Genomic DNA, 56983 nt, shown 5'->3' with positions numbered 1-56983 from the left:
AATTCAGCGGCGGCATCCACCGGCAGCGCGGTCTCGGCCGGCGGCGCGGGCAGGATCGAGGCCGAGTGGCCGACCTTGCCGGACTGCTGTGCGGCCAGCCACGACTGCAGGTCATCCAGCGGCACGTCCATCAGGCGCAGTGTGCCTTCCATCACGTTGTGATAGACCGGCGCCGACACCAGGCCGCCGTAGAACTTGCCGGCCTGCGGATCGTTGATGACGATGACGGTGGCGAAGCGCGGGTTGGTGGCCGGCACCACACCGGCAAACAGCGCGTTGTAATGGCCACGCTCGTAACCACCCGGGCCGGTCTTGCGCGCGGTACCGGTCTTGCCGGCTACGCGGTAACCCAGCACCGCTGCCTGCTTGGCGCCGCCCTGGGTGACCACCGTTTCCATCATCGCCACCACCTGCCTGGCGACGCTCTCGTCGATGATCTGATGCGCTTCGTTGCGCTGGCCCTTGACGAAGGTCGGCGCGATCAACTTGCCGCCATTGGCCAGCGCCGAGTAGGCGGTGGCGATCTGCAGCGGTGTCACGTTCAGGCCGTAGCCGTAGGACATGGTGGTCTTGGTGGCACCGTCCCAGTTGGCCGGGCGCCGCACCACGCCACCGGATTCACCCGGGAACCCGCTGTGCGGCACCGAGCCGTAGCCGAAACGGCGCACGCCGTCATAGAACACCTGGTCCGGCATCTTTGCCGCGACCTTGGCCGCGCCGATGTTGGAACTGCGGGTGATCACGCCGGTTACGTTCAGCACGCCGTTGTTGCGCGGCACGTCGCGGATGGTGAAGCGGGCCACCTGCATGTAACCCGGGTTGGTATCGATGATGGTGTCCTTGGTCACCGCACCGGCCTGCAGCGCCGTGGCAATCGTCAACGGCTTCATCGTCGAACCCGGCTCGACCAGGTCGGTCACCGCACGGTTGCGGCGCGCATCGGGCAGCGCGCCGGTCAGCGAATTCGGGTTGTAGGTGGGCAGGTTGACCATGGCCAGGATCTCGCCGGTGTTCACGTCCATGATCACCATCGAACCGCCGGCGGCCTTGTTCGCCACCAGCGCGTTGCGCAGTTCCTTGAACGCCAGGTACTGGATGCGGCGGTCGATGCTGAGGGTCAGGTCCTTGCCCGGTTCGGCGGCGCGCAGCAGATCGCTCTCGACGGTTTCGCCCTTGCGGTTGCGGATGACCCGCTTCGCACCGGCCTTGCCGCGCAGCCATTCGTCGAAGGCCAGCTCCAGGCCTTCCTGGCCGCGGTCGTCAATGTTGGTGAAGCCCAGCACGTGCGCCATCGCTTCGCCCTGCGGGTAGAAGCGGCGGAACTCGCGCTGCGCGGCCACGCCCGGAATCTTCAGCGCGACCACCTTTTCTGCCTCGTCCGGATTGATCCGGCGGCGCAGGTACATGAATTCCTTGTCCGACTTCTGCGACAGGCGGCTGCTCAGCTCGTCCACCGACATGCCGACCGCCTGGGCCAGCTCCGGAATGCGCTCGGGCGAACGCAGCAGGTCCTGCGGATTGACCCAGATCGAGGCGACCGGGGTGGATACCGCCAGCGGCTCGCCGTTGCGGTCGGTGATCATGCCGCGCGAGGTCTTGATCGGCAGCTCGCGCAGGTAACGGGCCTCGCCCTGGCGCTGGTAGAAGTCGCTGTTGATGATCTGCACGTAGGCGGCACGACCGACCAGCGACACCGAGCACAGGCCGAGCGCCAGCGCCACCCAGCGCAGGCGCTGGCGCAGGTTGAAGGCGTTGCGCGGGCGGTTGCGGCCGGTCTTGCTCATGGCCGCACCACCACGATGTCGGCGGCCTCGGGGAACTTCATGCCGAGCTTCTCGCGGGCGATGCGATCGACACGGTTGGCTTCGGCCAGGGTGGCCTGTTCCAGCTGCAGGCGGCCGAATTCCAGATTGATGTCATCGCGCTTGCGCTCGGCGCGCGACAACTCGATGAACGTCTGCCGGTGACGGTGACGCACGAACACGACGCCGATCGCCGAGGCCACGGTGGAAGCCAGCAGGATGATCAGCAGCAGCCGGCTCATGCATCGGCCTCCCGCTTCTGGGCCACGCGCAGCACGGCGCTGCGGGCGCGCGGGTTGGCGGCCAGCTCTTCGTCGGTGGCCTTGATGGCACCGCCGATCAGGTCCAGCGTCGGCACGAACGCGACCGCCTCGGGCAGGCGGCGGTTGGCCGGCGGCGCCTTGGCCAGGCGGTTCATGTACTGCTTGACGATGCGGTCTTCCAGCGAATGGAAGCTGATCACCGCCAGGCGGCCACCGGGCTTGAGCCGTTCCACCGCCGCATCGAGCCCGGCTTCCAGATCGGCCAGCTCGCGGTTGATGTGGATGCGGATGGCCTGGAAGCTGCGCGTGGCCGGGTGGATCTTGTCCTTGCCACGCGGCATCACCGAGGCGATCAGCTCGGCCAGTTCGGCGGTGCGGGTGAACGGCTGCTTCTCGCGGCGGGCCACGATGGCACGGGCGATGCGGCGGCTCTGCCGCTCTTCGCCGTAGGTCCACAGCACGTCGGCAATCTCGCGGTCTTCCACGCGGTTGATCCACTGCGCGGCGCTTTCGCCGCTGTCCGGGTCCATGCGCATGTCCAGCGGGCCGTCCTTGCCGAAGCTGAAGCCACGTTCGGCCACGTCCAGCTGCGGCGACGACACGCCCAGGTCGAACAGCACGCCGTCCAGGCCTTCGGCCGTCGCATCCCACTGCAGCAGCTGGGCGAAGCTGCCACGGAAGATGGACACGCGCGGGTCCGGCGCGAAATCGCGCTCGGCAACGGCAATGGCTTCCGGATCCTTGTCCATGACCAGCAGGCGCCCCTCGGGACCAAGCTGGGTGAGCACGCCACGTGCATGACCGCCACGACCGAACGTGCCATCCAGATAACGTCCGTTTTCGATCACCCTCAGGCCTTCGATGACCTGGGTGTACAGGACCGGCAGGTGCACCGCCGGCGACTGCGACACCGGAAGGTGACCGGCCTGCGCTTCTGGGCGCATCCGGGCACCCCGGCTCACAACTTCAGGTCGAGCAACCCATCACCCAGATCCTCGTCAGACAACGTCTGCTGGATCAGGGCCCGATGCGCCTGCTCGCTCCACAATTCGAACTTGTCGCCCATACCGAGCAATACCGCCTTCTTCTCAATGCCCACCGCACCGCGGTGGCTGGCGGGGATGCTGATGCGACCGTTGCCGTCGAGCTCCAGATGGGCGGCCGAGCCGACCAGCTTCTGCTGCAACAGGCGCACGACGCGCTGGGTGTTGGGCTTGGACATGACGTCGTCGCGGACCCGCTCCCATTCCGACTCTGCATACAGCCACAGGCAGCCGGCTTCGAACGGGTTGTAGGTCAGCACGAGACGGTTGTTGCTGGCGCGCGCGACGAGGTCGCGGTAAGCGGTGGGAACCGCCATGCGCCCTTTATCGTCAACTGTGATGGCCGTCTCGCCCTGGAACACGACGCGTGCACCTATCCTTCGCCCGGTGAAACATTGAACCACGAAAACCCACAAAACACCCGGATTTCCCTCTGATGCCCACCTTAGCAGCGGGCGAAGGGTTGTCAACAACTTTTCAGCGGGGAAATCGCCAGCCACATCAATGGCTTGCAACAACCTTTAGAGAATTGTTCAAGGCTTATCCACAAGTTGCTGATCCGTCTCAATTTTTGAGATTGAACGGAAGTTCAGGGCTGTGGACAGGGCGTGAAACACCTGCTGCGCATTCATCCGCGAGCGCCCGGAAACGCCGCCGGACTGCGCAAACCATGCACAATGAACCCATGTGCCTGCTCGCTCTTGGCTGGATGCACCACCCGCGCTGGCGGCTGGTGATGACCGGCAACCGTGATGAGTTCCACGCCCGCCCCACCGCGGCGCTGGCCCCCTGGCAGGATGAGACCTCCGTCATCGGGGGACGCGACCTGCGCTCCGGCGGTGGCTGGGCCGGCGTCGGCGCCTCGGGCCGGATGGCGGTGGTCACCAACGTCCGCGACCCGCTGGCGGCCCAGACCGGTCCGTCGCGCGGGGCACTGGTGGCCGACTTCCTGCGCGGCCGCGACCCGGCGACCGTGCATATTGATCGCTTGGCGACCGTGGCTGGCGCCTACGCCCCGTTCAATCTGTTGCTGGCCGATAGCAACAGCCTGGAGTACCTGGGCAACCATCCCGCCGAACGGCAGACGCTTGGCCCGGGCGTGCATGGCATGTCCAACGGCGCGCTGGACGCACCCTGGCCGAAGACCCGACGACTGATGGCCGCGCTGTCGGCATGGCTGGAAGCGGACGGGGTCAGATCCCTTTCGCAACGCGAAAGGGATCTGACCCCAGACCTGACCCCGCTCTGGGCCGCCCTGGCGGACGAACATCGCCCCACCGACAGCGACCTGCCCGACACCGGCATCGGACTGGAACGCGAGCGCTGGCTGAGCCCGGCCTTCATCCGCGGCGACGACTATGGCACCCGCGCCAGCACGGTGCTGCTGATCGATGCCGAAGGGCACGGGCAGATCCACGAGCGTCGCTTCGGCCCTCAGGGTGTCGCCCTCGGCCAGAGCCAGGTCGATTTCTGACCCTGTACCTGTTTCCTGTGTCTATAAATGTCTGCACGCACGCCACACGATGACCCGGCGCGGTTCTGCCGCGCGCCTCACCGATCCACAGGGAGTCATCGATGCGCCGTGTTCTCGTACTTGTCGTCACCCACCTGCTCGCCCTCGGCCTGGGCTTCGGCCTTGGCATCTACCTGCTGCCGATCCTGATCGCTCCCGACGACCCGCCGGTCGCGCAGGTACAGGCGGCGATGGGCGACGCCCGTTACCACACCACCTTCCGTCGCGACCTCAAGGGCAGCGACGCCGTGCACTGGGCCGACGGCAAGGTCAGCGTCAGCCCGCGCCAGGTCGCGTTCGACGGCAAGATGGGCCCGGGGCCGGACTACAAGGTCTACCTCGTGCGCGACTTCGTCGACAACAAGGCCGATTTCCTGAAGATCAAGGCACAGGCCCAGCGCATCGGCGAGGTGAAGACCTTCAACCGTTTCCTGGTGGACGTGCCTGAAAGCGTCAACGTGGACGATTACACCACCGTAGTGGTGTGGTGCGAACGGTTCGAGCAGTTCATTTCCGCCGGGCAGTACCGCACGCCGGGTTGAACAACATCCCAAGCATCTGGGCGAAGAGCAGCCGAGCATGGCTCGGCTCTACTGTAGAGCCGAGCCATGCTCGGCCTACCGTAAGAAAGAGGCGGAGCCGGCCGATAAGCCGGGTTCTGTCGTGGACAGTCATTCCTCTAGGCGTTACGTCACCGCAACGCTCAAGCAACCTACCCGGATCCAACGCGGGCCGCGCCAAAGGATCCCTATTTGGTCTTGCTCCAGGTGGGGTTTGCCGTGCCGGTCTGTTACCAGACTCGCGGTGCGCTCTTACCGCACCATTTCACCCTTACCGGCCTTCCGAAGAAGACGTAGGCGGTATCTTTCTGTTGCACTTTCCGTCGGCTTGCGCCGCCCAGGCGTTACCTGGCACCTTGCCCTATGGAGCCCGGACTTTCCTCGGCACCCCCGAAGGGATGACGCGACTGTCTGGCCGACTCCGCCAGCGCGCATTCTAGCGTACGCGCGCCTTTCCTGCCGTGCCGATCGCGGCGTCCGGTTCATCCATCCACGCGTGGCGTGGATCTACCGATGCCGCTGCCCTGGTGGGTGCGGATTCCGATCTGGTGGGTGCGGACCTTGGTCCGCACGATCCATCAACTGCCGTACAACGCCTTGCGCGGCGCACCGGTCAGTTCCGCGGCCAGCTTCGCGGCGGTCGACGGCGGCAGATGCTCGCTCAGCTTGGCGTAGACGCGGCGGCCATGCGCCAGCTGCGCTTCCTCATCGTCGCCGGCGCCCTGCACCATCACCACGAACTCGCCCTTGCGCTGGTTCTCGTCAGCTTCCACCTTCGCCAACAGGCCGGCCAGGTCACCGTCGAGCACGGTCTCGAACAGCTTGGTCAGCTCGCGGGCCAGCACCGCCGGGCGCTCGCCGCCGAAGATCGCGGCCATGTCGGCCAGCGACTCGGCGATGCGATGCGAGGATTCGTAGAACACCATCGTGCGCACTTCACCCGCCAGCGCCTGTAGCCGGTCGCGGCGGCCGCTGGCCTTGGCCGGCAGGAAACCTTCGAAGCTGAAGCGGTCGCTGGGCAGGCCGGCCACGCTCAGCGCGGCGATGGCGGCACAGGCCCCGGGAATCGGGCTGACCTTGATGCCGGCCGCGCGCGCGGCACGCACCAGGCGGAAACCGGGGTCACTGACCAGCGGGGTGCCGGCATCGCTGACCAGCGCCAGCGACTCACCGGCCTGCAGGCGCGACACCAAGCGCTGCGCCAGGGCCTCTTCATTGTGTTCATGCAGGGCCACCAGCGGCTGCTGGATGCCGAAATGGGACAGCAACTGGCCGCTGCGGCGGGTGTCCTCGGCACAGATGGCCACCACCGAACGCAGCACCTCCTGCGCGCGCGGGCTCAGATCGGCCAGGTTGCCGATCGGGGTGGCGACGACGTACAGGGTTGGGACACTCATTTCAGCGGTACTCACGGGGCAAGGGTAGAATCGTAGCGTGTACCCGGCCAAGGCCGCTGCCCTCATCGCATGGACCCGATCATGAACAAGCCCGCCGCACGGATCTCCGCCCTGTCGCTGTCGCTGATGCTGCTGGCCGGCTGTGCCACCACCAGCCTGACCAGCGCGCCCGAATCGCCGGCCCAGAGCCAGGCGTTGGCGCTGATCGAACAAGGCAAACCGCGCGACGCCGCCCTGCAGCTGGAAGCGCTGGCCGCAACCCTGAAAGGTGGCGCCCGCAGCAACGCCCTGGCCGATGCCGCCTGGGCCTGGCACCTGGCCGGCGACAGTGCCCGCGCGCGCAGCCTGCTCGGCCAGCTCACCGCCCGCCAGCTGTCCGGCGCCAGCCTGCAGCGCTACCAGCTGACCGGCGCCGAGCTGGCACTGGCCGACAAGCAGCCGGCGCAGGCCCTGGCCCTGCTGAAGGAACAGGGCGACAACGTCTTCCCCGCGCTGCGCACGCGCTGGCACGTAGCCCGCGCCAACGCGCTGCAGGGCACCGGCGATGCCTTCGGTGCCGCCACCGAGCGCGCCCGCGCCCACGCCAGCCTGACCGGCAGCGCACGCAGCGAGAACCAGGCCGCCATCGCCGGTCTGCTCGGTACGCTTGACGACGCCACCCTGCGCAGCCGTGCCGCCGCGCTGCCGGCCAACGACCCGCTGTACAACTTCGCCGGCCGCGCACTGATCGCGCGCGGCCTGCCGCTGCCGCGCCCGTTCGACCGCGATGGCGCCGCCCAGTTCGATACCAGCAAGCGCCCGCCGGCCATGAGCGACGGCTACCGTCCGCCGGCCAAGCTGGCCGTGCTGCTGCCGCTCAGCGGCCGCCTGGCCACCGCCGCGCAGCCGGTGCGTGATGGCCTGCTGGCCGCGTACTACGGCGAGACCCGCCGCCGCCCGGACATCAACTTCATCGACACCGCCGGTACCCCGGCCGGTGCGTTGGCCGCCTATGACAAGGCCGTCGCCTCCGGCGCCGACTTCGTGGTCGGCCCGCTGGGCCGCGACGAAGTGGATGCGGTCTATGGCCGCCAGCAGCTGCAGGTGCCGGTGCTGGCCCTGAACCGTGGCAAGGACGCGCCGCCGGCCGGCAGCGCCGGCTTCTCGCTGGCACCGGAAGACGACGGCATCGTCGCTGCCGAATACCTGCGTGGCCGCGAGCGCGGCAAGGCGTTGGTGATCAACAGCGCCGACGATACCGGCCGCCGTGCCGCCGCCGCCTTCGCCCAGCGCTTCGCTCAGCGTGGTGGCCAGGTGGTGGCCACCGTCGGCGTCAGCGACGCGGTTGGCGATGTCGGCGCGCAGGTGCGCAATGCCGGCCAGGTCGATGCCGTGTTCCTCGCCGTGCGCGCGCCGCAGGCCCGCCTGCTGGCGCCGCAGCTGGCGCTGGCCGGTGCCGGTGGCGCCACCCGCGTGGGCACCTCGCAGCTGACCGTCGGCAGCGGCAAGGTGGAAGAAGACGTGGCGCTGGACGGCATCGTCTACCCGAACGAAGCCTGGAACGTGCGCAGCGTGTCCGGCCTGCCCTCAGCCAGCCAGGTCGCCAGCACCCTGCCCAGCGCACGCGGTGCCGCCGGCCGCCTGTTCGCCTTCGGCGCCGATGCCTGGAAGATCACCGCCTACCTGGACAAGCTGTCCAACGAAGGCGGCCTGGACGGCGCCACCGGCACCCTGTTCCTGGACAGCAACGGCAACATCCTGCGCCAGCCGGCCTGGTCCACCTTCAATGGCGGCCGGCCGATGCCGATCGTCGGTGGTCGCTGAGCGCAGCCAACGGGGCTCGGCGGTGGAAGCCGCCGCCGAGGAGCATCTGCAGCAGGCCGGACTGCAGCCGCGTGCGCGCAACGTGCGTTATCGCGGCGGTGAACTGGACCTGGTGATGGACGACGCCGGCACCGTGGTCTTCGTGGAAGTGCGCTACCGCGCGCGATCCGATTTCGGTGGCGGTGCTGCCTCGGTGGATGTGCGCAAGTGCCGGCGCCTGGCGCATGCCGCGTTGTTGTACCTGCAGGACCATCCTGCGCTTGCCGATGCGCCTTGCCGTTTCGATGTGGTGGAAGCCACGGGCGAGCCGCCGCAGTTGAACTGGCTGCGCGATGCGTTCCGGCTGGATGATTGCTGATGTGTACCGTCCACTCTGGTAAAGGCCGACCTTGGTCGGCGCTTCTGTGCCAACCAAGGTTGGCACCTACCAGCGCGCAGCCTGGCCGGTACTACCTAGGTGCGTGACTGATGCCTTCGATCATCACCCATGCCGCTGTACCGCTGGCGCTGTGGTGCGCCGCCGATCGCGGCCGCATTCCGGCATGGCTGCTGGCTGCGGGTGTGGTCGCCGCGATGCTGCCCGACGCCGACGTGCTGGCCTTTGCCCTGCGCATTCCCTATGCCGATGCGTTCGGCCATCGCGGTGCCAGCCATTCGTTGTTGTTTGCCTGCGTGCTGGCGGTGCTGGCCGCGGTGTGGGCGTTCTTTGGTAGTCGCCGGCCTTGGTCGGCGGATGTGTGCCAACCAAGGTTGGCATCTACCGTACAAGCCGCTGTATTCGTCTTCGTCTGCGCCGCCAGCCATCCGCTGCTGGATGCGATGACCTCCGGCGGCCTCGGCGTCGCGCTGGCTTGGCCGTGGAGTGAACACCGCTTCTTCGCGCCGTGGCGCCCCATCCGCGTGTCACCGTTCGCGCCCCAGTTCTTCAGCGCGCGCGGCATCGCCACCCTGCTCTCTGAACTGCGCTGGGTCTGGCTGCCGCTGGCCGCCGCCGTTGTTGCCTGGAAACTGATCCAACCCGCCCCTGCCGTCCCGCGAGATCCGTCATGAGTACTGCCCTGCCCGCTGCCCTGGTTGCCGAACTGTCTGCCCTGCTGGGCGCGGAGGGCTGGCGCACGGATGACAACGCGCTGGAGGCGAACGCGCAGGACAACTCGTGGCGCCACCAGCGCCCCGCTGCCGTCGCGCTGCCCGCCAGCGTCGAACAGGTACAGGCACTGGTGCGCGCCTGCCGTGCACATCACGTGGCGCTGGTTGCGCGCGGCGCGGGCACCGGCACCACCGGTGCAGCCGTGCCGTTGCCGGGCAGCATCGTGTTGTCGTTCACCCGCATGGACCGCATCGTGGAGATCCGTGCCGGTGATCGCTGCGCCGTGGTGCAGCCCGGCGTGCTCAATGGAACGCTGCAGCAGGCGCTGGCGCCACATGGCCTGTTCTGGGCGCCGGACCCATCCAGCGCGGAGATCTGCAGCGTGGGTGGCAACCTGGCCTGCAACGCCGGTGGCCCGCGCGCGGTGAAGTACGGCACCAGCCGCGACAACGTGCTGGGCCTGGTCGCGGTCACCGGCACCGGCGAGGTGATCCGCTGCGGTGGCGCCTACACCAAGGACTCCACAGGCTACGACCTCACCCACCTGCTGGTGGGCAGCGAAGGCACGCTGGCGCTGATCGTGGAAGCCACCCTCAAGCTGACCCCACTGCCGGTCAGCCAGGCCGGCCTGCGCGTGCTGTACCGCGACGCCGATGCGGCGGCCGCTGCGGTGTCACGCCTGATGTCGCAGCCGGTGGTGCCCACGCGCCTGGAATTCATGGACGCCCGCAGCCTGGAGCTGCTGCGCCTCAATGGTGCCGAGGTGCCCGAGGCGGGCGCGATGCTGCTGGTCGAAGCCGATGGTGACCACGATACCCTGCCCTACCTGTTGCAGGCACTGGCCAGCGCCGCCGAAGGCGGCGGCATGATCGAACTGGACGTGGCAATGGAAGGCCGCGCACGCGACCAGTTGTGGGCCGCACGCAAGGCGCTGTCACCCGCACTGCGGACCGTCGCGCCCGGCAAGATCAATGAAGACGTGGTGGTACCGGTGTCGCGCATTCCGGAACTGGTGGCCGGCGTGCAGGCATTGGCACGCGAGTACACGCTGACCATCGTCACCTTCGGTCATGCCGGCAACGGCAACCTGCACGTCAACATTCTTTACCACCCGGACGATGCCGACGAGAACGCACGCGCGCATGCCGCGCTGCCGAAGATCTTCGAACTGACGCTGTCCCTGGGCGGCACGTTGTCCGGTGAGCATGGCATTGGTCTGGCCAAGCGCGATTTCATGGCGCAGGCGTTCAGCCCGGCCACGCTGGTGACGATGCGCGCGATCAAGACCGCGCTGGACCCGGATGGAATTCTCAACCCGGGCAAGGTGCTGCCGCCGGTGTGATGCTGGCCGGGCATGAACCGGCGCTACCAAGGCGTGCACCTGTAGAGCCGAGCCCACGCTCGGCTGCTCTTCGTTCAGATCACGATGCACCCGCGCTTCGCGCGGTGAGCCGAGCGTGGGCTCGGCTCTACAGGGGTCCGCGTGCCGACCCCGGCATTGCCGCTTACCAGGCCATGCGCACGCCCACCTGGCCACCCACGTTGCGGTAGCCATGGTCACCGCGCTGAACACTCAGCCCGCCCCATGCGCCCCAGCGCTGGCCCAGATTCAACTCAGCACCGGCCTGCATTTCATAGCGATTGCGCGGCACATCCGCGCCCAGCGTGTCATCGTTGAACTGCAACGTGCTGGTACCGCTGCCGCGCAGCCAGTTCACGCCCAGGTACGGCTGCACGGTGTTGCCACCCGCAATGCCATGGCCGAACACGCGCACGCCCAGGCGCCCGCTCAGGCCACCGGCATCCGCATGGTCGACAACCGTGCCATTGCTCTCCACGTGGCGATCCGCGCGATAGCCTGCATACGTCAGCTGCAGCTGCGGCTGCACGTAAAGTGCACTGCCAGCCCCCTGCCACACATTGAAGGTATGGCCCACTTCCAGTGACGCAGTGGCCACACGCGCATCATAGTGCTCCGGCTCCAGACCGATACCCTGCACACGGTTGTCGAAGCGGCCGAACTGCATGGTCGCATCCACATAGGCACCGCCGGTGCCTTCCGCATCCTGCATCCAGGTGCCGTACACACCCACGGCGGTACCACGCACGCGGCCGGTGGCGGTGTAGCCGGTCAGATCCGAGGCGACACGATTGTCAGCACGGCCATTGCCCAGCATCACACCGAACGTGGCATTGCCACGTCGCAGCAGGTCACTGCCGATCTGCAGCACCGACGTATTGCCATCCACCGACAGCTGGCCACCCACCGCAGTGAAGTCCGCATTGCCACGACCCACGCGTGCCCAGGCAGTGCGCTCACCCGTGAGGGTGCCGGTGCGATCATGCATACGATGCGCGAACATGTTCACTGCGGCGGACTGGTTCGCCAGATAGGCACCGGCTTCCGGGCGCAGCACCGGCGGCGGCCGGATCGGATCGACGATTCCGCCGCCGCCCCCGCCTTCACCCGGATCCGGACCCGGGCCTGGGTTCACCACGCAGCCCGGCGCCGCCGGGTCGTCTTCGCAGACATCAAACCACTGCGAGCGCAAATACCAATGACCATCGCTGGGATCGGCCAGACCGCCCTGGAACAGGAAGTACTCGTACGAACCGCCCACCGCACGCCCGGTCAGCGTATAGCTGGCCAGCGATGTGCCGTCCACTTCGATCAGCTGGATGCCATCCACAGTGGGCGCCCCCACACCGCCGATGTTCCTCACCGCAATCAGGGCACCACCAGAAGTATCACCGCGCACGTGCAGGCGGTCGATGGCCGAATCATCGCCAGCCAGCGCGCCCTGGAACAGGAAGGTGGCGCCCTCGCTGTGCAGGTCACCCTCCACCGTGAGCGTATTGAAGCGGCCGCTGCCATCGGACAACGCCACCACGCTGTCGCGCGCCTGCAACTCGCCCACGGTCGCATCGCCGGTCAACGTCCATTGGCTGCCGCGTTCAAGCGCAAGCGTCTGCACCAGATTGGAAGACCCCTGCCACAGCGCACCATCCGCCAGACGCACATGCACCTCGGACTGCGGAACAAGCCCGGCGTCTTCGTCCTCGGGCGTGATGACGATATCGCCGTGCAACTGCGAGCCACCGTCCAGCGCCACGTCGAGGCGTCCGGCCACGGCAGCATCCAGTGCCAGGCCGATGCCGTTGCCACCGGACACCACCACACCGTTACTCAACGTCAGCACTGGATCACGGCTGCTGCGCAACCAGATGCCACCGTGCTGCGCACTCACCAGCGAGCCGCCGTCGATGCTCATCTGGCCGTTATCGTTGATCACCGCCGCCCAGGCACCTTCGCCTTCAGTGCGCACATGGGTGTTGGCCAGCGTCATTTCGCCCCTGCCCCCCGACAGCACACCGTATGAATTGATGCCGGTGGTGCGCACCACGCTGTCGGCAAGGTGTACGGTGCCGCCAAGGCGGGCGATCGCACCAATGGCGCCGTCGCCTTCGGTAAGAATATCGATCATGTTGCCGTTCGCTAGTGGTGCAGCAGATACACCGCCTTCGGCATACAACCCATGACCATTCTGGCCAAGGGTCCGCAATCGGCTGCCGGTAACCTGCGCGGCACCTCCCAGCACCGATATCGCCTGCCAATAGGTGCCATTGGCCGTAATGGTCGATCCGTCGACTACCAGATCGCCATTCGTCACTCGAATGCCAACGCCATTGCGAGTGGTGATGAACGAATCGGTCACACGCGCAACCACATCGCGCTGGTTCATGTCGATGCCGATCGACACGCTGTCGAGCCGGCTGCCGTGCAGGGTAAGGTCCGCGCCTTCGGTCATATGGATGCCGAAGTGACCGGACAGCTCCACCCCATCCAGGCGCAGCACGCCGCCGCCACCGGTGGCGAAGCTGACCGCGGTGGCGTTGTCGCCACGTGCATGCACGCTGCCTCCGCGCATCTCAAGCTCACCGCCGACGAACAATCCCATTCCGGAGCGCTCGTGGGTCAGATCGATGTCGACATCTTCCAACACCACCTTGCTGCCCAGCCCCGCCAGCACGCCCGATGCACCGGCGCCGCTGCCATCTATCCGCGCCGAGCGCAGGGTGACATCGCTGCCACCCTGCGCCCACACCCCATGGCCTGCCCCCGCCACAGCGATGTGCAGACGTTCGGCCAGCAGTGCTCCATCACGCACGTCCACCCCATTGGACTGGTCGCCAAGAATCTCGATCGCGCTGTCGCGCACTACTGCCTGCCCCTGCTGCACGCTGATGCCATGGGCCAACCCGCCACGGGTAGTGATCCGCACGTTGTCCAGTGACAGCGCACCGGACAGCGCTTCCGCCCCCGACGCTGCCGTGCCGCGCGTTTCGATATGCGTTCCGCTGGCGTGAACCTGGCCGCCATTGGCGGCGGAAAGGCCGGCAGCACCATAGCCGGAGGTCAAGACGCTGCCCGCCTGCAGTTCGATACGACTTCCCGCACCCTCGGCGCGTGCAGCGGCAGCACGCAGCCCTTCGGTAATCAAATTGACCGGTCCAGTTGGAATGAGGCTGCCACCGTTGATGGCAAGGAACGCATGCCCACCCGGATCGCCCGGCTCCACCGGGTCAGTGGTGTGGTAATCGCCCGCAGCCGGGTTCTGTTCGTCGCCATCGGCGATGACCTGCTGTGCCATGGCGACCGACGACGCCAGGGCGGCGGACAACCCCACGGCAAGCAGATGGAGGCGGGGAAGTACACGACGCATGCGGGGGACGCTCCAATGGAAGGGCCCATACCGTAGGAAGCGGCCGCAATGGCGCCTATCGAATTGGTTGCATACCGCAGCCGCTGCGTCGTCCTGTCGCGCCCAAGTACGGACCGGATTCACTGTGCTGAACATCGGCCGACCCGAGCGTCCAGACGGCCAGCGCTTTGCAACTAATTGCATGGGCCGGAGCTGTGCCCGCGGCCAGAATTCGTGCCGATCAAGACACAGGTTGCCTGCTTAGGCTCATCACGCGCGCTTCACGCGAAGAGGTCGAAAAGGCCACATACGTGAACGAGCGCCTGAACGACTCCCTGTGTCGACTCTTTCCCAGAAAGGACAAGACCATGAACCGTCATCGCACCCGCACTGCTCATCCTCATCAACGCCCGCTGGCGCGTGGCATCGTCCTCGCACTCTGCATGCTGCCGCTGGCCGGCGCCTGGGCCGGTGATCTGGACGGTACCGTGGGAACGGTCAACGACGGCGACCCGATTGAGGAATGGACGCTGCGCAACGACGCGATATTGAACGTGACGGGTGGCCAGACCAACAACATCCGTGCCGTTGATTCACGCGTGACCATATGGAATGCCACCATCAACCGCAGCGGCTCCCACCAGCGTGCAGTGGAACTGGACGGGACGGCACGCTTCGAATCAGAGTTCAGTACGATCCGAGGCGGCGGCATCCTGGTGCAGGGTTCGTCGTCGGCGCACCTGATCGGCAGCCGCATTCTTGTCACCGCTGCCGACGGCCTGTTGCCAGGCAATCCACTCAGCATCGGCCTGACGCTGGGCAGCACCCCCGGCGGCATTCCCTTGCCCGGCGCTTGGTCCATTCTGGATTCCACCTATGTGCGCGTGGAGGACACGACAAGCGGTAGCGATGTGTCCAGTGGTCTGGGCGTGCGCATGGAAAACGGCCGGGTAGACATCGTCAATGGCTCGGAAATCGACGCCGACAACGTGGGGGTGTTGATGTACGGCTCGATCCATACGCCCGACACGCTACGTCTGGGTATTGACGGTTCCACTATTCGCTCCGGGCGCGGCGCGGCGATCCGCGTGGGCGCCGACGAGGCTGCCGACTTCGAGATCACCGTGGCAAACGGTGCACGGTTGATCGGGGGGAATGGCAACCTGCTGCAGGTGGACTCGCTTACCGGTAGCAGCACGCCGGGGGCCAGCCATGTGCGCTTCAACGTGGATGACGCGCGCCTGATCGGCAATGTCAGCTTCGATGCCGCAACGGTTGATGGCAGCCTGGACGTCTTCCTGCGCAACAAGGCGCAGATCGACGGCCGCTTCATCAACGTCACCAGCGCCACCATCGATACCGACAGCACTTGGCTGATGACCGGCGACAGCAGCGTGGGCCATCTCACCCTGGGCGCCGGCGGTACTGTGGCGCTGGGCAATGGCAGCAGCTTCAACACCCTCAGCCTGGACGAGTTCACCGGCAACGGCGGCACCCTGTTGTTCAACACCCAGCTGGGTGACGACACCTCGCTGACTGACACGCTGGTGATTGCTGGTGATGCCAACGGCCAGGCCAACGTGCGCGTGCTCAATGCCGGCGGTGCTGGTGCCAAGACCGATCGCGGCATCGAACTGATCGATATCGGCGGCGCCTCCAACGCGCAGTTCGATCTGGTCGGCCGCGCCGTGGGTGGCCAGTACGAGTATTTCCTGGTGAAGGATGCCAACGGCAACTGGTACCTGCGCTCGGAACTGGCAACCACGCCGGACCCGTGCCTGGCTGACCCGTCGCTGCCGCAGTGCAAGCCGATCATTGATCCGGTTGACCCCATTGACCCGATCAACCCGATCCCGGTGCTACGCCCGGAAGCTGGCGCCTACCTGGCCAACCAGTTCGCGCTCGACCAGATGCTGCGCCACAGCTACCGCGATCGCCAGGGCGGCGCCGCGGCGGCGGAGGGCATCCGTGGCTGGGCCCGCGTGGACGGCACCCAGAGCAAGCTCGGTGCAGTGGATGACCAGCTCGACCTGCGCGTGGACCGCTCGCGCCTGCAGCTGGGTGCGGACATCGGCGTATTCGATGACGGCCGTGGCCGCGTCGGCGTGATGGGCACCGCCGCGCGCAGCAGTGCTACCTCGCGTTCGGACGTGACCGGTTTCAGTGCACGTGGCAAGGTGGAAGGCGGCGCGCTGGGCGTGTACGGCAACTGGGCCAACGATGCGATGTATATGGATGCCAGCGTGCAGCGCGGCCAGTTCCGCAACCGTGTGCAGGGCGAGGGCCTGGCCGAGGAGCGTTACGACTCGGATATCTGGCAGTCGTCCGTGGAAGCCGGCTACCGCTTCGGCATCGGCCAGATCGGCAACACCGCGCTGAGCCTTCAGCCGGAGGTGCAGCTGATCTACACCGACGCGAAGACCGACGTGCATACCGAAACCAATGGCACCGTGGTGCGTGCAGCGGGTAACAGTGGCCTTTCCGGCCGTGCCGGCCTGCGCCTGCAGGGTGAATCGCGCTCGGCAGCGGGTGCCTCGGTTAGCCCCTATCTGGCGGCCAACTGGTACCGCGATGGCGCGGGTAATGGCATCGCCTTCGATGATGAAGTGCTGAAGGCCGGCATTCCGCGCAACCGCTATGAACTGAGCGCAGGTGCGCGTGTGGAATTCCGTTCCGGTTTCAGTGCGTGGGGCGGGTTTGGGGTGATGCGTGGTGACAGTGGGTATCGCGAGGCGACTGCCAACCTGTCGGTGGCGTACAGCTGGTAATGGGAATAGAACGGCGCCGACATCTCCGGCGCCGTTCTGCTTTCTGTAGAGCCGAGCCATGCTCGGCTGCTGTCCGATCAGATTGCGGAAAGCGCCGCGCTTCGCGCGGCAAGCCGAGCATGGCTCGGCTCTACAAGGACGCTGCGCGAATGCTGACGCATTCGCCTCACTCTGCACGGCGATCTTTCGCGCGCATGCAGATTGCAACAACTTTGAATTTGAAACTTTTCTGATTGGTACAGCGGCACCTTCGTGCGCATCATGTGTCCGCCACCGACAACGGGTGGCACGGGCTTGCAATCCCGTTAGGTTGATGTGTTTGGTTACGCTTGCCTGTCGGCGTCGCTCGTCCCTCGGGCGACGTCGACAGGCATTCCGTCCGCGTTTACATGGCGGGCGGTGCGTGGGGGCCTCGTGCCCGCTGGCGCTTTTACATCAACCTCCGGTATTGCAACCACGCACCGTCCGCCACCCTCGCTGTTAAGCGGGGTGGCCCCTTGCTTCGCACACAAGGACGCCGCCATGACCACATCACACTATCCCCACCTGTTCGCCACCTTGGGCGAGGCCGCCACGCGCCTGCCCGACGATCTGGCGCGCACGCTGGAAAGCACCTTCGCCACACTGCAGGAAGGCGAAGCGTCCGGCACCATTACGCTGCTGCACTGCCTGCAGCACATCCGCCAGGGCGACGCCGCCGATGGGCAGCCGTGGCCGGGCAAAGGCCGCACGCCGGGGCAGCGGCTGGCACTGGCGCGCATCGACCGCGCCAATGCCGGGCTGACATTTCTACTTGAACTGCTGCACGCCACCGAGCGCGTACGCGTGGATGGCGAGATCAGTCAGCAGGTGGACGATGACGCGCGCGAGGGGTTGCTGCTGGCGTGCCGGGGGTTGGCCGAGTATGTGGATGTGCAGCTGCACGCAGCTTAGCGGCTTCTGTAGAGCCGAGCCCATGCTCGGCTTGCCCGGAACCTGACCGAAGAGCAGCCGAGCGTGGGCTCGGCTCTACAGGGCCGCGCCGGTTTTCAGTCGTAGGCGGCGGTGACCACGATCTCGGTGGAGATATTGCCGGCGTTGATACCACTGGTGTTGGGAATGAAGTAACCCGCGCGCAGCGGATAAGAGGCCGTCGCACCAGAGACAGCCACCGGAATATCGGCGTCGCCCTTCTTCAGGTACGTGTTGCCGCTCGCGCCAGCCAGCAGCGCGACCGTCACACCCGTTGCTGGCGTGGTGGCTGCGGTGTTCTTCCAGCGCTCCGGATCACCGTCGGCGGCCGTGCCATCGAACGACAGGCGCGCGCGGCTGACGCCCACGCAGCCGGTGAAGTTCAACGCACCTGCCTTCACGCTGTTGGCGGCACCTGGCGTCATCTCATCGGCCTTCACCGGATCCAGTGCGATGGTGGGCGCTGCCAGCGTGCAGGTGCCCGGCAGCACGCGACCGCTGATGGTGAGTGTGGTTTGGGCACCTACGGCCGACGCGATCAGGCACAGCATCGGCACCGCGATCACCTGAAGAAGGAAACGGGACATGGTTGAACCCCTGTGAACGTTGAAAGGAAAGACGAAACTCATGGGGCGGTGCCCTCTTCCTGCTCCGGCGTGCCCGCCTGCAGGCTCTCCGGCGGCAACGGCTGCGGTACGCACACGGCCTGGTTCCACGACAGCCCGTAGGCATCCGGCGCGTCGGGCATGCGGTAGTCGATGCGGCAGCGTCGCTTGCCATCGGGGTCGACGATCAAACTGCCACTGTCCTGCGCACCGCGCAGCTGGATCACCCCGCCCTGCCCCACCGCGCCGACCGGCGCGCCGTCTTCGCTCTGCACCACCGCCGCAAACGGCAGCGGCTGACCCAGGGCATCGGTGGCGTCGATGAACAGCGTGCGCTCGCGGCACACCTGGAACGGCACGCGCACGATGCCACCGGCGGTGGGCGCCACACGTTGCGAGGTCTGCAGCAGCTCCACCTCGATCGGCAGGCCGGACGGATCCAGGTCAATGGTGTTCCAGCGATAGGGGCTGATGTGCGGCAGCAGCGCATAACCGTTACTGGCCACCCGCAGGTCGGTACTGCTGCCGATGCGTGCGCCCTGCGCACCCGGCGCCTGCACCAGCGCGAAGCCGTCGCCCACGGGAGCACCCAGGTTCAGGCCACCGCTGTGCAGCGCCACGCTGCCCGATGCACCAAGCGACAGGCTGCGGTAGTCGCCACTGCGGCTGTAGCCGGCATTGAGATTGCCACGGCTGCCTTGCCACGCGGCATAAGCACTATGGCTGTTCTGTCCATTGCCTTGTGCGCTGGACAGGCTGTAGCTCAGCGCACGTGACTCACCTAGGCTGCCGGTGATGCCCAGCTGCGACTGCCTGCCACTATCGGCCTGGCTGAGCTGGGTGCTGGCACGCGGTGCGTTGGCACTACGGCCCAGCGGCACGCTGAGGGTGAACGCATAGCGCGTGTCCTGGCGGCCATCGCCCACGCGGAAGCGCAGCGCGGACACACCGTAGTTGACCCGCCCCAGCGTGCTCTGGAAGCCCACCTGGAAATCGTTGCGGCGTCGGGCGCTGTCCCAGTAAGACACATGGCCGCCGCTGAGATACAGGTTGCTGCGCTGGCCGACCTTCTGCGAGAAGTTCACCTGGTAGCGCTGGCGGGCGCGCTGGCCGTAACCCCAGTCGTCGCTCTGCGCGCGTGCCACATCGTTGAGGCTAAGGAAGCCGCGCGTACTGTAGCGATACGCGGCCAGGCCGAAGTTGGTACCGGTGCGCGCCACGTAACGTTGGTAATTCACGCGGAAGCTGTTGCCGGTGGCGGTGTCGTTGCCGCGCAGGCGGGCACGCGAATGGGTGACATCGGCACCGAATGCACCGATGGCCGTGTTGACCGCAGCACCAGCGAGCAGCGCGCGATAGTCCTCACCCAGCTGCGTGCCGCCCAGCACGGTAAGCCGGTTGTTCACGCCGCGGGCATAGGTCCCTTCGGTGAAGCGCAGCGTCTGCAGCGTGTTGCCGGAGTCGCGCAGTTCACCGGCAGTGACCGCGAAGCGCGACGCACCCGCGCGAAGCGCCTGCGGAACGGCCGAGAAGTTGACGCTGAAACGCTGCACGCGGCCATCGGCTTCGGTAACGCTGACGTCCAGATCGCCGCCGAAGTTGGTGGGATAAAGATCCTCGATGGTGAATGGACCGGGCGCCACATTGCTTTCGTGGATGATGCTGCCGTTCTGGCGGATGGTGACCACCGCATTGCCTTCGGCAATGCCCTGCACCACCGGCGCATAGCCACGCAGCGAATCGGGCAGCATGCGCTCGTCGCTGGCTACGCGCACGCCGGTAAACGGCACGCTTTCGAACAGCTCGCCACCGGTGTTGCCCTGGCCCAGCAGCAGCTGGCTGTTCCAGCGTGGAATGTCGCGTTGCAGATGACTGCTGATGACCTCGTGCCGGGTGCCCTGTCTGCCATGGGTGAACGATACGCGGTGGCGAAGCCGCCATGCGCCCAGGTTCACGCCTGCCCGCAACCCAAGGTAACTGCTGTCGCTGCCTTGGCTGCGGTAGTGGTTGGCGCTGTAATCGATGAAGGCAGCGGTGATGCCGTCGTCGCGCAGTTCCGGTGCCACGAAGCCACGCGCGGCGATGGCCTGTGCCGCCTGCGGAATGCTGAGGGACAACTTCAGCTCGCCACTGTCAAAGGTGCTGTTGGCGCCCTCCACCAGCGCTGGCAGATTCACGCAGGTGCTGTCTTCGGCGGGCAGTGCCTCCAGGAACGCAGGCTTCAACGGCAGCCCGCGTACCAGCGCCGGTGACAGGCATGGCACCGCAATCTGCGGGTCGTCCTGGATGACGAAGCGGATGTCCTGGCTGCGCAGGAACTGGCCGTTCACATGCACGTCCACCGCGTAATCGCCAGCCGGCAACGGATTGCCGTTGGCGTATCGCGCCATGTCGATGGCTTCGCCGCCGATCAGGAAGCCTTCGCTGAACTCAACCGGCGCAGCGGCGGCATCGAACGCCAGCCCCGTCGACAACACCGCACCGATGGCAGTGCAGAGCGAACGCGTGGCGGCACGGGCATGGCCAACGGCCATCATCGGTAGTCGGCGGTCAGCACCGCCTCGCCTTTGACGTCGCCGGGCACCAGCGGATCGGCTGTACGCAGATAGCGCGCACTGAACGGGATGGCCTGCTGGCCCTTGCTGGACCAGCCATGCGACCACGCCTGGCCGAACTGCACTGGCTGGCCACCGCGTAGCAGCTGCACCTGCACGCCGCCGGCGGTGGTGCCGGGGGCAGGTGCGAGCTGGCCGTTGCTGCTGCCAGGATCATTGGCATCGGCCAACGACAGCTGCACGTCGATGTTGTCCATCGGGCAGTTCATCGCGACGTCGAAGCTGGATTCCTTCGCGTTGCTGCCGCTGGCGGCGAGTTCGTTGGCGAGCACGTCGTCAAGGGTGTGGGACGCATTGGCGAGCGTGCAGGTGACGGGAGGGACGATGATTTCCAGCCGCACGTGGTGCTGCATCGTTTGGCTGGGATCGCCCTCCACCGACGAGGTGATGCTGCCCATGTCGGTCATGGGAATGCTCTCCATCGCGCCGCCGCGGAAGAAGATCACCATGTAGACACCCACGTTCATCGGCTCGGTTTGAGTCAGAGGCTCTCCGGGGTGTCGGTTACGAACCCCGAGCTCGATGGGCGGGCCTCCGTAGGTCGTGTCACTCGCCTTCTTTACGCTGAAGCTGAAGCCAATCAGTGGCGATCTTGGTCCTGTGCTGTAGACCTTGTAGAGGTAGCTGTCCAGCTGGACATCCCGCACATAGGTGAGACCCGTGAGAGGTGCATCAATGTTGAATGCCGTTTGTCCTGCGGTGCATTCGAAGCCGCCAGAGATCCGTCCAACATTGACTACTCTGTAACGCGTATCCGGCCGGTCTACATTCGGCATGGTGAACGACGCCGTCAGATCCTGATCACCCGGATTCAACCTCACACAGCTCGCATCGGCCTGCTGTGACTGCAGCGCCATCGCAGCAGCCATCAATAGCACCAGCAACCCGGGCGCACGCGATCTGCGCCACGTAGCGACGGGAAGTAGGGCGGGAGCGCACACGGCAATTCTTCCGGCAACCAATCGAGGCCGCGCAGTCTAGGCAGCGCGGCTACCGCTTTCTATCGGATTAATTGCAGTTCGCGAACGTCAACGCACATTTGCAACTTGTTGCATTCCGTGGCCTGGCGCGCGCGTCGAAACTGGCCGCGCTGGCTGCCGTGGGCGGCCACTGCGTGCCTTCATTCCACAACTGAGAACTGTCATGCCACTCACACTCCGCCTCCTGTCGCTTTCCGCCCTCGCGGTCGCCGCGCCGTCGGTGTCTGCCGAAACGCTGGAAATCACCGGCGAACTGATGAACTCCACCTGCTCGGTGGGCTCCACCGGTGGCACCATCACCGTACCGATGGGCAAGGTGGATCTGGCCTCGGTCAACGCCAGCACCCGTGCCGGCCAGAAGAACTTCACCATCGCCCTGGACTGCTCGGGTTCGGGTGCATCACAGGATGTAGGTGTGCGCTTCGGCGGCACGCCCGATGGCAGCACCGGCAACCTGGCACTGACCGCGGCGTCTTCTGCAGCCAATGTTGGCGTGGCCCTGTACGACGCTGCGGGCAACCAGCAGAAGATCGGTGAAGATCCGGCGGTGTGGGTGACGATCGCCGCCGGTGGCAGCGGCCAGCTGGACTACAGCGCGTGGTACGCCTCGCCGGCGCGGAACGCGCAGGCAGGCACCGCTAACGCTTCGGGCGACTTCGTGGTGCTCTACAAGTAATCCGCTTCCGGCAGGCCAGAGCCACGCGGCGCTGGCCTGCATCCCTGAATGAGGTTGACCATGAAACTCCGCGCCAGGACGTGGATATGCACGCTGCTGTCTGTTTCGGTAGCCCTCCCGGCATCGGCTGCGGTGACGCTGCAGGGCACGCGCATCGTGCACGATGCCAGCAAGGGCCGCGACGTAACGGTCAGGGCCAGCAACGTGGGCGAGTTGCCCGCGATGACCCAGGTGTGGATCGACGACGGCGACAGCCAGTCGCGCCCGGAGAACGTACGCACGCCGTTCCGGCTGACACCGGCCGAGCCACGCCTGCTGCAGCCGAAGCAGGGCCAGGCATATCGCGTCACCTACGCACCGCGCCCGTCGGAGGCACCGCTGCCGACCGACCGCGAATCGGTGTTCTATTTCAATCTTCTGGATATCCCGCCCAAGCCCAGCGATGCCAGTGGCAAGAACCTGCTGCAGTTCGCGGTGCGTACGCGGGTGAAGCTGTTCCATCGCCCGGCCGGGCTGCTGGGCAGTGCACGCGACGCGGCGGCCACGCTGCAATGGTCTGCCGATGGTGATGCCCTGCAGGTACGCAACCCGAGCGCGTACCACGTCTCGTTGAGTTCATTGACGCTGGCCGATGGCCGCCGCGTGGACGTGGATATGATCGCGCCGGGGGCACAGGTGCGCTATGCGCTGCCGGAAGGTGCAGCCATGCCGGCAACGGTGGCGTTCAAATGGCTGGATGATTACGGCACGCCCCGTGAGGCCGAGGCGCGCGTTGATCGGTAAACGTAGATCGGGCTTCCGCAGTGCACCGGCAATGACTTGCACTGAGGGTGGCAGACGCGTCACGCTGCACGCCACAGCCTCACAACCCAGGTTCGCACCATGGCGTCACCCTTGGGCTCCGTGCTTGCCACCCTGCAAGGCCTGCAGCGCCGGCTGCTGTTCGGCGGCGGTGCCGTCTTGACCCTGCTTCTCCTGGCCGCCGGCTGCGCGGCGCTGTGGCTGCGGTTGGAAACGGTGCACCTCAACGAGCGCGAGGCGCTGCAGCGCGGCCAGCAGACGGTGGATCGCTACATTGGCGAGCGCAGGCGGGCCTACGTGGCCAGCTTGAACACCAACGCCATGCTCTGGGCTACCCAGCAAACCGCACTGGTGGCCGGTGGCCTGCCTGTTGCGGCCCGCTTTTCAGCACAGGATGGCCAGGCCGGCGTGGTGGCACCGGGCGCCCTGTCCGTCCCCTGGCTGGCGCTGTCCCCGCGCGAGGGCCGTCTTCCGCCACAGGCGGAGGCGGCGTACCTGGGCATGGTGCAGACCTATTCGGCGTACATGGCCGCCACCGTAGCGGCGCAGGATTCGCCCACTTCCTTGATCTCCTTCGCCTTCGAACCGGAAGGGCGCCTGTTTGCGATCGCCGGGCTGCATGATGAAGCGCAGCTGCTGCAACTCATGAAGGTGCCTACCCGTGAACAGGCACTGGCCGCGCTGGCACAGACCGCCGATGCCGGCTGGCAGTCAGCGGGTGCGGACTCCGAGCTTCAACTGGACAGTGGCCGGCTGCGCGCCTACTTCGGCCGCAATCCGTTCACCGGCGAGGATGCACTGGTCACCCAGATGCGCCTGCGCAGCAATGGCACCCCCTTCATCAACCGGCTGACGTTTGAACCGCTTCAAGGCCTGCGCGAGCGGTTGGAGGAGGCCAGCCCGGGGATGTGGGTGGTGCTGGACCGGCAGGGAAACGATGTTCTGCGCAGTGCTGCGGACGCTGCGATTTCCGGGCCTGCGCTGCGCGCCGCGCCATCGCCCCGGCCTACGCTATTGGCACTGCCTGCCGGCCGTGCCTTCGTGATGTCCGCACCCTTGCAGGGCATCGACTGGACGCTGCTGCGGCTCTACCGCTGGACCGACATCTGGACGGCGCAGCAGACCTATCTGCTCGGCGGTGGGCTGGCCCTGGCCGCCCTGCTGGCCGCGCTGTGGACGCTGTTGCTGCTGGTGGACCGGCGCGTGCTGCGGCCGGCGCTGGAAGAAGCCGCACGGGTGCATGAAAGCGAAGCGTTGAGCCGCACCTTGATCGAAACGTCGCCGGTCGGCCTGTGCCTGCTCGACCAGCAGAGCGGACAGTTGATCCTGCACAACCAGGCACTGGAGCAGCTGATCGGCGACACCACCGGCAACCTGTTGGACGCACTGGTCGGCCGCCTGGTGCAACGCGTTGACGGCCAGGTACACGGGCAGTGGTTCGAGGCGCCGTCCGCGGACGAGCACGGTCCATCGCGCTACCTGCAATCCATCGTGGCCGCCGCGCGCTACCAGCGGCGGGCGATCTGGGTCTGCGCGGTGACCGATGTGACCGCACAGACCGAAACCCAGCAGCGCCTGCTGGATGCACGGCGTCATGCCGAACAGGCCCAGCACGATGCCGAGGCTGCGGACCAGGCCAAGACCGCCTTCGTGGCAATGATCAGCCATGAAATACGCACCCCTTTGAGCGGCGTGCTCGGCCACCTTGAACTGCTTGCCCGCCAGACCATGCCGGCGGCGGCGCATAGGCATGTCACGCGCGCGCGCAGCGCGGCCGATGTGCTGCAGGGGCTGGTGAACGACACCCTCGACCTTTCCCGTATCGAAGCCGGGCTGATGACGCTGGAACCGGCGCCTTTCGATCCGCGTGCGCTGCTGCAGCAGACCGCGACACTGTTCGAGCCACAGGCCACCGCGAAAGGCCTGCGCCTGGAGCTGCACACCGGCGATGCGCTGGGGCCAGCCTACGTGGCCGACGCAGGCCGCGTGGCGCAGGTGATCAACAACCTGGTGGGCAATGCGGTGAAGTTCACGGCATCGGGAACGGTGGCGGTCAGCGTTGATGCCTCGCTGCGGCCCGATGGCACCGAGTGGCTGCACGTGGAGGTGCGCGATACCGGCCCGGGCATCGATGCCGAAGCACAGGCCGTGTTGTTCAAACCGTTCGTGCAGGTCGGTGCCGGCTCGGCACGGCAGCACGGCGGCAGCGGCCTGGGGCTGGCCTTGTGCCAACGCTTCGCCGAACTGCTCGGCGGCACCCTCGGCGTGCGCAGCACCCCGGGCACCGGCAGCGTTTTCCGCCTGGACATTCCGGCACGCCGGACCACCGCCGTGGCAGGCACGCCGCCACGGCCGGCGCCTGTAGAGCGCGCGCATTCCCCGCGTGGCCACGCCTTGCTGGTGGATGACAGCGTGATCAGCCGCGACGTGACGCTGGGGCAACTGCATGCGTTGGGTTGGCAGGTCACCCTCGCGGCCGACGGCGAGGAGGCGTGGCAACGCTGGCGCGAGGGCCGGTTCGACATCGTGCTGACCGATCTGAACATGCCGCACCTGGACGGATACGGGCTGGCCCGGAAACTGCGTGCGGATGACCCCTCCATCCCCATCGTCGCGCTCACCGCCAATGCGATGCCCGAGGACGCGCAGCGCGTACGCGAGGCCGGCATGTCCACGCTGCTGCTGAAGCCGCTCGACCTGGCCTCGCTGGAGGCCGCGCTGCATGGATTCGACCTTGATCGCTCGGCCCGGCCACCGTTACCCCCGGTGGTGAGCGAGGCGGTTCAGCGGCAGATGCGCGAGGCATTCCTGCAGACCGCGCATCGTGATTACGCGCTGTTGAGCCAAGCGCTGGACAGCGCCGATGCACCGGCCATGATCGATCTACTGCACAGCTTTGCCGGCGCGTTGGCATTTCTGGGAGAGACCCAGGCGGCGCGCAGCTGCCAACAGGCCGAGCAGGCCCTGCGCAGCGCCGGTGTGACAGATACGGCGTCAAAGGCGACAGTCATTGAGGCTGTCGCATTGATTGCGGCGAGCATCGAACGCCAGGTTGCCGCGCAACAGTAGGCATGAGCCCGCGCACTCAGCCGGCGAAGTGCTCGTATCCGCTCGGGCCGTCGTGGCCTTCGGTATGCACGCCCTGCCCTTCCATGATGCGGCCGATGCGGGTGATCGGCAGATCCAGCGATTCGGCGAGGTAATGCAGCGCGTCGCGCTGGTCGGCAGCTGCCGTGAAGCACAGTTCGTAATCGTCGCCGCCGTGCAGCGCGCACTCACGGGCAGCATCGCGGCCCAGCAGTTCGCGCAGCGCCGCAGACATCGGCAACGCATCGGCATCGACTTCGGCACGCACACCGCTGCGTGCCGCGATGTGGCCAAGGTCGGCCAGCAACCCATCGGAGATATCCACGGCCGCATGCGCGAACGCACGCAGGCGCAGGCCGAGGGTGACGCGCGGGGTCGGCCGCAGCAGGCGCAGGCGCAGGCTTTCGTAATCGGCCAGCAGCGTGGCGGTGGCCACGTTCAGCGCCCCCTGCTGCCACAACCGCAGCGCACCGGCAGCGTCGCCGAGGGTGCCGCTGACCCAGATGTCATCGCCAATCTGTGCGCGATCACGACGCAGCGCCTGGCCGCGCGACACCTGCCCCATCGCAGTGACCGACAGCGACAGCGGGCCACGCGTGGTGTCGCCACCAATCAGGGCGATGTCGTGCTGGTCGGCCAGTGCGAAGAAACCGTCGGCGAAGGCCTCGATCCAGTCTTCGCTGGCTTCCGGCAACGACAGCGCCAGCGTGCACCACGCCGGGCGCGCGCCCATCGCGGCGAGGTCGGACAGGTTGACGGCCAGCGTCTTCCAGCCGATATCGAACGCCGGCGTTTCGGCCGGGAAGTGCACGCCGCTGTTGAGCGTATCGGCGGTGACCACCAGCTGTTCGTTCGGGCGTGGCTGCAGCAGTGCGGCGTCGTCGCCAATACCGAGCACGATGTCGTCGCGCTCGGCGGTGCGGGCGCGGATGCGGTCGATGAGGGCGAATTCAGCCAGGGACATGGGGCGTTCCCGTGGGGGTGGCGGCGATATCGGGCATCGGTGCCAACCAGGGTTGGCACCCACCAGAAGCGGAGTCAGGGCCGGTATCGACCCAGCAGGTCACGACCCGTCCAGGACGAGCAGAACCGGGTCAGTGACCCGATTCGACCTTGCGCCATTCCACGGCGGCACGATCCAGCACGCCGTTGACGTAGGTGTGGCCGTGTTCGGAACCGAAGCGCTTGGCCGATTCGATGGCTTCGTTGATCACCACGCGGTACGGCACATCCAGGCGGTAGCGCAGTTCGTAGGCGGCCAGGCGCAGCACCGCGCGTTCGATCGCGTCCACTTCCTCGATGCCACGGTCCAGGTACGGGCCGAGCGCTTCGTCGATGTCGCGACGGTTGTCGAGCACGCCGTGCAGCAGCGCCTCGAAATACGCCAGGTCGGCGATTTCGCGGGCCTGCTCGTGGGCGAACTGGGCGATCAGCGACTGCGCGTTGCCACCGGAGATCTGCCAGGCGTAGATGGCCTGCACGGCACGACGGCGGGCGCGCGAGCGCAGCACCGGATCGACGCCATCGCGGCGGACGGGTTTACCGGAGGGCTTGCCCTGGGTGTTCTTGTTCATGGCAGCTGCTCCAGAAGATTGACCATTTCCAATGCGGCGAGTGCGACTTCCTCGCCCTTGTTGCCGTGGCTGCCGCCTGCGCGGGCCTCGGCGTCTTCAACGCGTTCCACCGCCAGCACGCCGTTCAGCACCGGCACGCCGAAGTCCAGCTGCACGCGCATCAGGCCTTCGGCGCAGCGGTCGGCCACGTGTTCGTAGTGGCGGGTATCGCCACGGATCACGCAGCCCAGGGTGAGGATGGCGGCGTGTTCATGGGCCGCGGCCAGGCGCGCGGCCACCAGCGGCAGCTCCCAGGCACCCGGCACGCGGATCACGTCGATGTTGGCTTCGGTGATGCCGTTGCCGGCCAGGCTCTGGCGGGCGCCAGCGACCAGCGTATCGGTGATGCGGGCGTTCCAGCGGCTGGCCAGGATGGCGAAGCGCGCCGATTCGGGAGTGCGAAGATCGCCTTCGTAGTGGCTCATATGCGGCTTGGGGGACTCGATAAGGGGGTAATTCTAGCGTGGATGGGCCCCGGCCGTGGCTGGCGGGGGCCTGGGGAACCCGCCGGGCATGGCCCGGCGCTACCGGATTAGGGGGCGCCGGGGTAGCGCCGGGCCATGCCCGGCGAGCGCAGCGGGCGCGTTACGGGGTAACCGTCTCCACCACTTCCAGGCCGTACCCGGCCAGGCCGATCTGGCGGCGCGGGGTGCCCAGCACGCGCAGCTTGCCCAGGCCCAGGTCGGACAGGATCTGCGCGCCGGCACCGTTGCGGCGCCATTGGCTCACGTCCTTGTCCTTGCCCGGCACCACCGGCGCCGGCTGCTGGCGCAGGCGGGCCAGCAGGGCCTCGCTATCACGCGGGGCCTGCAGCACCACCATCACGCCACTGCCTTCAGCATCGATCGCACGCAGGGCATCGGTGGCGGCCACGCCGAAATCGTCGCGGCGCCAGTGCAGCAGGTCGGCCAGCGGGTTTTCCACCTGCACCCGTACCAGGGTGGGGGTGTCGGCATCCGGCGTGCCACGGACCAGGGCGAAATGCAGGTCGTGGGCGATGCGGTCGCGGTAGGTGACCAGCTTGAACGGGCCGAATTCGGTGTCGATCTCGCGCTCGTCCACGCGTTCGACGGTCTTTTCAGTGGCCAGGCGGTAGGCGATCAGGTCGGCGATGGAGCCCATCTTCAGGCCGTGCTCGCGGGCGAACACTTCCAGTTCCGGGCGGCGCGCCATGCTGCCATCCGGGTTCAGGATCTCCACCAGCACGCCGGCCGGTTCCAGCCCGGCCAGCATGGCCAGGTCGACGCCGGCTTCGGTATGGCCGGCGCGGGTCAGCACGCCGCCCGGCTGGGCGATCAGCGGGAAGATGTGGCCCGGCTGGTGCAGGTCCGACGGCTTGGCATTGGGCTTCACCGCGGTGCGGATGGTGTGCGCGCGGTCATGCGCCGAAATGCCGGTGGTGACGCCCTCGGCAGCCTCGATGCTGACCGTGAAGTTGGTCTGGAACTGGGCGGTATTGGCCTGCACCATCGGCGCCAGGCCGAGGTCGGCGGCGCGGGTGCGGGTCAGCGGCAGGCACACCAGGCCACGGCCGTGGGTGACCATGAAGTTGATGTCACTTGCCTTGACCAGCTCGGCGGCCATGATCAGGTCGCCTTCGTTCTCGCGGTCTTCGTCATCGACGATGACCACCATGCGGCCCTGGCGGATGTCTTCCAGGATTTCCGGGATCGGGGCGAAATTCATGCGACGTCTCCCTGGGGGTGTTGACCGTTGGTCGGCACGCTGATCAGCCGCTCCACGTAACGGGCGACCAGATCGATTTCCAGGTTCACCGCGCTGCCCACGCCGGTGGCGGAGAAGGCGGTGTTGGCTACCGTGTGGGGGATCAGGGCGACTTCAAAACCCTCATCGTCCACTTCGTTGACGGTGAGGCTGACGCCGTCCACGCAGATCGAGCCCTTCCTGGCTATGTAGCGGCGCAGCGAGGCCGGCGCGGCGAAACGCCAACGCTGGGCACGCGCGTCTTCGTGGATGGACAGGACCTGGCCAAGGCCGTCGACGTGGCCGCTGACCAGATGGCCGCCGAGGCGGTCGGTCGGCCGCATGGCGCGCTCCAGGTTGATGACCGCCCCTTCGCCCAGCTGGCCCAGCGTGGTCAGGCCCAGGGTTTCGGTGGAGGCATCGGCTTGGAAGCTGCTGGCGTCGAATGCGATGACGGTGAGGCAGACGCCGTTGATGGCAATGCTCTCGCCCATCTGCACGTTGTCGAACGGCAGGTTTCCGACATTGAAGGTGAAGCGGACATCGCCGCCGATGGATTCGCGTGCGGCCAGACGGCCGACGCCTTCGATGATTCCAGTAAACAAGAAACGTTCTCCGCGGAATGTGAGCGAAAAACGCCGCAAGGCAAACAGGCGGGCGCAGGGCATGAGCCCTGTGGCACCGTCTTCTTTCATCCGGACTATGACCGTCGGCTCCGGCATTGGACCGGATCTGCTGACCCCCGGCCGTGGGCCGGGGCGCTCGCGGGCTCGTGCTTGCGCACCTACCGCCGGTGGGGAGTTGCACCCCGCCCTGAAGACGTTTGTGTACCGGCGAACCGGCGTGGCCAGTGTACCAGCCCGGGCTGAACGGGGCTGGATGCCACAGCTGTGACGGCCGTCGCTCGCAATTTGTAAAACTTTCATTAAAATTCGCAGCGGACGACATGAGGTCGCCCACGGGTAGCCGAGAGGGCTGGCCCGCCAATGGACTGAAATTCACAGGAATTCCCATGCGCAAGATGCTGATCGTGGCCGCCCTGCTGGCCGCCGCCCCGCTCTCGGCTTCGGCCGACGCCCTGAGCTACACCTACGTCGAAGGCGGTTGGACGCAGGTCAAGGTTGACGACAACGCACTGGACGACCCGAAGGTCGACGGCGGCTACCTGCGTGGTTCCGTGGCGATCGCCGAACAGGTCCATGTGTTCGGTGGTTGGACCTACGCCAGCAAGTCGTACAACTACGACTACGGCTCCTACAAGCTGAAGCTGAACCAGCCGGAGCTGGGCATCGGCTACCACATGCCGTGGACCGACCGCGTCGACTTTACCGCTGACGCCGCCTGGGTCCGCCAGCAGGCCGAAATCACCGTCAACTCCGATTTCTACGGTCGCCTGCGCAACAAGGACCACACCAACCTGGGCCGCGTCACCATGGGCATCCGTGGCAAGCCGTCGCGCATGACCGAAGGTTGGGTCAAGGCCGGTTACATGGACGGCGGCAACAACTTCAAGGGCACCTGGGTCGGCACCGTCGGCGGCCAGATCAACTTCACCAGGACCTGGGGTCTGGTGGGCGAGATCTCCGGCTACCGTGACGTCACCCAGTACTCGGCCGGCGTGCGCGCCAGCTTCTGATCCAACGATCGCTCCTCGTCGTGCGATCGAACGGGCCCCGCAAGGGGCCCGTTTTTTTGGCCGGGGTACACCGCCATGTGACCTCTGGCCGCCATCGAAAGTAGCGCTGGATGCGCTAGGCTTGCGCGCCTCTGGAACAGGAAAACACCGTCATGAAGACCCCCACCCGTACCCTTCTGGCCAGCGTGCTGCTGTGCGCCCCGCTGTTTGCCAGCGCTGCACCGGCCCAGCTGACGCCCGAGCAGGCCTTCGACCTGTACGCACGCGTGTTGCTGGAAGACGACGCGGCCGCCACGCGCACGCTCAACGACGCACTGAAGCCGGCCTTCGAAGGCCAGGACGCCGTGACCCCCAACCCGGGTGCGCTGGCCAAGGCATTGGCCGAACCCTGGCAGACCGTGCTGGCCAGCGCCGGTGACAAGTCCGACGCTGCGGCCACCGAAGCGCTGTATGCCAAGGCGCTGCGTGATTCGAAGTGCCGCGCGACCAAGAGCGTGGTCGAAGACAACGAATACGTTGAAGACCAGAAGCTGGCGCGGATCACCTACAGCTGCCAGCTGCCCGACCTGGGCAAGGTCCGCCCGCTCTTTGCCGCCAGCCTCGCGTCTGACGCCAGCCCGGCCGCGCGCAAGCAGTTCACCGATGCCTACACCCAGGCACTGCAGAGTGGCGTGCGCGTGCCGGTCAGCGGCACCTTCACCCTGTACCCGGCCAAGGACAACGGCTACTGGTACAGCGGTAATTTCGATGATCTGGTGGGCACCGTAGCCGGTGCGCTGGCGCCGTTCGAGGACTGGATGCAGGATGCACAGGCCGCCAGCGCGCCGAAAGTAACCGGCGTACCGGGCTGCGACCTGCTGCTGCAGCAGCACCGCGCCTGCGTGGCGAAGATCGCGCCGGAGCAGATCAGCGGCGTGGATGCGATGGCCGAGGAACTGAAGGCCAAGGCGCAGGTGCAGTCGGCCGAGGAGATGACGCAGGAGTGCAAGGCACTGCGGCCGATCGCCGAGATGATGTGGACCGACGAATGCGCGTGAGGTGGTAAGCGGTAGCGCCGGGCCATGCCCGGCGGTTCCATCCCACGACATGCGCCGGACAATGCCCGGCGCATGTCATTGCGCTACGACCGCAGCAACAAGCGGATGTCCTCACCCACCTGCCGCTGATCCACCACGTGCAGCCGCCGCTGCTGGTCCATCGCCTCGATGCCGAGGCCGGCCAGCAGCGGACGACCGTTATCGCCCAGCAGCGTGGGCGCCTGATACAGCAGCAGTTCGTCCACCCAGCCGCCGCGCAGCAAGGCACCGGCCAGCGTCGCGCCGGCTTCGGTATGCACTTCGTTGATGCCACGTTCGGCCAGCAGCGCCAGTACCGCGCCCAGGTCCAACCGCCCATCAACACAGGGCACGCTGGCAAACTCGGCGTCGGCCGCATCCGGTGCGCTTACTGCTGCGCCATGCAGGTACAACGTCGGCGCCCCACCCTCGCGCACACGGCTGCATTCCAGCGAACGCAGGCGTGAATCGAGCACCACGCGCAGCGGTGGCATCACCTCGGTATCGGCCAGGCGCACGGTCAGCATCGGATCGTCGGCCAGCACGGTGTCGGCGCCGGTCAGGATCGCACCCGCACGTGCGCGCCAGTGCTGCACGTCTTCGCGCGCGGCCGGACCGGTAATCCACTTGGAGCTGCCATCGGCCATCGCGGTACGGCCATCCAGGCTGGCGGCCAGCTTCACCCGCAGCCACGGGCGGTTGCGCTCCACGCGCGACAGGTAACCCTTGTTGAGCTCGCGCGCCTGCGCCGCCATCAGCCCTTCGGCGACCTCGATGCCTGCATTGCGCAGCAGATCGAAGCCACTGCCATCGACCTTGGGGAACGGATCGCGCATCGCCGCGACCACACGCGACACGCCCGCTTCGATCAGTGCCAGCGCACACGGTGGCGTGCGCCCGTAGTGCGCGCAGGGTTCCAGGGTGACGTAGGCGGTGGCGCCACGGGCGTCGCTGACGGCCTCGCGCAGCGCGAACACTTCAGCATGCGGGCCACCGGCGCGCTGGTGCCAGCCCTGCCCGACCACGCGTTCGCCATGGGCGATGACGCAGCCGACCATCGGATTGGGACGGGTGGTGTAGGCGGCACGCTCGGCCAGGCGAAGTGCGTTGGCCATGTGCAGGTGGTCGAGGACGGAGAACGGGGTGGTCATGCGGCCATGGTAACGCCGCCGGTGTGGATCCATGCCGTCAGTGCCAACCAACGGTTGGCACCCACCAGTGAATGCGGCCACCGGTGCCCACCAAGGTTGGCACCCCCAAGGCAGAGGCAGTCAGCCTTTCTTTTTCTTGGTCAGGGCAATCACATCGCCCAGCAGCTGCAGCTGTTCGGTACTGGCCGGCAGCTCGCGCTCGAGCTTCTCGATCTCCTCGCGGAAATCGGCCACGTCCTCGAAGCTGCGGTACACCGAAGCGAAGCGCACGTAGCCCACGTGGTCGAGCTTGCGCAGTTCGTTCATGACGAACTCGCCAACCTTGATCGAGGGCACTTCGCGCTCGCCGCTGATACGCAGCTGGTGCACCACCGCACGTACCGCTGCTTCGATCTTTTCTTCGGGCACCGCGCGCTTCTGCAGCGCGCGATCGAACCCCGCGCGGACCTTGCGCTGGTCGAACGCTTCACGGGTGCCATCGCTCTTGACGATGGCCGGCAGCTTCAGCTCGACCGTTTCCAGGGTGCTGAAGCGCTCGCCGCAGGCTTCGCATTCCCGCCGACGGCGAATCGTCGCGCCGTCTTCAGAGACGCGCGAGTCGATGACCCGGGTATCGGCATGTTGGCAGAAGGGGCAATGCATGGAACGCCTGGCTCAGGGAGCAATTGCCACGGTCATGGCAGCGTCGCAAAGGTACCTGAGAAAGCGTTCGGCAGCAAATCCGGGCAGCGCTCGGCCGTGGTCGGGGAGTGTCGGGCGCCAGCACTACCACCGTGATGCGTAGACCGTAGACCCAACGCCCCATCGCGGCTCGTCGGAGAATGGCCGTTCGGGGCGGAGATACCGGCGGCGCGCACACCGGGCAACTCATTTCTCCAGCTTTGCCAGCCATCGCAAGTGCAAGCTCAGGCTGGCCCAAGGCGCACCGAAGACGATCAGGAAAGGCATAACCAGCAATAGTCCGGGGTCCCACCCAATCGCCGCAAAGAGCATCGCCGCAACTGCCGCCGCCTGGACTGCAGAAACAATGGGCAAAGCCTCCAACCAGGCAGCTTTGGAACACAGCCCCTGGGAACCTGCAGTCCGCCAGGTGTTCGCCAGCATCGGCGCTGTGTAGGCACTCCATACCGACATGAGCGCCCAACTTGCGGCGGCCATCAGAAACACTTCCGATGGCTGGCGGCTGAGCCATGCCATCAGAAGCACCAACGCGATCAATGCCCCCGCCAGAGCACATGGAATGGAAAACAGCAGGAGATGCAGAAGCAAACCAACAGGCTTCTGGCGACCCGGCGTGTTCATGGGCTACCCCGGAATGAAGACTGCGGAAAGGTTGAGCGGCAGGTTTTCCGCACACCATGCAATTTGTCTGAAAGTCAGCTGCGTGGGAGAGTCGACGTTCGTGCTCCCTGCGCAGCCACACCAGCCGCCCCTCCATCACAAGCAATCGCGGCCCATGCCCGAGCAACTCCAGCGTCGATATCTCTCATTGCTTGACGGTGATCTACAACGTGGCGGCGACCATGCCGAAGGCGAATCGGCACGCCTGGCTCAGGGGAATACCTGCTGGCACGGTCATGACTGAGTCGCAACAGCACTTGAGAAGGGCCCGACCAGCAAACTCGGCTTCACTTCACTTGTCCGCTGGCTTTCGACAGCCATCGGAAGTGGCAGGCAAGGCTGATCCAGGGAGCCCCCCAACCGATTGCCAATATCAGCAGTATCGGATGCACTCCAAGACTTGAAACTGTTATCACCAACGCGGACACAGCCTGAGCAGCTGAAACTAGAAACAGCGTTCCCAGCACTGGCGCGGCGGGCTTCAATCCATCCGGTCCGTGCATCTGCCACGTGTTTGTGAGCTGGTAAACAGGCGGGATCGCCGTCACGGAGAGCAGACCCCACATCGCAAGCAATCCAAGAACTGCGCTGTTGTCACCGCCACGCGCCCATACCCCTAGCAGCAACAGCAGCGAACCCAACAGGCCAGCCAACGCGCAGGGAATGGAAAAAAGAAGGCTGTGGAGAAGCAGGTAGAGGCCGTGTCGGCGGCGCCAGGGTTGCATCGGGGGCTCCTTTCAGTAGTTCGGAAGACCCTAGTTCTGACGCCTGCAGCACACCATGCAATTTCTCTGAAACTTCCAACCACCAGTCACACAGCGTCGGTCGCGCCCCGGCGCAGCCACGCCAAGTGCCCGGACATCACCAGTAGCGGCGGGCCAAACCCGAGGAAGCCCAATGTCGAGATCTCGCCATTGCTGATCGTGGAGTACAGCGTGGCGACGACCACGCCCGACGCGGCCAAGCCACCCAACGCCAGGCCGACCCAGGCCATGACCGGTGATTGGCGAAGGCCGGCAACACCGCGCCACAGGAACAGCCCGCTCAGCCACAGCCACGACAGCAGGCCGATGATGCCGGCCGACGACCACAGCAGCAACAGCGTGTACTCGTCGCCCGTCAGGTACTTGCCGTCCCATACGGCCATCAGCCCCAGCACGGCACCCGTGCCGCCTGCCGCCACGGTGGGCAGGCCCACCAGCAGGCCGGCGATCGCCATCCAGCGCTTGTGCAGGCGCTCATCCATGCGTTCGATGTCCTTCCATGGGCCACGTCATGCCCGGCGCTTGATCCACACCAGCATCGCAGCCGGCACCAGCATCGACGGGCCGAACAGCAGCAGGGCGATGCCTTCGGCGTGGACGGTGCTGCTCCACCACAGCGCCAGCCCCAGCGGGGGCACGGCGGCAAGACCGCCGGCCAGCAGCATCCACCACCAGAGGCGATGCACCTGCAGCCCGGCACGCCCCTGCAGCAGATACCCGGCGCTGAGCCACAACCAAGCCAGGCAGCCGGCAATGCCGGCCAGGCCCCACAGCGGCATCACGGTCACCGCAGACAGCGTGCCATGGCCGAACTGGCCCAGCCCCGTCAGCAGCAGCATCAGTGCCGCAACGCCGCCGGCCACCAGGCTGGGCAGGCCGAACAGCACGGCCAGGGTGGCGTACAGGTATCTGAGGCGGCGCTCATCCATGCGCGATCGCTGCAATGCCGGGGTCAGAGCCCTTCCCTGCGGGAAGAGGTCCGACCCCAACCCGATCAGCCGTAGACCGGGTACTTGCGGCACTGCGCGCTGACGGCGTCGCGCACGCGGGCGATGACGGCGTCGTCGTTCGGTGCATCGAGCACGTCGGCAATCCAGTTGGCCAGGTCCACGCAGTCCTGTTCGACGTAACCACGGGTGGTCACCGCCGGGGTACCCAGGCGCAGGCCCGAGGTCACGAACGGCGAACGCGGGTCGTTCGGCACCGAGTTCTTGTTGACGGTGATGTGGGCCTTGCCCAGCGCGGCTTCCGCGTCCTTGCCGGACACGTCCTTGCCGATCATGTCCACCAGCATGAGGTGGTTCTGGGTGCCGCCGGAGACGATCTTGTAGCCGCGCGCGATGAGCGTATTGGCCATCGCCTGGGCGTTCTTCACCACCTGCTGCTGGTAGGTCCTGAAGGCCGGTTCCAGCGCTTCCTTGAAGGCCACGGCCTTGCCGGCGATGACGTGCATGAGCGGACCGCCCTGGATGCCCGGGAACACGATCGACTGCAGCTTCTTCACCAGGTCTTCGTCGGCGCCCTTGGCGATGATGATGCCGCCACGCGGGCCGCGCAGGGTCTTGTGGGTGGTGGAGGTCACCACGTGGGCGTGCTCGAGCGGGCTCGGGTAGACGCCAGCGGCGACCAGGCCGGCCACGTGGGCCATGTCGACGAACAGGTAGGCACCGACCTTGTCGGCGATGGCGCGGAAGCGCGCCCAGTCGATCACCTGCGAATAGGCCGAGAAGCCGGCAACGACCATCTTCGGCTTGTGCTCCAGGGCTAGGCGCTCGACTTCGTCGTAATCGATCAGGCCCTGGTCGTTCACGCCGTACTGCACGGCGTTGAACAGCTTGCCCGAGGCATTCACCTTGGCACCGTGGGTGAGGTGGCCGCCGTGGGCCAGGCTCATGCCGAGGATGGTGTCACCCGGCTGCAGCAGGGCGAAGTACACGGCCTGGTTGGCCTGCGAGCCGCTGTGCGGCTGCACGTTGGCGTAGTCGGCACCAAACAGCTGCTTGAGGCGGTCGATCGCCAGCTGCTCGGCAATGTCCACGTATTCGCAGCCGCCGTAGTAGCGCTTGCCCGGGTAGCCTTCGGCGTACTTGTTGGTCAGCTGGCTGCCCTGGGCTTCCATCACCGCCGGGCTGGTGTAGTTCTCGCTGGCGATCAGCTCGACGTGGTCTTCCTGGCGCTGGGTCTCAGCGGCGATGGCCTTGGCCAGTTCGGGATCGTAGGTTTCGATGCGGACGTCACGCGGGAACATCGGGTACTCCAGCAGGCAGGGAAAGGGGTACGGCTCAGCCCCTGATTGTAGCCCCGCCCCGGCCTGCCGGGGCCGAAAAGGCCGGGGCCGGCACTCCCGAAGGAATCCGGCCCCGTATGGTTTCCAGGGATGTTGTGGGATCAGGGCCCTTTCCGTTGGAAAGGGATCCGACCCCGGCCGCGATCCTCAGCGACTGTTGATGATGTAGTCGGCGATGATGCCGGTCGCCACCGCCACCAGCAGCATGTTGCCGCGGTCATCGCGGATCCAGTGGTGCCCATGCGGCGGGCGGCGCAGGTGGTAGCGCGGGTAGTCGTTCACCACGTAGATCGGGCCACGGTAGTAGTCGCGGTAGCGGTGGCCGACCTTCCAGCCGTAGCCCGGGCCATAGGCCGGTCGATAGACCACGCGCGGCGGCGGTGCCGGGCGGTAGTAGCGGTCATGGTCGCGGTGCCAGTCGCGGCGGTCGCGTTCCCAGTCGCGCCGGGCCTCGCGGCGGTCGCGTTCCCAGTCACGGCGGTCCTGTCGCCACTCGCGGCGGTCCTCGCGCCACTCGCGGCGGTCGTGGCCGCGGCGGTGGTCGTTGTCGGCGAAGGCGGGAGCCACGGCACCGAGCGCCAGCACAGAGGCCACGGCGCTGGCCATTACTCGATTGATGCGCATGTCAGACCTCTGTTTGGGTGGTGGTGAGCCCATATTGCGCAACCGATCTGAACCGTTTCCGGCTGGAAACGCTTCCCGCTGCAGGACTGTGACGGAGTATTCAGGCCACGGCCAGCCGGCGCCCCTGCGCCGGGCGCGGCCCGGAACCGGTTCCGGCTATAATTGGCGGCATTCCATTCCAGTCTGTGCCCGCTGCCGCAACGGGATGTTCCCGTGACGGGTCGGGTGCAGGGCCGCGCCTACGGAGACCTCATGTCGTCGCAATACATCTACACCATGAACCGCGTGTCCAAGGTGGTCCCGCCCAAGCGGCAGATCATCAAGGACATCTCGCTGTCCTTCTTCCCGGGTGCCAAGATCGGCCTGCTGGGCCTGAACGGCGCCGGCAAGTCCACCGTGCTGAAGATCATGGCCGGCGTGGACACCGATTTCGAGGGCGAGGCCCGCCCGCAGCCGGGCATCAAGGTCGGCTACCTGGCGCAGGAACCGGAACTGGACCCGAACAAGACCGTGCGCGAGTCGGTCGAGGAAGGCGTGGGCGAAGTGCTGCAGGCGCAGGCTGCGCTGGAAGCGGTGTATGCCGCCTACGCCGAGGAAGGTGCCGACTTCGACGCGCTGGCCAAGGAGCAGGAGCGCCTGGAGGCGATCCTGGCCGCCGGTGATGCGCATACCCTGGAAAACCAGCTGGACGTGGCCGCCGATGCGCTCCGCCTGCCGCCGTGGGATGCCAAGATCGCCAACCTGTCCGGTGGTGAAAAGCGCCGCGTGGCGCTGTGCCGCCTGCTGCTGCAGAAGCCGGACATGCTGCTGCTGGACGAACCGACCAACCACCTCGACGCCGAGTCGGTGGAATGGCTGGAACAGTTCCTGGCGCGCTACACCGGCACCGTGGTGGCCGTTACCCACGATCGCTACTTCCTGGACAACGCCGCCGAGTGGATCCTGGAACTGGACCGCGGCCGCGGCATTCCGTGGAAGGGCAACTACACCGAATGGCTGGTGCAGAAGGATGAGCGCCTGAAGCAGGAAGAAAACCAGGAAAAGGCCCGCCAGAAGGCGATCCAGAAGGAACTGGAGTGGTCGCGCCAGAACGCCAAGGGCGGCCGTTCCAAGGGCAAGGCCCGTCTGGCCCGCCTGGAAGAGCTGCAGTCGCAGGATTACCAGAAGCGCAACGAGACCAACGAAATCTTCATTCCGCCGGGCGAGCGCCTGGGCAACATGGTGATGGAGTTCAAGAACGTCTCCAAGAAGTTCGGCGACCGCCTGCTGATCGACAACCTCTCGATGCTGATTCCGCCGGGCGCGATCGTCGGCATCATCGGCCCGAACGGCGCCGGCAAGTCGACCCTGTTCAAGATGATCACCGGCCAGGAAAAGCCGGATTCGGGCGAGATCGTGATCGGCCCGACCGTGCAGCTGTCCTACGTGGACCAGAGCCGCGACAAGCTGGAAGGCAACCACAACGTCTTCCAGGAAATCGCCGGCGGCCTGGACATCCTCAACATCAACGGCATCGAGATCCAGTCGCGCGCCTACATCGGCCGCTTCAACTTCAAGGGCCAGGACCAGCAGAAGATGGTCGGTTCGCTGTCCGGTGGTGAGCGTGGCCGCCTGCACATGGCCAAGACCCTGCTGCAGGGTGGCAATGTGCTGCTGCTGGACGAACCGTCCAACGACCTGGACATCGAAACGCTGCGTGCGCTGGAAGATGCGCTGCTGGAGTTCCCGGGCAACACCTTCGTGATTTCGCACGACCGCTGGTTCCTGGACCGCATTGCCACGCACATCATCGCTTTCGAAGGCGACTCGCACGTGGAGTTCTTCCAGGGCAACTACCGCGAGTACGAGGAAGACAAGAAGCGCCGCATGGGCGACGACGCTGCGCCGAAGCGCCTGCGCTTCAAGGCGCTGAAGTAAGCCCCGCCGCAGAAAACGAAAGGCCGCGCTCGCGCGGCCTTTCGTCTTTCAGGCGTTCCTGACGCCCGCCTTCCGGGCGTTTTCGCTGGCCGCGATTCAACCGTTGATGAACGCGGGCGCCTCAAGCGGGCTTGAATCCCTGTCGTAATCGGACTTTGCAATTCGTTGTATGTTTCCGCGCGCCCACATCGGTTTTCCTACGCCCCGATTCATCCCCCAACGTAGGAAATTCCAATGAAAGCACTGATCATCACCACGGCAGCCGTGATGCTGTCGGGCACCGCCACGGCCGCGACCACCGACTGGGACGGCTTCTACCTGGGTGCCCAGGCCTCGCATGGCGAGGGGCACAGCAAGGACCGCAGCAATGCCAACGCCTCGGAAAAGAGCGTGCGCGGCTTCACCGGCGGCGTGCAGGGCGGCCGTCGCTGGCAGTTCGACAACAGCATCGTGGTCGGCGTTGAAGGCACGCTGTCGTTCGGCAACGTCACCCGTGACTGGAAGGATCGCGAACAGCACCAGTACAGCCCGTACTACGGCGAAGACGCGCTGACCCGTTCTGGCACCCTCGATGTAACGCTGGGCCGTGCGATGGGCCGCTGGCTGCCTTATGTCGGCGCGGGCGTGACCGTGGCCCAGCAGGAATTCACGCTGGGCTGCGACAAGTCGCTGGTGGAGGCCACCAACGGCTGCCGCGTGGCCGAGTTCGAGACCCGCGCCTCGCACCTTTCCACCGGCGCCCACGCCACCGCAGGCGTGCTGTACCGCTTCAACGAGCGCCTCTCGGCCGGTGCCGAATACCGCTACACCCACCTGGGTTCCAGCCCGGTGACCCTGGAAGACCCCAACTACCCCGCTGCGGCGCGTCGCAGCTTCCATACCGACTACAGCAGCGTTACGCTGAAGTTGAACTACCACTTCTAACCGCCTGGCGACGTACCCGCAGGTCCCCCGGGGCGGCAGGGCGCGCAGGCATGAGAGATCTGCGATGTCCCTGTTCGAGCGCCTGTTCCAGCTGCAGCAGCACGGCACCACCGTGCGCACCGAGCTGCTGGCCGGTGTCACCACCTTCCTGACGATGTCTTACATCGTCTTCGTGAACCCCGAGATCCTCGGCACCACCGGCATGGACGCCGGCGCGGTGTTCGTGGCCACCTGCCTGGCTGCTGCACTGGGTTCGGCGGTGATGGCGCTGGCCGCCAACTTCCCGGTCGGCATGGCACCGGGCATGGGCCTGAACGCGTTCTTCGCCTTCACCGTGGTTGGTGCTGCCGGCCTGCCGTGGCAGCAGGCGCTGGCGGCGGTGTTCATCTCCGGCCTGGTGTTCCTGGTGCTGTCACTGACCGGCGTTCGGGCATGGCTGGTATCGGGCATTCCTTCGTCGCTGCGCTCGGCCATCGTGGCCGGCATCGGCCTGTTCCTGGCGATCATCGCGCTGCAGAAATCCGGCGTGATTGTCGGCAATGAAGATACGCTGGTGGCACTGGGACCGTTGAACACGGCGCCGCCGCTGCTGGCACTGGCCGGCTTCCTGCTGATCGCGGTGCTGGAAGCGCGCCGCGTGCGTGGTGCGATCCTGATCGGCATCCTGGCGGTGACCGGCGCCGGCTGGGCATTGGGCGATGTGCAGTACCAGGGCCTGGTTTCGCTGCCGCCGAGCCTGGCGCCGACCTTCCTGCAGCTGGACCTGCCGGGCCTGCTGCACCATGACGGTGGTGCGCCGATCGCCGTATTGCTGCAGGTGGTGCTGGTGTTCGTGCTGGTGGAAGTGTTCGATGCCACCGGCACGTTGTACGGCGTGGTCGGTCGCGCCGGCCTGCTGAAGCTGCCCGGCGCGCAGAAGCGTTTCGGCCGCGCGCTGCTGGCCGACAGCACCGCCATCGTGGCCGGTTCGGTGCTCGGCACCAGCAGCACCACGGCCTTTGCCGAAAGCGCCTCGGGCGTGCAGGTGGGCGGCCGCACCGGCCTGACCGCATTGGTGGTGTCGGCACTGTTCCTGGCCGCGCTGCTGTTCTCGCCGCTGGCGTCGATGGTGCCCAGCTATGCCACCGCACCGGCGCTGCTGTTCGTGGCCGGCCTGATGCTGCGCGAACTGGTGGAGGTGGACTGGAGCGACCTGACCGAATCGGTGCCGGCCGCGCTGTGTGCGCTGGCAATGCCGTTCACCTACTCCATTGCCAACGGCCTGGCCTTCGGCTTCATCGCCTATGCCGCGCTCAAGGCGGGCACCGGCCGCTGGCGCGAAGTGCATCCGGCGGTGTGGCTGGTGGCGGTGCTGTTCACCCTGCGCTACGCGCTGGAATGATGCCTGGCTGAGGGTCGGTCGGAGCCCACTGCGCTGCGTAGGTACCTGACCCCGCAGCGCTGCAGCTACCAGCGCGGCTGCAGGCGGCCGTCGGTGGCGAAGCGCCAGCGTCCTTCGGCCCAACCCACGCCGAACAGGGCCAGCATCTGCGAGTAATAGGCCGGTGCATCGGCGCGTTGCTGCTCGGCGCTGGGCAGGCTGGCCCGCAGCGACTGCGCTCGCTCCGCTTCGCCCTGCGCGATCAGATAGGGCAGCAGGGCCGCGCGGAATCCGTAGTTGCCTTCGCCCTGCCCCTGGCCACTGCGGGTGTCGATCTTTTCCCACATCGGTGCACCACTGCGCAGGCGCTGCAGCGGTCCGGACAGCGCCGCCAGCTGCGCGCGGAACAACGGATCGCGCGATGCGGTCATGCCTGCCCAGGTGTAGCAGCGGATGGCGTCGTAGCCGCCGACCGCACCGCGCACCGGATCGACGACGAAGCGATCGCCTTTCCACGCCGCCCAGTCCGGTGCGAACCCGTGCGGGCTGCTCTGCTGCAGCAACTGCACGCTGTTGCGCGCCAGCGCCTGCCACGGCCCGCTGCGATCCTCCGCCGCAAAGCGGCGCAGCAGCGGCAGTGGCAGATAGCTGGGGTTGACCCGCGTGGCGTCCCCTTCAATGAACCCCTGTGGGCCTGGCAACAGCATTGGGCCGAGCCCGGGCAGATCCACGATCTCGCGCGCCCGCACCTGCACCAGCATGCCCTCCGCGATGGCCTTCAGCGCCGGACGGCGCCACAGCCGCGCGCCTTCCAGCAGCGCGTAGGCCAGCCAGAGATCGGAGTCCGAGGCCGGGTTGTCGTCCAGCACCCGCCAGGCGCCGGCGTCATCGCGTCCCCACAGCCAGGCCGGCAGGCGCTTGCCCATGTCGCCACCGGCAAGGTTGTCCTGGGTCCAGCCCAGGATGCGGTCGAACAGCGCCTGGTCGTTGTCGACCAGGGCGAAGAACAAGGCATAGGACTGGCCTTCGGAGGTGCTGCGCTGATCGTCCTGGCTGCGATCGATCATGCGCCCGTCGCGGCTCAGGCTGCTGTCGAGCAGTACCTTCCACGCCGGCCAGCGCGGGGCGGGCGCGGCCTGCACACGGCACACGCCGAGCAGCGGCAGCGTGGCGACCGCCTGCAGCAGGCGCCGTCGCCGCAGGTCAGCGGAATTCGCCATACGGCACCAGTGGTGATACGGGCAGCGGCAGGTTTCCCTGCCAGGGCTTGAAGGTGTAGCGCAGGTAGAGCTGGAACGAATTCGGCGAGAAATCGCGGCTGCGCTGGAGGGTGCCGGCAGCGCCCAGCACGAAGTGGTCGCCGAGGCGGCGCTCCACCGCGCCGTACAGGCGGTACCCGGTGCCCGTGCTGCTGCTGTCACCGGTGTACAGGCCGGCCTCGTCCAGCCGCAGCGGGCCGTACTGCGGCTCAAGCTGTGCAATCACGCGCTCGATCAAGGCCTGGTCGGGGAAACGGCTGATCGACGAGGTACGCGCACTGGACACACTGACCGAGCCATCCAGGCGCACCGACCACACGTCGTTGCGCCAGGCAAAGCTGACCGGCAGGCTCAGCGATGCATAGCGCTGCGGGCTGTAGTAGCCGCCCTGGCCCAGCGAGTAGCCGCCCAGGTCCTTCTGGTAGCGCCAGTACATCGCGGTGGTACCCACATCCAGCCGCATGTCGGGGCGCTGGATCAGCTTGTGGTACCAGCCCACCATCGCGCGTGCGCGGGTGTTGTCGACCACGTTGTGCCCGGTCAGCCGATGCCAGCTCCAGTTCGACCACACGCCATCGCGGCCGCCCTGGTCGTAGCCGAGGCTGAAGGTCACGCCGTTGGCGGTGACGCCGCCCCAGCTGATGCCGCTGCGCGGATCAACCGCACCGGCCTGCGACAGCAGCGAATTGGTCATCGGCCGCCGCGACAGCGTGGCGCCCCAGCCGAAGCGCCCGAGGTCGCCATTGAGGGTGACACCGCCAAGCCAGTTGCCGACCACGTAGTTGGACGGGGTGTGGCCGATATCGACGTTCCAGCGGTCATCCAGGGTGCGCCAGCCGACGGCGAAGCCGGCACCGGAGGTGCGCCGCTGGTGCACGAAGCGGGTGCAGCCCGGTGCGCGCAGGCGGCTGTCGTCGGCCTGCAGCAGATCCAGGTCACAGCTGCCGAAATCCTCGTCGTAGGCGCCGCTCTCATCGGTCTGGAAGCGGCCCGCATCGAAGCTGGCCTGCTCGATGCGCGCCCAGCCCAGGCCACCGGCGAATGGCGCGTCCAGATGCGCGATGCGGGTATCGCGCGACAGCCGCGAAATGCCCGGCGTGCCATCGCTGCGGCGACCGGTGTCCTGCATCACCGTCAGGGTGGGATTCTCCTGCTGGTACAGGGTTTCCACATCGCTGCGCAGGCTGCGCCGCAACCAGTCATCGCCGGCTGTCTCGCGGCTGGCCAGGGTCAACGCGCGGTTGTCGCGCGGCGTGACCTGGCCGGGAGCCAACACGCCGTTGTCGGCCATCGCCTGCGCGTACATGTCCAGCGCCTGCTGCGGATCATCGCGGCGCACCAGCCGTGCCGCATCACGCCAGGACTGTGCGTCGGGCCCGGTCTTGCGCGCAAGCAACGCGCGCAGGATCGCCAGGGCCTTCGTGTCCTCGCGCAGGTCGGTCCAGATGGTGGCGAGCTGACGCTGCTGGCCGATCTCGTCATCGTCCACTGCCGGCGGTGCGTCGTGCATCTGGCGGCGTGCGCTGGCCAGATCGCCGGTGCCAATCCAGGCCTGGACCTGGCCCAGCTGCGCATCCACATTGTCCGGCTGTGCGGCAAGCACGCGCTGGTAGTAGTGCAGCGCCTGCACGTGATCGCCGCGCAGGCGCGCCCACTCGGCCATCAGCAGATCATTGTCGGTGCTGGGCGGTTGCTGCTGCAGCAGCGCGATGGCTTCGGCCTCCCTGCCCTGCGCACGCAGATCCCACAGATGATCGACCAGCTGCTGCCGCTGCAGGCGCGCCGACAGCGCGCGGATGTCGTCGTTCCACTTCGCCTGCGGCAGCGCGTCGAGTACCGCCAGCGCTTGCGGCATCCGATCGGATCCCGACAGGTAGAGCGCCTGCGCGTAGCGCGCTTCGGCGCTGTCGTTATGCGTGGCCATGTCGGCCATCGCCGCGTCGGCCTCGTCCTGCCGGCCAGCGGCGCGCAGCTCGTTGGCCAGCGCATAGGCCAGCCATGCATCGCCCGGCAGTTCGCGGCGCAGCTTCTGTCCCAGCGTGATCGCGGTGGTCGCATCACCGGCAGCCAGCGCCTGCTCGCGACGCTCACGCAGGCGGCTGATCTGGAGCTGGCGCAGGTCTTCGGCATACAACCTGCGTTGCGCAGCGGGCAATGCGTTGATGAAGGCTTCCAGCCGCTGCGGGTCGGTGCGGCCGTACAGCTGCACCAGCTTGCGGATCACGTTGGCATCGTTGGGCGCCATCCGCCGCGCAACCTGCAGCTGGCGTTCGGCTGCGGCGTCGTCACCGCGGGCCACGGCCACGTCGACCAGGCCCAGTGCAGCATTGACGTCGCGGGGCTGCTGGCGATGCGCCTGCGCATAGAGGCGCTCGGCCTCGTCCAGCCGGCCGGCCGCCAGCGCCGCATCGGCCTGGTCCAGCTGCAGCCAGTAGCGGGTGCTGGCGATCAGGTCGCGCCACTTGTCGTTGCTGTCGCCGGCCGGGGTGGCCTGCACCGCACGCTGGAAATAGCTGATGGCCTGCTCGCGGCGGCCCTGGCGCATCAGGGCCATGCCCAGCCCCCCCAACAGGTCGGGCTCGCGCGGATAGCCGCGCAACGCCTGCAGGAAAGCGCGCTCGGCCTCTGCATTGCGGCCTGCGTCGAGCAGCTGCTGGCCGCGCAGGCCGGCGCGCCACGCCGGGTCGCTGACCCGCTTGTGCTGGTCGGTGTAGCGCTCGCGCACCAACGCGATGTCGGCAAACGCTGGGTTGCGGGTGATGAAGTCCTGCAGCCGGCGCACGCTGCGGTCGTCGGCCGGCTGATCCTTCAGGTAGGCCCATTCGGCGTCCGCCGCCATGCCGCGGGCCTCCGGATTACGCCCCATGCGCTGCAGCGCGGCGAGCGCCTCTGCATCGCGGCCGGCAGCGAACAGCATCTGCGACAGCGCCTGCAGCAATGGCACATTGCCCGGATAACTGCGGTCCAGTTCGCCCAGCGCACGGATCGCCTGTGCACGCCCATCCGCCTGGCCGCCGCGCAGGCGCCAGTACTCCAGGCCCAGCTGCAGGCCGGGTGGATCATCGTTGAACAGGCGGCGGTAGATCGCCAGCGCTTCGGCGCTGCGACCACCGGCAGCGAACAGGCGCGCCTGCTGCAGATCCTGCTGCAGATCACCGCGGTAGGCCCTCCAGAGGCGTTCGCCGGCGGCCAGTTCACGGGTACCTGTACCGATCTCGCGCAGGCGCTTCAGGGTCGCCTCGGCATCCTGCAGCTTCTGTTGCGAGAGCTGCACTTCCAGGATCGCCACCAAGGTGCCGCGATCATCCGGTGCCAGCATGCGCAGCCGCGCCAGGGCGTCTTCGATCAGGCTCTGGCGACCGGTGGCCTCACCGATGCGCACCTGCTGCAACAGCCACTGGCGCTGCTCGGCGACGGTTCCGCCCGGCGTATCGGGCAAGGCCTGCGCCGCGCAGGGCCCGGCACCGGCCAGTCCCAACAGGACGAGGCCGGACGCGGTGACCAGCGGATGCCGCGTACGTGCCATCAGTGCCCCGGGTCCAGGCGCTTGGCCGCGACCCAGCGCAGCGCGCGCCACAGCAGGAAGGCGACCATCAGCACCACCAGCGTGGCCAGCACCGCCAGCAGCGCCGGGTGGTCGGCCAGGTGGTACCACAGCAGCAGCCACCACGGCAGCGCGCCAACGTAGTAGTGATCACCGACGAACTGGCTGTGAATGCCCGAGGTACGCAGGATCGCCACCGAGCCGGCAATGGCTTCGCGCTTGCCGGTATCGCTGAGTGCATCGTGGAGCAGGCCGTAGTCGGCGGCATTGCTGGCGGCCAGCGAAACGATGCTGCGCTGCGCATGCGTCGGTGACTGCATGCCGATGATCGCGGCAAACGGTGCCTGCGCGCTCACTGCCACTTCGGTCACCGCTGGATCGCCATCGCGGCTGCCACGGCGGGCCTGTTCCATCGCCTGCTGCGGCGACGGAGACTGGCCATTGAGCAGGCGCGTGCGCTGGTCGTCGATCAGCAGCGACAGCTGCTGGCTACCGCGCAGTTCGGCCGGCAGGGCGCCCAGCATCAGCAGGTCCGCATCCAGCGCGCTGGCCTGCTTCCAGTCATCGGACAGGCGCAGCCCATAGGCCGGATAGCCGCTCTGCACACCCAGCCCACCGATCAGGTTCAGCAGCAGGCTGACCTGTGCCTCGTTGGCTTGGGGTGGCACCAGCACGACAGTCTCCGACAGATCGGCCATGCGGGTGAAGGGGAATCCACTGAGCGCGAACGCGGACAGGTCCGGCAGGCCCATGTAGTGATGGAATCCGGAGAAGTCGATGGTCGAGTCGTCTTCGATCGCTGCCTGCAAGTTGGGCGGCAGCACGGTCTGGCAATGATCGCGCTGCGCACTGCCCATCACGCTGGCAAAGTTGAAATCGAAACGCAGCTGGTTGCGGTCGCCCAGTTTGAGCGCCGGAATCAGCAGGCGACCGTCATCGGCACCGGCATCGCCGGCCAGCACCGGCAAGCGGATTTCCTCCAGGCCCTGCTTGCCGTTGCGGCGCACCAGCGGGAAGCTGGAGATGAACTGGTCGTTGATCGCCACGCCCAGCCGCGACTCATCGCTGCCAAACGGCGGCGTGTAGCGGTAGCGCAGGTTCAGCGGAATACCCTGGTTGCGCCAGATGAACAGATCCGGCGGCAGGTTGAGGTTGACCGTGATCGGCTGCGGCGACACGCCGTTGGCGTGCAGTTGTTGCGGATAGTCGAGCAGTTCAGCCAAGCGGACGGCGCGGTCGGTGCGCACCCAGTTCGGTGCGTCGTACGGCTTGCGCGGGGCCAGTGGCTTGACCTCATCGACACTGACCTGGCGGCCGCGGAACAGCACGTTGCCGGCCGCCATCGCAGCGACGGCCTTCTGCAGGTCGTCATCGTTGCGGCCCAGCACCAGCAGCAGCTTCCGCTGCGGATCCTCCGGCAGCGACATCAGTTCGATCATCGGGCCCTTCACCGGAGCATGGTTGGCGATCACCGGCGGGAACCTGCCGTTGACCGCCAGCACCACCGCGTGGCCCTTGTCCGGCAACGTGCCGAAGCTGACCGGGAAACGTGCCTGGCGCCACCAGCCGGACAGGCTGCCGAAGTACGAGGACATCACCGCCGCCGCCCGCTGCTGTGCCAGGCTCGGCGCAGCGGCGAACACCACTGGCAGTTCCAGCCGTGCTGTATCACGCGGATCGAAGAACGGCAGCGGGAAGTTGGCCAGGTCGTCCTGCATCGCCAGCGGCTGGCCGCCCAGGCGCAGCGTGCTGTTGCTAGAGAGATTGACCCACAGCGAGCTGTGCGTCGGCTCTTCGCAGATGTCGGTGTAGTGGCCGACGAACTCCAGGCGGACCTGGTTGAAATCCGCAATCAGGCGCGCGTCCAGCGGTAGCTTGGCCTGCACCGGGCGGCCCAGCTGCTCGTTGCTGATCGGCACCACGCCCATCATCGCGTCGTTGAGATAGACCCGCAGGTGCGACAGGGTCGGCAGCAGCGACGGTGAAGGCGTGAAGCTCAGATCCAGCTCGGCATCGCGGACCAGGCGGTCACGGCGGACCTGGAACTCGAAGGTGGTGGCATTGCGCACGCCCGACAGCAGCGTGTCCTGGCGGCGCCCCAGCTGCGCGAAGGTGTTCTGCCGCTGCCAGGGCCAGGCGCTGCCCGCCCAGGTCTGCGCAAGCGCGGGCTCGGTACCGGTGGCAGGCGTGGTGGCTGGCGCGGCCGGCACCCCCGGCGCCGGCGGAGCGGCAGGCGCGGTAGTGGGAGGGACAACCGGCGCCGGGGCAGGCGCGCTGTTGCCTGACGCCACGGGCAGGGCCAGCAGGGGCAGCAGCAGCCAACGCAGAGAGGACGGACGGGTCATGGACGAAGCCCTGGATCAGCGGCTGGGTCAGCCGGGTGGGAAGGAAGCGGACGTTGCGGAGCAAAACTGGCCAGCCATCGCAGCAGGCGACGGTTCCAATGTGCGGGGCGGTCGAGGTCGAACGGTGCGAAATCACCCATCCGCCGGTAGCCGCGCCAGCCCAGGACCAGCACGCTCCACAGGCTGCGCGGCAGGCTCTTGGGCTGGTAACCGGCGTGCCAGTCAAGCCAGGCATCGGCGCGGGCGAAGGTGCATTGGGCGAACTCGACGCGCTGGCGCTCGTCCTCGAACAGCAGCAGCAGGCCCAGTCGCTGGCCGACCGTGCGTTGCACGCGCGCCGGGAATGCGAACTCGCGGCGACCCCGCCCCAGCAGCACCTGCACGCGCTGGCCTTCGGCCAGCTGTGCGTCTTCGCCGAGTTCGACGCCCACGCCATCGTTGGAGTAATCCTGCAGCACGCCGCGCAGGCGGCGGCCATCGGGCACCTGCAGCGCCATCGGCAGACGGGTGGTGACGCGATGCGTGCGTCGCACCTGCTGCACTTCGGCCGCCACCGCCAGCGCACCGCCGATGATCAGCAGGTTGTACAGCACCCACAGCGAACTCACGATCACCGTGCCACGTTCGTCAAGTGGGCCGTGCACGAAGCGCCACACGGCAAAGCACAGGCCCAGCACGTTCAGCAGCGCCAGCACCAGGTAGGGCTGCGCCACGCGCCAGTCGAAACGATCGCCGGCCTGGGTACCGCCCTTGTCGGTGACGTTGAACTTGCCGCGGCCCGGACTGAACAGCGCCACGGTGGTGGGCCGTGCGATGTACCAGGCCAGCACCGTCTCGTACACCTCACCCCAGAACGGACGCCGGTACTTGCCCTGGATGCGTGCGTTGGTCAGGCTGGCGTGGGCCATATGCGGTACCACGAACAACAGGATGGCCAGCGCCGGTGCGTAGATGATGTACACATGCAGCAGCAGGAACGCCAGCGGCGCAGTGAGGAACACCAGGCGCGGAATGCCAGCCAGGAAATGCAGCATCGCGTTGGCATAGCAGAAGCGCTGGAACAGGCTCAGGCCCTTGCCCAGCAACGGGTTGTCGATGCGGAAGATCTGCACCATGCCACGCGCCCAGCGGATGCGCTGGTTGACGTGCGCGCCGAGGCTGTCGGTGGCCAGGCCGGCCGCCTGCGGAATGCGCAGGTAGGCCGAGTTCCAGCCCTTGCGGTGCAGCCGCAGCGCGGTGTGCGCATCCTCGGTGACGGTCTCGGTGGCAAACCCGCCGATGGCATCGATGGCTTCGCGCCGCAGCACCGCGCAGGAGCCGCAGAAGAACGCCGCGTTCCACAGGTCGTTGCCGTCCTGCACCAGGCCGTAGAACAGCTCGCCTTCGTTGGGATCGCTGCGGAACACCTGCAGGTTGCGTTCGAATGGATCGGCCGAGAAGAAGTGGTGCGGGGTCTGCACCAGCGCCAGTTTGGGATCGCGCAGGAACCAGCCGCAGGTGATCTGCAGGAACGACCGCACCGGCAGGTGGTCGCTGTCGAAGATGGCCACCAGCTCGCCATCGATCAGGGTCAACGCATGGTTGAGGTTGCCGGCCTTGGCATGGCGGTTGTCGGCACGGGTGATGTAGTTGACCCCGGTGCGCTCGGCGAATGCGCGGAATTCTTCGCGCTTGCCATCATCAAGGATGTGGATGCGCAGCTTGTCGGCCGGCCAGTCCAGGCCCATCGCCGCGTACACGGTGTGCCGCACCAGCGCCAGGTCTTCGTTGTAGGTGGGGATCAGCACATCCACCGTCGGCCACTGGCGGATATCGGCCGGCAACGGCGCCGGGCGGCGCCGCAGCGGCCAGGCCACCTGCACGTAACCGAGCATCAGCACGAGCCACGAGTAGGTTTCCGCCGCCAGCAGCACCACGCCACAGACCAGGTCGAAGGTGCTGTTCCAGTTCAACGTGGCCGTATAGCGCCACCACAGGTACCGGCAGGACACGGTGATCGACAGCACGACCAGCACCAGCGTCGCATAGCGCCCCTGCATGCGCCGCACCAGCAGCGCGATGGCCCACAGCAGCACCACGAACACGAACTGCGCCAGATAGGTGAACGGCTGGGTGATGCACAGCGCCGCCAGCCCCAGCGTGGCCAACCCGACCAGCAGGGTCAGCAGGTGCCGCGAACGCGGCGACAGGCTGCCCATCTTCCGGCCGAACCATGCCGCCACGCGGCTGTTCCAGAATTCACTGGGCGCATCGCGCATGGCGCGCAGGTAGCGCAGGCGGCCGCGACCGGCCGCACCGCGCAGTTCGGCAATGCGTTCGCGCCGGGCCCGGGCCAACCGTTGCCGCCTCAGCGAGGGCTGCGGTACCAACCGCACCACCGACAGCCACATGGCCTGGATCAACAACCGCAGTGGATCGCCCGGGCGCCAGCGGCGGTCGCCCTGGATCTGCGGGAAGGCGTTGCGCAGGCGCGCGGCCTGTGCCTGCCATGCCGGCCCTTCCAGGCGCAGGAACGCCCAGCCCACGCACTGCAGCAGCCACAGCAGCGAGCGGGTTGGCCAAGGCGCATGCACGCGTTCGCGCAGGCGCCCCCAGTCCAGGTAGTAGACGCGGGCGCCCATCAGCGTGTCCCCGCAACGGGCAGGCGCCGTGCGGCCTCGGCCAGGCACCACAGCACCAGGCCATCGACATCGGCAGCGGCCAGCGAATCGGTCGCATAGCGCCCCAGTGGCTGCTTGCTGGCCAGCGCGGAGGGCACCCGCGCATCCTCGTGCAGCGGCTGCGGCACCAGCCGCGGGCCGTGCGCGTGAAGCCACAGCTGCATCAGATCGCGCTGCACCGGGATGACCGGGTCATAGCGGTTGGCCAGCAACAGGCGTGTGTCCTCCGGCTGCCGCTGCAGGAACACGTGGCTGACCGGATCGACACAGGCCAGGCGCAGCGGCAGCGTGCAGCGCACGTGCTGGTTGATGGCCGCTGCATGCGCCGGCAGGCGCTGCGGCAGGTCGAACAGGATCCAGTCGAACTGGGTCTCCAGCAGCGGAATGCGTTCGGCCCAGGTGCCCGGTGCCTGTTGCAGCTGCTGTTCGATGCGCATTGCGGCCTCGCTATCGACGCGACCATAGGGCAGCACCGCAAGTCCTGCTGCAACGGCGTAGGCGGCATCACGCCAGTCCGTGCCGTCCAGCTGCGCGCGCCCCCAACCGTTGTCCACGTCGGCAGGCAGCCCCAGGTGCAGGCCGAGCATCTGGTCCGGACTGCATTCGACCAGCAGGACGCGCTGGCCCTGCGCGTGCAAGCCCTGGCCGAGTGCGGCCAGGACCGTGGTGACACCGGTTCCGCCATGGATGCCCTGCAGCGACAGCACGGTGCTCATCGGCGCGGCTCCAGTTCGGCCAGCAACTGCCAGCGCGCCAGCGCCTGGGCACGCTCATGCTGGGCAGAGAAGTCCACGTAGGGCAGCCCCGGCATGCCCAGGCTGCGGCGCAGCAGGTCGATATCGTCCTCTTCCACGGACAGCGTGACCGGTACGGCAAGGATGTCGGCAGGCATCAGCGTGCCTCCTCGGGGTAGGGGCTCCAGGCCTGGCTGCCCTGCAGCTGCAGCCAGGGCTTGCCGGCGTACTCGATGACCTTGGCGCCTTCGTTTTCCGACACCGACGGTGTCTGCGGCAGCCCCTTCAGCAGGCTGTCCCAGTTGCGCTCGCTCGGCGGCGACTGGGCATTGAGCGCGTACACGCGCGAAACCAGCTCGGACACGGCCAGGTAGCTGCTCGGTTCGGGAACATGACGCGGGCCGCCGGCCGCCGGCGCGCCCATGCCGATCAGCTTCACGCCCACCGGCACGTGGGTGATCGACGGGCTGGGAATCTCGCGCATGCCCGGAATCTGCATGCGGTCGCCATGCAGGGCCGCGCCATGCTCGGGTACCACCACGATCATCGCGCGGCGGCCACTCTTCTCCACCGCATCGACGAAACCGGCCATGTCGCCCAACACCATTTCCGCACGTGCCTTGTAGTCGGCGGCATTCGAACGGCCATCGGCGCCGACGATGCGGTTGCCATCGTGCAGCGAAATCGTGTTGTAGAACAGCGCCACCTGCTGGCTGGACCCGGCCAGCCGCTGTTTCCACCACGCCATCAGCACATCGCCATCGCGGCGCAGCGGCGACTTGTCGAACGCCACCAGCGCTTTAGGAAACGCGCTGATATCCATCGGCTGTGCCTGCAGCCCGCCGTACTGGTGCAGTTCACCGATGAAGTCGTCGAAGTGACCGTCGTGGTTCATCGCCAGCTCGCTCTGGAAGCCCAGACGCTGCAGGTTCGAGAACAGCTGGCACTCGGCCGGCACCGGATCGAACAGCCCGGTATGCGAGGTCTGGCCACAGCTGGCGCGCAGCAGGCGGATCGCCGCCGGGCCGCTGTAGGCGGTTGCCGAGTTGAAGTCGTCGAACACCACGTCCATGTGGTCGAGCAGATTGTTCTGGCGCAGCCCCACTTCATCCAGATCGCTCCATGCCAGCGAGCAGATGTTGAGGATGATGACGTCGAACGGCGCGCCGCTGCCCGGTGCCGGGAAGCTGGTCTTGAGGCTGGCCTGCTGCTGGTAGAAGCCGGCCAGCCATGCGTTGAGCGTCTCGTTGTTGGCCGGCGGCAGGCCGCCACCTGAAGTGCCTGCGACGCTGGTGGTGGCCGCGGTGGCGGTACCCTGCCCCCAGTTCCAACCCGCCGGCATCGGTATCGCCATCACAGCCAGGCCAAGCATGCCCAGCACGCTCAGAGTGGTGATGCGCAGCCACGGCTTGAGCAGTACGTAGGCCAGCACCAGCATCGCCAGTACCGCCACCATCTGCCAGTTGATGAAGCGCTGGGCCAGCTCGAGCCAGTAATCAGCCGAGAAGTCCAGCACGCCAGGTTGCACCAACAGGCGCCGGAACGGCGGCCACCAGGTGTCCTGGTAGTACAGCGCCACGCCCACCGGTACCGCAGCGACAGTACGCGCAATGCGTGCCCAGCGCCAGCGCAGTGGAACCAGCAGCGCGCCCAGGAACAGCAGGTTGGGCAGGATCTTCAGATCCAGCGCGCCCATCCAGGCCAGTACCACCTTGGACAGGAAATACAGGTTCCAGCCGCGCAGGTCGGCCCAGGCGAAGGGCGATGCGGGAGCCACCTGCGGACTCATGCAGCCCCCCGCGGCGCACGCAGGCGTACACCGGCGCGGCGCAGGTGGCGAGGGGGCAGCCAGCGCGCGGCACGGCGGCGCAGCGCACGCCACAGCGTACCGAGCATGGCACCGAAGGGAATCATCACGAGCGCACAGGCGACGATCAGGGTCCAGAGTTGCTGGTCGGTGGTCATGCGCGATCTCCCAGTCGCAGCGGCTTCGGGACAGTGAAAACAGGCGCCTCCAGCGCCGGGGCCACCGGCGGCAGGACGGCGGGGGCTTCGGGCAGGACCTCGGCCTCCGGATCGCTGCTGCCGGCGTTCATCGCTGCAATGTCGTATTCGGCCAGACGCTGGTAGCCATCGAACAGCTCCCGCCAGGGTAGGCGGAACAGATTGCCCAGGGCCTGTTCGACCGCATCACGCCGGCACCCGAACAGGAACAGGCGCACCTGCCCGCGGTAGACACAGGCCAGATCGCCCTGGCGGCGGATGCGCAGCTGCTGCAACGTCTGCTCGGCGCGCAGGCCGGCCACCGGCTGCAACGCCAGCACGGCGCTTTCCACCGCGCTGCCGTCCTGGTCGATGCGTTCGCCGGCGATCTGGCGGAAGCGTGCGGCGTTGACCAGGCCGCTTACCGGTGGCGGCCGATGCGCACGGATCAGCGGCTCCGGATCGTCAGCCAGCTGGCCCTGCCAACGCTGACGCTGCACGGTTTCCAGCAGGGTCAGCAGGCGCGGCAACGGCGTGGCTGACGGCACTACCAGGCTGCAGCCGCACTGCATCAGCAGCCGCTCATCAGCGTAGCGCAGGCAGGGCTGCAGCTCGCGCACCACCAGTTTCAGTGCATTGCCACGTTCCCGGCGCAGGCGGTGCAGCAGTCGGGCCAGTGCATCCACCTTGGCGTTCTCGTCGATGGCCAGCACTACGGTGGCCTCGCGCGCCTGAAGCGCGGCCGGCAACAATCCAGCCCAGCCGTCATACAGGTGCCAGGCTGCCGACAGTGGCGGCGCACCGTCCAGTACTTCGGTCTGGGCCAGGAAGACATCGCGATCACTGCCACTGGTGGCATCGACCCCAGTCCCGGCGGCATCGGCCTCGGCCAGATGGCGCAGCCCGCGGCTTTCCTGCTCGACGCCGAACGATCGCTGGGCCACCACGCCATGGCTGTTGGACCAGTAGTGCAGCAGCAGCTGCAGGGCACCACGATGCGGATGCAGCTGGGCCACACCGGCGCAGCTCCGGTTCAATGACAACAGGCGCGGGGCCAGGGTCGCCACTTCGCCATGGCACAGCAACAGCAGCACCTGCTGCGCCTGGCCGGCCCAGTCCTGCAGCTGCTGGCACCAGCGCGCCAGCCGGGCATCATCCCAGCCGTCCAGCGCCGCCACCGGGAACTGCACCACGCTGAGCCGGGTGCGCACCGAGGCGGTGCGCGGCAGATCGCCGGTCAGCCCGCGCAGCGCCTGCTGCATGCCGTGATGCGACCGCTGGAACAGCCGCAGGCGGGCCGGCCCCTGATCGGCCGGCAGCAGCGTCAGCATCGATTCGGCCCCCCGCCCCAGCGTGACCAGCACGGCCTCATCCAGTGCGTCGGCCGTGGCCAGCACACCGGCACCGAGCAGATCCGTCGGCGCG

The 56983-nt window shown here is 67.1% G+C and carries 47 protein-coding genes, 1 other RNA gene and 1 riboswitch (2 of these 49 only partly in view); of the genes, 16 read left to right on the top strand and 32 right to left on the bottom strand.

The window, feature by feature from the left end:
* The 4 genes in view from AC5P8C_RS15130 to mraZ are tightly spaced (at most 14 nt apart) and all read right to left on the bottom strand, a layout consistent with a single transcriptional unit that may run on beyond the window.
* Positions 1–1784, bottom strand: the 5' portion of a protein-coding gene (locus AC5P8C_RS15130; protein WP_019661067.1) for a peptidoglycan D,D-transpeptidase FtsI family protein. It extends 61 nt beyond the left edge of the window; the window shows 1784 of its 1845 coding nt (coding positions 1–1784); its start codon is at positions 1782–1784; its stop codon lies off the left edge, out of view.
* On the bottom strand, positions 1781–2044 hold the full coding sequence (ftsL, locus tag AC5P8C_RS15125) for a cell division protein FtsL (protein ID WP_005412242.1): 264 nt from the start codon (positions 2042–2044) through the stop codon (positions 1781–1783). The genes AC5P8C_RS15130 and ftsL overlap by 4 nt, the downstream gene beginning before the upstream one ends.
* Positions 2041–3009, bottom strand: coding sequence for a 16S rRNA (cytosine(1402)-N(4))-methyltransferase RsmH (rsmH, locus tag AC5P8C_RS15120; RefSeq protein WP_010481940.1), 969 nt, complete (start codon positions 3007–3009; stop codon positions 2041–2043). The genes ftsL and rsmH overlap by 4 nt, the downstream gene beginning before the upstream one ends.
* Positions 3010–3023: 14 nt before the next feature.
* Positions 3024–3470: a division/cell wall cluster transcriptional repressor MraZ gene (mraZ, locus tag AC5P8C_RS15115; protein ID WP_004143635.1), complete on the bottom strand. Its 447-nt coding sequence runs from the start codon at positions 3468–3470 to the stop codon at positions 3024–3026.
* 323 nt (positions 3471–3793) lie between these two features.
* Between mraZ and AC5P8C_RS15110 the strand changes: the two genes are divergently transcribed.
* Both AC5P8C_RS15110 and AC5P8C_RS15105 read left to right on the top strand, forming a co-directional pair.
* The gene (locus AC5P8C_RS15110) at positions 3794–4582 is read left to right on the top strand and encodes an NRDE family protein (RefSeq protein ID WP_495219066.1); all 789 of its coding nucleotides are present in this window, start codon (positions 3794–3796) and stop codon (positions 4580–4582) included.
* Between the two features lie 101 nt (positions 4583–4683).
* Positions 4684–5163 carry a DM13 domain-containing protein gene (locus AC5P8C_RS15105; RefSeq protein WP_010481944.1) on the top strand — a complete coding sequence of 160 codons (480 nt, stop codon included), beginning with the start codon at positions 4684–4686 and terminating at the stop codon, positions 5161–5163.
* A gap of 89 nt (positions 5164–5252) precedes the next feature.
* Here AC5P8C_RS15105 and rnpB read toward each other — a convergent pair.
* Positions 5253–5604: RNase P RNA component class A (gene rnpB / locus AC5P8C_RS15100), an RNA gene on the bottom strand.
* A 155-nt stretch (positions 5605–5759) separates the two neighbouring features.
* Complete coding sequence (gene rsmI, locus AC5P8C_RS15095) at positions 5760–6578, bottom strand: 16S rRNA (cytidine(1402)-2'-O)-methyltransferase (RefSeq protein ID WP_241873695.1); 819 nt, start codon at positions 6576–6578, stop codon at positions 5760–5762.
* An 81-nt stretch (positions 6579–6659) separates the two neighbouring features.
* Between rsmI and AC5P8C_RS15090 the strand changes: the two genes are divergently transcribed.
* The 4 genes from AC5P8C_RS15090 to AC5P8C_RS15075 all read left to right on the top strand — a co-directional run bounded on the left by AC5P8C_RS15090 (position 6660) and on the right by AC5P8C_RS15075 (position 10813).
* Positions 6660–8381: a penicillin-binding protein activator gene (locus tag AC5P8C_RS15090; RefSeq protein WP_019661062.1), complete on the top strand. Its 1722-nt coding sequence runs from the start codon at positions 6660–6662 to the stop codon at positions 8379–8381.
* Entirely contained in the window at positions 8371–8739 is a 369-nt protein-coding gene (locus tag AC5P8C_RS15085) for a YraN family protein (protein ID WP_495219026.1), read from the top strand. The genes AC5P8C_RS15090 and AC5P8C_RS15085 overlap by 11 nt, the downstream gene beginning before the upstream one ends.
* Before the next feature lie 110 nt (positions 8740–8849).
* Positions 8850–9431 (top strand): metal-dependent hydrolase, encoded by a 582-nt coding sequence (locus tag AC5P8C_RS15080; protein WP_495219025.1) that lies wholly within the window; start codon positions 8850–8852, stop codon positions 9429–9431.
* Positions 9428–10813 (top strand): FAD-binding oxidoreductase, encoded by a 1386-nt coding sequence (locus AC5P8C_RS15075; protein WP_495219024.1) that lies wholly within the window; start codon positions 9428–9430, stop codon positions 10811–10813. Before AC5P8C_RS15080 ends, AC5P8C_RS15075 begins: the two co-directional genes overlap by 4 nt.
* Before the next feature lie 163 nt (positions 10814–10976).
* Here the strand turns inward: AC5P8C_RS15075 and AC5P8C_RS15070 are convergent, their stop codons facing one another.
* Positions 10977–14195 (bottom strand): autotransporter family protein, encoded by a 3219-nt coding sequence (locus AC5P8C_RS15070; RefSeq protein ID WP_495219022.1) that lies wholly within the window; start codon positions 14193–14195, stop codon positions 10977–10979.
* Positions 14196–14542: 347 nt separating this feature from the next.
* On the opposite strand from AC5P8C_RS15070, the gene AC5P8C_RS15065 reads away from it, so the two are divergent.
* Both AC5P8C_RS15065 and AC5P8C_RS15060 read left to right on the top strand, forming a co-directional pair.
* The gene (locus AC5P8C_RS15065; protein ID WP_495219021.1) at positions 14543–16942 is read left to right on the top strand and encodes an autotransporter family protein; all 2400 of its coding nucleotides are present in this window, start codon (positions 14543–14545) and stop codon (positions 16940–16942) included.
* 522 nt (positions 16943–17464) lie between these two features.
* Complete coding sequence (locus tag AC5P8C_RS15060) at positions 17465–17875, top strand: hypothetical protein (protein WP_241875159.1); 411 nt, start codon at positions 17465–17467, stop codon at positions 17873–17875.
* Positions 17876–17970: 95 nt separating this feature from the next.
* On the opposite strand, the gene AC5P8C_RS15055 is transcribed toward AC5P8C_RS15060, so the two are convergent.
* The 3 genes from AC5P8C_RS15055 to AC5P8C_RS15045 are packed head-to-tail and all read right to left on the bottom strand — an operon-like array spanning position 17971 to position 21982.
* Complete coding sequence (locus AC5P8C_RS15055) at positions 17971–18480, bottom strand: fimbrial protein (RefSeq protein ID WP_241882971.1); 510 nt, start codon at positions 18478–18480, stop codon at positions 17971–17973.
* A 38-nt stretch (positions 18481–18518) separates the two neighbouring features.
* Positions 18519–21035 carry a fimbria/pilus outer membrane usher protein gene (locus AC5P8C_RS15050; RefSeq protein WP_495219019.1) on the bottom strand — a complete coding sequence of 839 codons (2517 nt, stop codon included), beginning with the start codon at positions 21033–21035 and terminating at the stop codon, positions 18519–18521.
* Positions 21032–21982, bottom strand: coding sequence for a fimbrial protein (locus AC5P8C_RS15045; protein WP_495219018.1), 951 nt, complete (start codon positions 21980–21982; stop codon positions 21032–21034). Before AC5P8C_RS15045 ends, AC5P8C_RS15050 begins: the two co-directional genes overlap by 4 nt.
* Before the next feature lie 274 nt (positions 21983–22256).
* Here AC5P8C_RS15045 and AC5P8C_RS15040 point away from each other — a divergent pair, with 274 nt between their 5' ends.
* The 3 genes from AC5P8C_RS15040 (at position 22257) to AC5P8C_RS15030 (ending at position 26639) form a co-directional block, all read left to right on the top strand.
* Positions 22257–22769: a fimbrial protein gene (locus tag AC5P8C_RS15040; RefSeq protein WP_495219017.1), complete on the top strand. Its 513-nt coding sequence runs from the start codon at positions 22257–22259 to the stop codon at positions 22767–22769.
* A gap of 60 nt (positions 22770–22829) precedes the next feature.
* Positions 22830–23552: a fimbrial biogenesis chaperone gene (locus tag AC5P8C_RS15035; RefSeq protein WP_495219016.1), complete on the top strand. Its 723-nt coding sequence runs from the start codon at positions 22830–22832 to the stop codon at positions 23550–23552.
* A gap of 99 nt (positions 23553–23651) precedes the next feature.
* Complete coding sequence (locus tag AC5P8C_RS15030) at positions 23652–26639, top strand: ATP-binding protein (protein WP_495219015.1); 2988 nt, start codon at positions 23652–23654, stop codon at positions 26637–26639.
* A gap of 16 nt (positions 26640–26655) precedes the next feature.
* Here the strand turns inward: AC5P8C_RS15030 and thiL are convergent, their stop codons facing one another.
* From thiL to AC5P8C_RS15005, 5 genes are all read right to left on the bottom strand, one after another.
* Positions 26656–27621: a thiamine-phosphate kinase gene (gene thiL / locus AC5P8C_RS15025; RefSeq protein WP_495219014.1), complete on the bottom strand. Its 966-nt coding sequence runs from the start codon at positions 27619–27621 to the stop codon at positions 26656–26658.
* Positions 27622–27751: 130 nt separating this feature from the next.
* Positions 27752–28231: a transcription antitermination factor NusB gene (gene nusB, locus AC5P8C_RS15020; protein WP_005408062.1), complete on the bottom strand. Its 480-nt coding sequence runs from the start codon at positions 28229–28231 to the stop codon at positions 27752–27754.
* Entirely contained in the window at positions 28228–28695 is a 468-nt protein-coding gene (gene ribH / locus AC5P8C_RS15015; RefSeq protein WP_010481977.1) for a 6,7-dimethyl-8-ribityllumazine synthase, read from the bottom strand. Before ribH ends, nusB begins: the two co-directional genes overlap by 4 nt.
* A 160-nt stretch (positions 28696–28855) precedes the next feature.
* Complete coding sequence (ribB, locus tag AC5P8C_RS15010; RefSeq protein WP_495219013.1) at positions 28856–29956, bottom strand: 3,4-dihydroxy-2-butanone-4-phosphate synthase; 1101 nt, start codon at positions 29954–29956, stop codon at positions 28856–28858.
* Positions 29953–30579 (bottom strand): riboflavin synthase, encoded by a 627-nt coding sequence (locus AC5P8C_RS15005; RefSeq protein WP_026347132.1) that lies wholly within the window; start codon positions 30577–30579, stop codon positions 29953–29955. The genes ribB and AC5P8C_RS15005 overlap by 4 nt, the downstream gene beginning before the upstream one ends.
* Positions 30580–30653: 74 nt before the next feature.
* Positions 30654–30799: riboswitch (FMN riboswitch) on the bottom strand.
* A gap of 187 nt (positions 30800–30986) precedes the next feature.
* On the opposite strand from AC5P8C_RS15005, the gene AC5P8C_RS15000 reads away from it, so the two are divergent.
* Together AC5P8C_RS15000 and AC5P8C_RS14995 are read left to right on the top strand one after the other, a co-directional pair.
* Positions 30987–31610, top strand: coding sequence for an outer membrane beta-barrel protein (locus AC5P8C_RS15000; protein ID WP_019661039.1), 624 nt, complete (start codon positions 30987–30989; stop codon positions 31608–31610).
* A 152-nt stretch (positions 31611–31762) separates the two neighbouring features.
* Entirely contained in the window at positions 31763–32647 is an 885-nt protein-coding gene (locus AC5P8C_RS14995) for a hypothetical protein (protein WP_134958451.1), read from the top strand.
* An 83-nt stretch (positions 32648–32730) separates the two neighbouring features.
* Here AC5P8C_RS14995 and ribD read toward each other — a convergent pair whose 3' ends face one another.
* The 8 genes from ribD to AC5P8C_RS14955 all read right to left on the bottom strand — a co-directional run bounded on the left by ribD (position 32731) and on the right by AC5P8C_RS14955 (position 38832).
* Entirely contained in the window at positions 32731–33816 is a 1086-nt protein-coding gene (ribD, locus tag AC5P8C_RS14990; RefSeq protein WP_495219011.1) for a bifunctional diaminohydroxyphosphoribosylaminopyrimidine deaminase/5-amino-6-(5-phosphoribosylamino)uracil reductase RibD, read from the bottom strand.
* 120 nt (positions 33817–33936) lie between these two features.
* Positions 33937–34458, bottom strand: coding sequence for a transcriptional regulator NrdR (nrdR, locus tag AC5P8C_RS14985; protein ID WP_019661036.1), 522 nt, complete (start codon positions 34456–34458; stop codon positions 33937–33939).
* Between the two features lie 225 nt (positions 34459–34683).
* Entirely contained in the window at positions 34684–35118 is a 435-nt protein-coding gene (locus AC5P8C_RS14980) for a hypothetical protein (RefSeq protein ID WP_146257500.1), read from the bottom strand.
* Positions 35119–35444: 326 nt separating this feature from the next.
* Positions 35445–35882, bottom strand: a complete 438-nt coding sequence (locus AC5P8C_RS14975; protein ID WP_005415254.1) for a hypothetical protein — start codon at positions 35880–35882, stop codon at positions 35445–35447.
* 86 nt (positions 35883–35968) lie between these two features.
* Positions 35969–36403, bottom strand: coding sequence for a hypothetical protein (locus AC5P8C_RS14970; RefSeq protein ID WP_495219009.1), 435 nt, complete (start codon positions 36401–36403; stop codon positions 35969–35971).
* 27 nt (positions 36404–36430) lie between these two features.
* Positions 36431–36850: a hypothetical protein gene (locus AC5P8C_RS14965; RefSeq protein ID WP_495219007.1), complete on the bottom strand. Its 420-nt coding sequence runs from the start codon at positions 36848–36850 to the stop codon at positions 36431–36433.
* 65 nt (positions 36851–36915) lie between these two features.
* Complete coding sequence (gene glyA / locus AC5P8C_RS14960) at positions 36916–38169, bottom strand: serine hydroxymethyltransferase (RefSeq protein ID WP_111096754.1); 1254 nt, start codon at positions 38167–38169, stop codon at positions 36916–36918.
* A gap of 186 nt (positions 38170–38355) precedes the next feature.
* Positions 38356–38832: an RcnB family protein gene (locus tag AC5P8C_RS14955; RefSeq protein WP_019661032.1), complete on the bottom strand. Its 477-nt coding sequence runs from the start codon at positions 38830–38832 to the stop codon at positions 38356–38358.
* A 252-nt stretch (positions 38833–39084) separates the two neighbouring features.
* Here AC5P8C_RS14955 and ettA point away from each other — a divergent pair, with 252 nt between their 5' ends.
* From ettA to AC5P8C_RS14940, 3 genes are all read left to right on the top strand, one after another.
* Complete coding sequence (ettA, locus tag AC5P8C_RS14950; RefSeq protein WP_005415249.1) at positions 39085–40749, top strand: energy-dependent translational throttle protein EttA; 1665 nt, start codon at positions 39085–39087, stop codon at positions 40747–40749.
* A gap of 234 nt (positions 40750–40983) precedes the next feature.
* On the top strand, positions 40984–41673 hold the full coding sequence (locus AC5P8C_RS14945) for an outer membrane protein (protein WP_058980447.1): 690 nt from the start codon (positions 40984–40986) through the stop codon (positions 41671–41673).
* A 64-nt stretch (positions 41674–41737) separates the two neighbouring features.
* Positions 41738–43054 carry an NCS2 family permease gene (locus AC5P8C_RS14940; protein ID WP_019661030.1) on the top strand — a complete coding sequence of 439 codons (1317 nt, stop codon included), beginning with the start codon at positions 41738–41740 and terminating at the stop codon, positions 43052–43054.
* Positions 43055–43119: 65 nt separating this feature from the next.
* Here the strand turns inward: AC5P8C_RS14940 and bcsZ are convergent, their stop codons facing one another.
* The 9 genes in view from bcsZ to AC5P8C_RS14895 are tightly spaced (each overlapping or abutting the next) and all read right to left on the bottom strand, a layout consistent with a single transcriptional unit that may run on beyond the window.
* A complete protein-coding gene (gene bcsZ / locus AC5P8C_RS14935) occupies positions 43120–44253 on the bottom strand; it encodes a cellulose synthase complex periplasmic endoglucanase BcsZ (protein ID WP_233653229.1) in 1134 nt (377 codons plus the stop codon).
* Positions 44237–47818 (bottom strand): cellulose synthase complex outer membrane protein BcsC, encoded by a 3582-nt coding sequence (gene bcsC / locus AC5P8C_RS14930; RefSeq protein ID WP_495219006.1) that lies wholly within the window; start codon positions 47816–47818, stop codon positions 44237–44239. The genes bcsZ and bcsC overlap by 17 nt, the downstream gene beginning before the upstream one ends.
* Positions 47818–50181, bottom strand: coding sequence for a cellulose biosynthesis cyclic di-GMP-binding regulatory protein BcsB (gene bcsB / locus AC5P8C_RS14925; protein ID WP_026347130.1), 2364 nt, complete (start codon positions 50179–50181; stop codon positions 47818–47820). Before bcsB ends, bcsC begins: the two co-directional genes overlap by 1 nt.
* Complete coding sequence (bcsA, locus tag AC5P8C_RS14920; RefSeq protein WP_495219005.1) at positions 50178–52802, bottom strand: UDP-forming cellulose synthase catalytic subunit; 2625 nt, start codon at positions 52800–52802, stop codon at positions 50178–50180. Before bcsA ends, bcsB begins: the two co-directional genes overlap by 4 nt.
* Positions 52802–53557: a cellulose biosynthesis protein BcsQ gene (bcsQ, locus tag AC5P8C_RS14915; RefSeq protein WP_019661025.1), complete on the bottom strand. Its 756-nt coding sequence runs from the start codon at positions 53555–53557 to the stop codon at positions 52802–52804. Before bcsQ ends, bcsA begins: the two co-directional genes overlap by 1 nt.
* The gene (gene bcsR / locus AC5P8C_RS14910) at positions 53554–53733 is read right to left on the bottom strand and encodes a cellulose biosynthesis protein BcsR (RefSeq protein ID WP_019661024.1); all 180 of its coding nucleotides are present in this window, start codon (positions 53731–53733) and stop codon (positions 53554–53556) included. The genes bcsQ and bcsR overlap by 4 nt, the downstream gene beginning before the upstream one ends.
* Entirely contained in the window at positions 53733–55364 is a 1632-nt protein-coding gene (gene bcsG / locus AC5P8C_RS14905) for a cellulose biosynthesis protein BcsG (RefSeq protein WP_031270787.1), read from the bottom strand. The genes bcsR and bcsG overlap by 1 nt, the downstream gene beginning before the upstream one ends.
* The gene (bcsF, locus tag AC5P8C_RS14900) at positions 55361–55540 is read right to left on the bottom strand and encodes a cellulose biosynthesis protein BcsF (protein WP_019661022.1); all 180 of its coding nucleotides are present in this window, start codon (positions 55538–55540) and stop codon (positions 55361–55363) included. The genes bcsG and bcsF overlap by 4 nt, the downstream gene beginning before the upstream one ends.
* On the bottom strand, positions 55537–56983 hold the 3' portion of the coding sequence (locus AC5P8C_RS14895) for a BcsE family c-di-GMP-binding protein (RefSeq protein ID WP_019661021.1). It continues 92 nt past the right edge of the window; the window shows 1447 of its 1539 coding nt (coding positions 93–1539); the start codon falls outside the window, past its right edge — the gene reads right to left on this strand; it ends in the stop codon at positions 55537–55539. Before AC5P8C_RS14895 ends, bcsF begins: the two co-directional genes overlap by 4 nt.

The organism is Stenotrophomonas sp. YJH_SMC_46 (assembly GCF_059370315.1).
This window is presented reverse-complemented; position numbering and strand designations above follow the sequence as displayed.

Excerpts from the sequence above, each read along its gene's own strand:
- ftsL (WP_005412242.1), bottom strand. The coding sequence starts at position 2,044 with ATGAGCCGGCTGCTGCTGATCATCCTGCTGGCTTCCACCGTGGCCTCG.
- rsmH (WP_010481940.1), bottom strand. The coding sequence starts at position 3,009 with ATGCGCCCAGAAGCGCAGGCCGGTCACCTTCCGGTGTCGCAGTCGCCG.
- AC5P8C_RS15110 (WP_495219066.1), top strand. The coding sequence starts at position 3,794 with ATGTGCCTGCTCGCTCTTGGCTGGATGCACCACCCGCGCTGGCGGCTG.
- AC5P8C_RS15105 (WP_010481944.1), top strand. The coding sequence starts at position 4,684 with ATGCGCCGTGTTCTCGTACTTGTCGTCACCCACCTGCTCGCCCTCGGC.
- rsmI (WP_241873695.1), bottom strand. The coding sequence starts at position 6,578 with ATGAGTGTCCCAACCCTGTACGTCGTCGCCACCCCGATCGGCAACCTG.
- AC5P8C_RS15090 (WP_019661062.1), top strand. The coding sequence starts at position 6,660 with ATGAACAAGCCCGCCGCACGGATCTCCGCCCTGTCGCTGTCGCTGATG.
- AC5P8C_RS15080 (WP_495219025.1), top strand. The coding sequence starts at position 8,850 with ATGCCTTCGATCATCACCCATGCCGCTGTACCGCTGGCGCTGTGGTGC.
- AC5P8C_RS15075 (WP_495219024.1), top strand. The coding sequence starts at position 9,428 with ATGAGTACTGCCCTGCCCGCTGCCCTGGTTGCCGAACTGTCTGCCCTG.
- AC5P8C_RS15070 (WP_495219022.1), bottom strand. The coding sequence starts at position 14,195 with ATGCGTCGTGTACTTCCCCGCCTCCATCTGCTTGCCGTGGGGTTGTCC.
- AC5P8C_RS15065 (WP_495219021.1), top strand. The coding sequence starts at position 14,543 with ATGAACCGTCATCGCACCCGCACTGCTCATCCTCATCAACGCCCGCTG.
- AC5P8C_RS15060 (WP_241875159.1), top strand. The coding sequence starts at position 17,465 with ATGACCACATCACACTATCCCCACCTGTTCGCCACCTTGGGCGAGGCC.
- AC5P8C_RS15055 (WP_241882971.1), bottom strand. The coding sequence starts at position 18,480 with ATGTCCCGTTTCCTTCTTCAGGTGATCGCGGTGCCGATGCTGTGCCTG.
- AC5P8C_RS15050 (WP_495219019.1), bottom strand. The coding sequence starts at position 21,035 with ATGATGGCCGTTGGCCATGCCCGTGCCGCCACGCGTTCGCTCTGCACT.
- AC5P8C_RS15045 (WP_495219018.1), bottom strand. The coding sequence starts at position 21,982 with ATGGCTGCTGCGATGGCGCTGCAGTCACAGCAGGCCGATGCGAGCTGT.
- AC5P8C_RS15040 (WP_495219017.1), top strand. The coding sequence starts at position 22,257 with ATGCCACTCACACTCCGCCTCCTGTCGCTTTCCGCCCTCGCGGTCGCC.
- AC5P8C_RS15035 (WP_495219016.1), top strand. The coding sequence starts at position 22,830 with ATGAAACTCCGCGCCAGGACGTGGATATGCACGCTGCTGTCTGTTTCG.
- AC5P8C_RS15030 (WP_495219015.1), top strand. The coding sequence starts at position 23,652 with ATGGCGTCACCCTTGGGCTCCGTGCTTGCCACCCTGCAAGGCCTGCAG.
- thiL (WP_495219014.1), bottom strand. The coding sequence starts at position 27,621 with ATGTCCCTGGCTGAATTCGCCCTCATCGACCGCATCCGCGCCCGCACC.
- nusB (WP_005408062.1), bottom strand. The coding sequence starts at position 28,231 with ATGAACAAGAACACCCAGGGCAAGCCCTCCGGTAAACCCGTCCGCCGC.
- ribH (WP_010481977.1), bottom strand. The coding sequence starts at position 28,695 with ATGAGCCACTACGAAGGCGATCTTCGCACTCCCGAATCGGCGCGCTTC.
- ribB (WP_495219013.1), bottom strand. The coding sequence starts at position 29,956 with ATGAATTTCGCCCCGATCCCGGAAATCCTGGAAGACATCCGCCAGGGC.
- AC5P8C_RS15000 (WP_019661039.1), top strand. The coding sequence starts at position 30,987 with ATGCGCAAGATGCTGATCGTGGCCGCCCTGCTGGCCGCCGCCCCGCTC.
- AC5P8C_RS14995 (WP_134958451.1), top strand. The coding sequence starts at position 31,763 with ATGAAGACCCCCACCCGTACCCTTCTGGCCAGCGTGCTGCTGTGCGCC.
- ribD (WP_495219011.1), bottom strand. The coding sequence starts at position 33,816 with ATGACCACCCCGTTCTCCGTCCTCGACCACCTGCACATGGCCAACGCA.
- nrdR (WP_019661036.1), bottom strand. The coding sequence starts at position 34,458 with ATGCATTGCCCCTTCTGCCAACATGCCGATACCCGGGTCATCGACTCG.
- AC5P8C_RS14980 (WP_146257500.1), bottom strand. The coding sequence starts at position 35,118 with ATGAACACGCCGGGTCGCCAGAAGCCTGTTGGTTTGCTTCTGCATCTC.
- AC5P8C_RS14975 (WP_005415254.1), bottom strand. The coding sequence starts at position 35,882 with ATGCAACCCTGGCGCCGCCGACACGGCCTCTACCTGCTTCTCCACAGC.
- AC5P8C_RS14970 (WP_495219009.1), bottom strand. The coding sequence starts at position 36,403 with ATGGATGAGCGCCTGCACAAGCGCTGGATGGCGATCGCCGGCCTGCTG.
- AC5P8C_RS14965 (WP_495219007.1), bottom strand. The coding sequence starts at position 36,850 with ATGGATGAGCGCCGCCTCAGATACCTGTACGCCACCCTGGCCGTGCTG.
- glyA (WP_111096754.1), bottom strand. The coding sequence starts at position 38,169 with ATGTTCCCGCGTGACGTCCGCATCGAAACCTACGATCCCGAACTGGCC.
- AC5P8C_RS14955 (WP_019661032.1), bottom strand. The coding sequence starts at position 38,832 with ATGCGCATCAATCGAGTAATGGCCAGCGCCGTGGCCTCTGTGCTGGCG.
- ettA (WP_005415249.1), top strand. The coding sequence starts at position 39,085 with ATGTCGTCGCAATACATCTACACCATGAACCGCGTGTCCAAGGTGGTC.
- AC5P8C_RS14945 (WP_058980447.1), top strand. The coding sequence starts at position 40,984 with ATGAAAGCACTGATCATCACCACGGCAGCCGTGATGCTGTCGGGCACC.
- AC5P8C_RS14940 (WP_019661030.1), top strand. The coding sequence starts at position 41,738 with ATGTCCCTGTTCGAGCGCCTGTTCCAGCTGCAGCAGCACGGCACCACC.
- bcsZ (WP_233653229.1), bottom strand. The coding sequence starts at position 44,253 with ATGGCGAATTCCGCTGACCTGCGGCGACGGCGCCTGCTGCAGGCGGTC.
- bcsC (WP_495219006.1), bottom strand. The coding sequence starts at position 47,818 with ATGGCACGTACGCGGCATCCGCTGGTCACCGCGTCCGGCCTCGTCCTG.
- bcsB (WP_026347130.1), bottom strand. The coding sequence starts at position 50,181 with ATGACCCGTCCGTCCTCTCTGCGTTGGCTGCTGCTGCCCCTGCTGGCC.
- bcsA (WP_495219005.1), bottom strand. The coding sequence starts at position 52,802 with ATGGGCGCCCGCGTCTACTACCTGGACTGGGGGCGCCTGCGCGAACGC.
- bcsQ (WP_019661025.1), bottom strand. The coding sequence starts at position 53,557 with ATGAGCACCGTGCTGTCGCTGCAGGGCATCCATGGCGGAACCGGTGTC.
- bcsR (WP_019661024.1), bottom strand. The coding sequence starts at position 53,733 with ATGCCTGCCGACATCCTTGCCGTACCGGTCACGCTGTCCGTGGAAGAG.
- bcsG (WP_031270787.1), bottom strand. The coding sequence starts at position 55,364 with ATGAGTCCGCAGGTGGCTCCCGCATCGCCCTTCGCCTGGGCCGACCTG.
- bcsF (WP_019661022.1), bottom strand. The coding sequence starts at position 55,540 with ATGACCACCGACCAGCAACTCTGGACCCTGATCGTCGCCTGTGCGCTC.